The sequence below is a fragment of the Nocardiopsis tropica genome (assembly GCF_042660575.1).
In the GTDB taxonomy this organism is placed as follows: Bacteria; Actinomycetota; Actinomycetes; order Streptosporangiales; family Streptosporangiaceae; genus Nocardiopsis; species Nocardiopsis tropica.
In genome coordinates this window covers 1-55,141 of sequence record NZ_JBHSUF010000027.1, presented here as the reverse complement: position 1 = coordinate 55,141, position 55,141 = coordinate 1, and the positions used below count along the sequence as shown (strand labels likewise).

Below are 55,141 nucleotides of genomic sequence, written 5' to 3'. Positions count from 1 at the left end.
GACGCCGAGGACATCAGGATCGTGCAGGGCGAGGGCCGCCGAGCGGTGCGGCAGCGCTTCGCCAAGGAGCGCCGCAGGCTCCAGGCCGACATCCGCCGCCAGCGCGCCGAGCTCCAGGCGACCATCGCCGCCGCCGACGCCCAGGAGCTGGCCGAGCAGGCCCGCATCAAGGCGGAGATCGCGGCGGCCCAGGCCGAACTGGCCCGCTACGAGGTCGAGGCCGAGGAGAGCGGGCCGGACGAGCGGTCGCAGGAGACCATGCGCAGGCTCACCGACCGCACGGAGAGCATGACCGCCCAGGTGCAGGAGCTGCGCGGGCGCATCCGCCTGGGACGCAGGCGGCTGCGCGAGCACCGCCGCGCCGACCGGGCCGCCGAGCGCGAGCTGTGGCGCGAGCTGCGCCGCCGCATCCGCTCGCAGCGGCGCCAGGCGCGCCAGACCATGTCGGCCGAGCGCGAGCGCCTGGCCCGCGCCGAGGACAGCGACCTGCAAGGGAGTGACTGATCATGGATGGGGAATACCTCGTCGGTTTCGTGCACTACCTCATTCCCCTGCCGGTGGTGCTCCCGCTGTTCGCGGCCGGGGTCAAGCTGGCCCTCGGCATCCGCTGGCCGCGGGTCCAGCAGTGGCTGAGCGTCATCTCGCTGGCCCTCGTGCTGATCATCGGGTTCGCGCTGATGCTGGGCGCCTACGAGTTCGGACCGCAGGCCGTGCAGGTGGGCGGCTGGGACGCGCCCATCGGCATCACCCTGGTCGCCGACCAGCTGTCCGCCCTGATGGTGACGGTCTCGGCGGCGATCACGCTCGCCGTGCTCGTCTACTCGATCGGCCAGGGCATGGCGGGCAAGGCCGAGGTCGCGCCGCTGTCGGTGTACCAGCCGACCTACCTGATCCTGGTGGCCGGCGTCTCCAACGCCTTCCTCGCCGGTGACCTGTTCAACCTGTACGTCGGGTTCGAGATCCTGCTGACCGCCAGCTACGTGCTGCTGACCCTGGGCGGCACCCAGTCGCGGATGCGTGCGGGCGCCATCTACGTGGTCGTGTCGCTGGTGTCGTCGGTGCTGTTCCTGATCGCCATCGCGCTGATCTTCGGGGCCACCGGCACGGTCAACATGGCGCAGCTCGCCGAGCGCCTCCCGGAGATCTCCCCCGACCTCAGGGTCGTCCTCCAGGTGATGCTGCTGTTCGCGTTCGGCATCAAGGCGGCGGTCTTCCCGCTGGCCGCCTGGCTCCCCGACTCCTACCCGACCGCCCCCGCGCCGGTCACGGCGGTGTTCGCGGGCCTGCTCACCAAGGTGGGCGTGTACGCGATCATCCGCGCCCAGACGCTCTTCTTCCCGGGCCAGGTCCTCAACGACCTGCTCATGTGGGTGGCCCTGGCCACCATGATCATGGGCATCCTCGGCGCGGTCGCGCAGACCGACATCAAGCGTCTGCTGTCGTTCACGCTGATCAGCCATATCGGCTACATGCTGTTCGGCGTGGCGCTCGGCAGCGAGCACGGCCTGGCCGGAGCGGTGTTCTACGTGGCGCACCACATCACCGTGCAGACGACGCTGTTCCTGGTCACGGGGCTCATCGAGCGCCGGGGCGGGTCGACGTCGCTGGACCAGCTGGGCGGGCTGGGTCGGATCGCGCCGGTGCTGGCGGTCCTGTTCTTCATCCCCGCGATGAACCTGGGCGGCATCCCGCCGCTGTCCGGCTTCCTGGGCAAGATCGGCCTGCTCCAGGCCGGTGTGGAGGCGGGCACGCCGCTCTCCTACACGCTGGTCGGGGCCTCGGTCCTCACCAGCCTCCTGACCCTGTACGTGATCGCGCGGGTGTGGAACTACGCGTTCTGGCGGACGCCCTCCGAGGGCATGGTGGCCGAGCCCGGCACCGTGCTGGAGGACGTCGAGGCCGACGACGCGTCGACCGCGGCCCTGGGGCCGGGCGAGGCGGTCGGCCCGTCCTCCCGACTCGGCGACACCTCGACCCTGGCGGGCCCGGTCGTGACGTCCGTGGTCCTGCCCAAGAGCATGGTCGGCGCCACGGTCGCGCTGGTCGCGTTCGGCCTGGCCCTGACCGTGTTCGCGGGCCCGCTGATCCACTACTCCTCGGAGGCGGCGGTGGAGCTGATGGCCCGGACCCCGTACGTCGAGGCGGTTCTCGGAGGCGCCCGGTGATCGACCTGAAGGCGAAGAAGAGGATGGGTCTGGCCGCACTGCGGCGGCGCCTGGGCAAGGTCCAGGTCCCGGTGGCGCTCGGCATGACCCTGGTGTGGCTCCTGCTGTTCGACGGCTTCCGGCTGCGCTTCGAGTCCCTCGGCCTGCTGGTCCTGGGGTTCCTGGTGTCGGTCGTGATCATGCTGGTCTTCCCGCTGCCGCCGATCACCCCGGGGTTCCGGTTCCGGCCGGTGTACCTGGTCCGCATGCTCGTGTACGTGTTCGGCAGGATGGCCGTGGCCAGCTTCCGGGTGACGGTGCAGACCCTCTCCCCCGGCCCCGTGCGCAGCTCGGTGGTCGCGGTGCCGCTGCGCACCGAGGCCGACCTCATGCTGGTGTGCACGGCGATCGCCAGCTCGATCATCCCCGGCAGTGTGATCGTCGAGGTCTCCCAGCCGAACCACATCCTGTACGTGCACCTGCTGGGCGCGGACGACGAGAAGGGCATCGAGGCCGGCCGGGAGGACATCTGGAAGCTGGAGGAGCGGATCGTGATGGCTTTGGGCACCCGTGAGGACATCGACGCGCTCCGTGCCGGACCGACCGTCGACGACCGGGGGGAGGACGCGTGAACATCCTGTGGATCGCCATCGGCCTCCTGCTCGGGGCGGCCGTCCTGCTGGGCGTGACCCGTATGGTGATCGGCCCCAGCATCCTGGACCGGGCGCTGTCCGTGGACGTGCTGCTCGCCTCGGCGCTGACCGGCATCGGCGCCTACGCGGCCTTCCACCGCGACCCGACGGTTCTGCCGACCCTGCTGGTGCTGTCGCTCCTGGGCTTCATCGGCTCGATCAGCATCGCCAAGTTCGTCGCCCGCCGCCCGGAGGAGCACGTGGCCACGCCGACCGAGCCCCCGGCCCCGGCCCCTGAGGAAGGGGGTTCGTCATGAGCGACCAGGTCGTCGCCGTCCTGGACTGGATCGCGATCCTGTGCCTGCTGGCCGGGGCGCTGCTCTCCCTCGTCGCCGGGGTGGGCCTGATCCGCTTCCCCGACCTGCTCTCCCGCATGCACACCGCGGCGAAGCCGCAGGTGCTGGGGCTCCTGCTGGTCCTGGTCGGGATCGGCATCCGGCTGATCCCGGAGGAGACCAACGTGTTCAACATCGGGACGCTGATCCTGGTGGGCCTTTTCCAGGTGGTGACGGTCCCCGTGGCCGGCCACATCGCCGCCCGGGTGGCCTACCGGACCGGGCGGGTCCACGCGGACCTGATCGTCCGCGACGAGCTGGCCGAGCGGCTGGCCGCCAAGCGCCGGGCCGACGGCGGCGGGGGGCCTCCCGAGACACGGGCCTGAGCCGGGGGGACCCGGTCCGCGCCGGAGAGGGGAACGGCCGGGGGAGGAGGTCCTCCCCCGGCCGTTCCGCGTGCCGCCGCCCACCGCGCCCCAGCGGGCGGCCGCGCGTGCGCGCGGACCGGGGTCCGCGCGCACGGGTCACCGTGCGGGGCGTCCGGCCCCGCCGTCGGTCATCAGCCTCGACCGCACGAGGAACCGGCGGCCGGTCGGCGCCTCCAGGGAGAAGCCCGCGCCCCGCCCCGGGACGACGTCGATGGTCAGGTGGGTGTGGCTCCACACCGCGAACTGCGAGCGGGACATCCACACCGGCACCGGTTCGGGCGTGCCCGCGTCCAGGTAGCCCAGGTGGACGTCCGAGTCGCCCGTGCGGAACTCCCCCGCCGGGTAGCACATCGGCGAGCTGCCGTCGCAGCACCCGCCGGACTGGTGGAACATGAGCGGCCCGTGTTCGTCGCGCAGCTCGCGGAGCAGGGCCGCGGCCTTCTCGGTGACGGCGACCCGCTCCACCTCCTCGCCGCTGCCGGGGGCGCCCATCAGAAGAGCCCCGCCGCCTGGTCCGAGTAGCTGACCAGCAGGTTCTTCGTCTGCTGGTAGTGGTCGAGCATCATCTTGTGGTTCTCGCGCCCGATGCCCGACTGCTTGTAGCCGCCGAACGCGGCGTGCGCGGGGTAGGCGTGGTAGTTGTTCACCCACACGCGGCCGGCCTGGATGTCGCGGCCCGCGCGGTAGGCGGTGCTGCCGTCGCGCGTCCACACCCCCGCCCCCAGCCCGTACAGGGTGTCGTTGGCGGTCTTGACGGCGTCGTCGTAGCCGTCGAAGCGGGCGACGGACACCACCGGGCCGAAGATCTCCTCCTGGAAGACGCGCATGCCGTTCTGCCCCGCGAACACGGTCGGGGCCATGTAGTAGCCGCCGGAGAGGTCGCCGCCGAGGTCGACCCGCTCGCCCCCGGCGAGCACCTCGGCGCCCTCCCGCCGGGCGATGTCGACGTAGGAGAGGATCTTCTCCATCTGGTCGTTGCCGGCCTGCGCTCCGAGCATGGTGCCGGTGTCGAGCGGGTCGCCCTGCACGATCCGGCCGACCCGCTCCAGGGCGTCGCCCATGAACTTGTCGTAGAAGGAGTCCTGCACGAGCGCGCGGGAGGGGCAGGTGCACACCTCGCCCTGGTTGAGGGCGAACATCGCGAAGCCCTCCAGCGCCTTGTCGTAGAACGCGTCCTCGGCCGCGGCGACGTCGGCGAAGAAGAGGTTGGGGCTCTTCCCTCCCAGCTCCAGGGTGACCGGGACGAGGTTCTCCGACGCGTACTGCATGATCAGGCGCCCGGTGGTAGTCTCACCGGTGAAGGCGACCTTGCGCACCCGGGGGCTGGCGGCCAGCGGCTTCCCCGCCTCCACGCCGAAGCCGTTGACGACGTTGAGCACGCCGGGCGGCAGCAGGTCGGCGACCAGCCCGACCAGGAGCATGATGGACGCCGGGGTCTGCTCGGCGGGCTTGAGGACCACGGCGTTTCCCGCGGCGAGCGCGGGCGCCAGCTTCCAGGTGGCCATGAGCAGGGGGAAGTTCCACGGGATGATCTGCGCGACCACGCCCAGGGGCTCCTGGAAGTGGTACGCGACGGTGTCGCCGTCGATCTGGGAGTTGTGCCCCTCCTGCGCGCGGATCGCCCCGGCGAAGTAGCGGAAGTGGTCCACGGCCAGCGGGAGGTCGGCGGCCAGGCACTCGCGCACGGGCTTGCCGTTCTCCCAGGACTCCGCGACGGCCAGCCTCTCCAGGTTGTCCTCGATCCGGTCCGCGATCCGGTGGAGGACGAGGGCCCGCTCGGCCGGCGAGGTGCGGCCCCAGGCGGGGGCGGCCCCGTGGGCGGCGTCGAGCGCGAGCTCGACGTCCTCCGCACCGCTGCGCGCGACCTCCGTGAAGGTCTGCCCGGTGACGGGCGTGGGGTTCTCGAAGTAGCGGCCCCGCACGGGCGCGACCCAGTCGCCGCCGATCCAGTTGTCGTAGCGCGGCGCGTACTCGACGATGCTCCCCGGCTGTCCGGGGGGAGCGTAGACCGCCATGGTGGCCTCCTTCTTCGGTGGGGCGCCGGTGGTGCGGCCGGCGCCCGGTTCCGAGGGGTCTGGGGCCGGTGACGCTAGTCACGGCGACGTTGCGACCACGTTGCGGGAGCGGGGCGGGGCGGGGCGGGTTCAGCCGCCGAGCCAGCGCAGCCTTCCCCGGAGGGCGGCGTGGCGTGGGGACCCGGGGTCGAGGGAGCGCAGCGCCGCGGTGACCACCCGGGGGTCGTCGCGCCACTCGGGGTCCTCCGACCAGGCCAGGAGCACGCTCGGCGGGGCGTTGGCCCCGAGCACCTCGCACACCTCCGCCTGGAGGGCGTCGCGGATCTCCGCCACCCCCGGCGCCTCCGACCGGGGCAGGACCGGTCCGGCGTAGACCTCCAGCGCCCTCCGGTAGGAGCCCTCCGCCAGGTGGCGCCGGACCTCGTCGATGTCGGTGGACGGCGGGCGGAGCAGGCGGTAGGGGCGTGACGCGAGCAGGCCGGGGCCGAGCAGTCGGCGCAGCCGCGACATCTCCGCGCGGACGGTGACCGGGGAGGCGTCGTGCTCGTTCAGCCGCGCCCCGAGCGCCTCACCGGTGAGGCCGCGCGGACTGCGGGCGAGCAGGAGGAGGATCTCGGAGTGGCGGACGCTCAGCTCCGCCTCCCGGCCGTCGAGGGCGACCAGGGCCCCGGCGCGGCCCAGGACCCGCAGCGCGGGGCCCGCCGACGGGCCCCGTCCCGGGGGCGGCGCGGGACGGGCGCCGACGGCCTCCCGCACACCCGGGGCGCGGTGCGCGCCGCGGTCCCCGGGTGCGGTCCGGGAGCGGGGAGGGTGCGCGCCGAGGCGCAGGGCCCGCAGCTCCATCTCCACCGCGGTGGCGGCCGTCCGCACCAGGGCGAGGGCCTGCGGGGAGGCGAGGTGGTCCTCGCCCGTGATGTCGAGGACGCCCAGGACCTCGCCGGTGCAGGGGTCGTGGAGGGGCGCGGCCGAGCAGCTCCAGCGCTGCACGCCTCTGGAGAAGTGCTCGCTCGCGAACACCTGGACCTCGTGGTCGAGGGCCAGGGCGGTGCCGGGCGCGTTGGTCCCCGCGGACCGCTCGTGCCAGTTGGCGCCCTCCACGAAGCACATGTCCTCCGCGCTGTCGCGCAGTCGGCGGTCGCCCTCCACCCACAGCAGGCGTCCCGCGGCGTCGCCGACCGCGACGATCTGCGGACCGGGCGCGGTGTCGACCAGGAGCCGGCGCAGCAGCGGCATGGCGGCGGCCAGCGGGTGGGCGTCGCGGTGGTCCCGCAGGGCGTGCCCGGCGAGCTCGATCCGGGGCACGGTGGTGTCGGGGTCGACGCCGTGCAGGACGCTGCGCCTCCAGGACTCGCCGACGACCGCCCGGACGGGGCCGCTGACCCGGCCGGAGCCGGTGAAGCGCTCGTGTGCGGCGGCCACGTCGCGGCGCACGGCCTCGGGGTCGGTGTCCCACGACCACGCGTTCCACGTCCCGGACATCAACGGCGCTCCCCTTCGTCGAGACGACGGCGGACCGTGCCGGCGGACCGCCCCGACACCCCGATTGAAGCCGCGCCCGCCCCTCCTGACAAGTGGTTCCGCGAGAACGGACGGAGGTCCGTCCCGGTCCGGGCAGCAGTGCCCTGGGGGGGAGGAAAGCGGCCCGGGACGGTCCGGGGGCCCGGACGTGCGCGTGCCGGCCGTCGTGCCGCCCCGCGCACGGCGGATGCGGCGGGTGTCCGGGCGGGATTCCCGCAGGCAGCGGCCCTGGACGGCGGAACGCGGCGGCCCGCCGCCGTCCGGACGTCCACGCTCCGTCGTCGCCCGGTGGCACAATACGGGCCATGTCCTCTCCCCCTTCCCCCTCCTCTCCCCCGGCGCCGCACGGCGCGGGCGAGCCCCCGGTCCGACCGTCCCGGGGCGGTCCCGCCTCCCCCGAGCCCGCGCTGCGCCCCGGCAAGCACTGGTACTGGGTGGGCGGCCTGGTCTTCCCGGCCACCCTCCTCTTCGGCGTCCTCCTCCTCTCGGGCGAGGAGGACACGCCGCCGGAGATCTTCTTCGGGATCGTGACGCCGGTGCTCGGCTTCATCGCGAGCCTGGTCGTCCTCCTGGTCGTCTTCCTGGTGCGCGCCGGCCGGGAGGCGGCGCTCCGCCGGGCGCGGTACCCGCACCCGTACCCGCCGGGCGCCCACGGAGGGCCCGCCGCGCACGGGGCGTACGGCGCCGGCCCGGTCCACGCGGGACCGCCGCCTCCCCCGTTCCGTCCCCGGATCGACCGGAGGGCGATCCGCCCCCGTCCCCGGTGGTTCTGGATCGGCGGGCTGTGCGTCCCCGGGGGCATCGCGGCCGGGGCCCTCGCCATGTGGGCGGTGACGGCCTCGGGCAGTGCGCTCCCGGACTTCGCCGGACAGGTCGAGTCCCGCGGCGAGATCGCGTTCGAGGCGGCCGAGGGAGAGGACGGGGCCTGGGGGCTGTGGGTGTCGCCCGGCGACGCCTCCCACCACTACGACTGCACGGTGGAGGGGAGCGACCCGGCCGACCACCCCTTCAGCTTCCCCGGCCTCTCCTACGAGTCCGACGGCTGGAGGCTGGTCGACGCCATCGACACCCCCGTCCCGGGCGAGTACACGCTCGTCTGCGACGGGGACCCGGGCGTCTCCTACGCGGTGGGCGACATCGCCACGGCGGAGGCCGCGAACTCCCGCCGGGACTCCGGGCTCTGGGCCCTGCTGCTGCTGTCCCTGGCGGGGATCGTCGCCGGACCGGTCGTCATCGTCGTGACGGCGGTCAGGCGGGGCCGGAGCGAGGCCCGCCTGCGCGAGGAGGCGGGGCGGGAGGCGGACGGCGCCTCCGACGGACGGCCCGGCCCGGCCGCACCCCCCGGCCCCCCGGCCGCACCGTCCGGGCCCCCGGCCGGTCCTGCGGCCGGAGGCGGCGCGGACCCGCGCTACCGGGACCACGGCATCACCATCGTCCCCCCTGACCCGGAGGGCCGGCCGCGGCCGGAGTGACGTCGGCGGGGCCGGAGGGCCTTCTCCGGCCCGGGCGTCGTTTCCCGTCCGCCACGGCGTGGAGCGGCCCGGCGCCCGCGCCCCTCCCCCTGGAGTCCCTTTCCTTCCGGGACCGTGCGCGCGGCCGGCCTCAGGCGGGCCCGGGGCCGCGCCCGGCCGGGGGAGCGGAGGGCTCCTCGACCAGTGCGGCGAGCGCGATGGTCATCGCCACCCGCGCCTCCGGGTCGTCCAGCGGCAGGTCCGCGACCCCGCCCATGCGGCGCAGCCGGTACCGCACCGTGTTCGGGTGCAGGTCCAGCTCCTCCGCGGCCCGTCCCAGGTCGCCGTGCGCGTACAGCCACGCCCGCAGCGTGCGCGCGTAGTCCGTCCCGTGCGCGGCGTCGTGGCGCACCAGTTCCGCGACGGGGTTGCGGGTGGGCAGCCTGCCGGTCTCGGCCACCAGCCGCAGGCGGCGCAGCAGCACCGCGTGCCAGACGTCGTCGTAGACCACCGGCCCGGCGGTCCCCGGCGACCCCGGCCCCGCGGCCGGCGCCCCGCGCGCCCCGCTCCGCCCCGGGGGCGCCGTACGCACCCCACGGCCGTGCAGGGTCAGGCACTCGTCCGCCTCCTGCCTGCTGGCCGGGAGTTCGGAGGGGTCGGCGGCGCCGCCCACGCCGGCGGCAACGCCCAGCTGGTCCGGCAGCCCGCGCACCGTCGACCGCACCCACTCCACCGCCGGCGAGGGGTCGTCCCCGCACGGCAGCACCGTGTAGACGGTCGTTCCGAGCAGGGTGCTGCGACCGGGACGCGACCACCCGAAACCCGTGGTGACCAGCTCGAACAGGTGCAGGATCGCCGCCTCCGGCTCGGTCCTGGCCCTCGCCTGGAACGCGATCACCCGCAGGCCCGTGGCGGGCAGGCCGAGGCGGCCGGCCGTCTGCGCCGGGTCCGCCGACCCCTCCAGCAGGTCGATCACCGACTCCGACTCCACCTGGCGTTCCAGGTCGCTGCTCACCCTCGCGCGCAGCATGTGCAGTCCCACGGTGTGCGCTCCCTCGCGCAGGGCGCGGGAGCGCCCGGCGTCCAGCGGGGCGTCGCACACCACCCACAGGGAGCCCAGGAGTTCGCGCCCCACCCGGATCGGCGCGGCCGTGCGCCCGCCCAGCCCGAGTTCGGGCACTCCGGGGACGAAGCGGGGCTCGGCGGAGGCCGCCAGCCCGGCGAACACCCCGTCGGCGTCGAGGCGTTCCCGGACCTCCTCCGGGGCCCTCCGGTCGATCACGGTGGCCCGGCGCACCCGGTCGGTGTCCCCCTGGGAGGCGGAGTAGGCGACGACGCGGGAGGAGCGGTCCTCGATCGTGACCGGTCCGCCGACCTCGGCCGCGACCGTGTCCGCGAGGGTGAACAGGTCGCTCGGCCCGCGTCCCGCCTCGGTCTCGCGGCCCTCCAGCACCAGGCCGTAGACGACGCCGGAGATCTGGCTCCAGGACACCGCGGGGTCGACGACGAGGAGGGCCAGCCCGCGCGCCCGGAGGTGTTCGCGCACGTCGTCCGCGGGGTCCGCGGCGGAGCGGAGGAGGACGACGGTGGCGCGCGCCTGCTCCGCGAGGCGGACCGCCTCGGCCGCGGAGTCCACCCCGACCGCGAGGAACGCGTCGCCCAGGGGCGGGGCATCGTCGGTGGGATCGTGCATGGCGACGCTGCGCAGCTCCCTGCGGCGCAGGCCCTCGGCGCCCATCAGCCTGGCGCCGTACCCGCCCAGCACGTTGACGAGCCGGTCGAGGTTGATCATCTCCCGCTCCCCCTCCCACCACGATGTTGTCGGATCTCGACAAAACCAGGTCACGGGAATGTCGGCCCAGGATAACCCCGTCCCCCTCCGCCGTGGACACACTCGGTAATGAGCGGCAGCACCCCCCTCGCCGGCCCTCGCTGTGTTTCTCCACCCACGGACCGATCCGTGGCGTGGGCCCGTGAAGACAAGGAACGTTCCATGACCAGGACCACCGACCGATGGATGACCAGGGAGGGCTACGAACGCCTCCAGGAGGAGCTGCGAGTGCTGCGCGGCCTCCCCGACGACGACCCGGACACCTCCGGGGCGGACGGGGGCGCGGGGAGCACAGTCCCCGCGCCCCGCTACATTCACGACCCGGCGGTGCGGCAGGCCCGCGTCCACACCATCGAGCGCCTGCTCAGCGAGGCCGTGGTGGACGAGGCCGCCCCCGACGACGGGATCGCGTCGCCGGGCAAGGTGCTCACCATCCGCTACGACGGCGAGGACGAGGCCGAGGAGTTCCTGCTGGGCCTGCGGGACGCGTCCGTCGCGGACCGGATGACGGTGTACTCGCCGGAGTCGCCGCTGGGGGCGTCCCTGCTGGGCGCCCGCCGGGGCGAGCGGCGCACGTTCACCTCTCCGCGCGGCGCGGTCATCGGGGTCACCCTGCTGGGCGCGGAACCGTACCGGGCCTTCGTGGCGGGCTGACGCCGGGCCCCATCGACCGGGCGGCCGCCCCCGGGAAAGCGGGCGACCGCCCCAGGCCCGTCCGCCCGACTGGGAGGGCGGACGGGCCGACACGGGGGCGGCCCCTCCTCTCCGGAGGCGGGGCCGCCCCCGTTCCCCTCCCACGGCCGCTCCCCCGCAGCCGCGCCGGCCTCCCGGCACGCGGCCGAGGACGCGCGAACCCTCCCGTGACGTGCGAACCCCCTGTACGGCCACGCGCCCGCCGGGGGACTCCGCCCCATAGGATGCGACGCATGGGCGAGGCTGCGGAAACGGTGTCGGAGGAGCCCGGCCCCGGCCGGACCCTGGTGCTGTCGGTCGGCCTGACACTGCTGTTCAACGCGGTGATCCTGCCCGAGTGGCTCCGCGCCCTCGACGGCGCCGGCTCCCCCGCCCTGCGCACGCTCGCCGCCGTCCTCGCGGCGGCCTACGTCGCCGGGTGCGCCGCGGCCGTCCCCCTGGCCCCGCGCCTGGGGAGCGGCGCACGCCACCTGGCCTGCGCCGCCCTGCTCCTGCTGGGCTGCGCGCTGTTCGCGGTCCTCGGGCTGCCGCACTCGTGGGTCCTCGTCTTCGGGCTCGCCGTCACCGCCGCGATCCTGCCCCTGCGCCCCACGCTGTGGGCCACCGTCCTCACCGTGGTCGGTGTGACCGCCGTGGCGCTGGCCACCGGCCGGGTGGGCGAGCAGTTCGGCAACCTCGTCATCATCACCACCGTCACCGTCGCCACGGCCCTGGCCGTGCGGCTGGTGGAGGCCAACGCCGAGCTCCGCCGCGCCCGCGACCAGGCCGCGCAGCTCGCCGTCCTCCGGGAGCGCGAACGCTTCGCCCGCGACCTGCACGACCTGCTCGGCCACAGCCTCACGACCATCGTGCTCAAGGCCGGCGTGGGCCGCCGGATCCTCGAATCCACGGGTGACGCCGACCGGGCGGCGGCGGAGCTGCGGGACCTGGAGGACCTGGGCCGGCGGTCGCTGGCCGAGGTGCGCGCCGCCGTCTCCGGGTCGCGCCGGGTCACCCTGTCGGCCGAGCTCCTGCGCGCCGAGTCGGTGCTGCGCGCGGCCGACGTCGCCCTCGAACTGTCGCCGGGCGCGAACCCCGCGGGTCCCGGTCCCGCCGGGACCGCGGAGACGTCAGTCCTCCGCCGCGAAGGGACCGGCGCCTCGGGCGGCACCGACGAGGTCGACGAGGTCCTGGGGTTCGTGCTGCGGGAGGCGGTCACCAACGTGGTCCGCCACTCCGGTGCGTCCCGGGTGCGCGTCGCCCTGGGGCCGGGCTGGATCGAGGTCGGCGACGACGGCCGAGCCCGGCCAGGCGGGGTCGTGCCGGGCGGCGGCCTGCTCGGACTGGAGGACCGCGTCACCGGGGCGGGCGGCGCCCTGACCGTGGAGCCGCGGCCCGGGGGCGGGCTCCTCGTCCGGGCCGAGTTCCCGGCGGGCCCGGACGGCGCCGGGGAGGAGGTCCCCCGGTCGGACGACGCGACCGGTGCGCGGTCCGGGGACGCGGGCGCGACCGGCGGCCCACCGGGGGACGACACGGAACCGGACACGGCGCGCGGCGCCGACGGCGGCGGGGAGCGGGGATGAGCGGGACGATCAGGGTGCTGGTCGCGGACGACCAGGCCCTCGTGCGCGGGGCCCTCGCCACCGTGCTGGACCTGGAGGCCGACATCGAGGTCGTGGCGCGGGCCGGGTCCGGCGCGACGGCGCTCGCCGAGGCGCGCCGCGTCCGGCCCGACGTGGCCGTGCTGGACGTGCAGATGCCCGACGGGGACGGGATCGGCGTCTGCGCCGAGCTGGTGGCGGCCCTGCCCGGCTGCCGCGTGCTCATGTGCACGACGTTCGGCCGCCCCGGCTACCTGTCCCGGGCCCTGGCGGCGGGGGCGACCGGGTTCGTGGTCAAGGACGCCTCCCCCGAGGACCTGGTGGACGCGGTCCGCCGGGTCCACCGGGGGCTGCGCGTGGTGGACCCCGCCCTGGCGGTGGAGTCGCTCGCGCACGGCACCAGCCCGCTGACCCCCCGCGAGCGCGAGGTCCTGGCGGCCGTGGCGGGCGGGGGCGACGACGTGGCGGCGCTCGCCCGCTCCCTCGGGATGAGCCGGGGGACGCTGCGCAACCACCTGTCGTCGGCCATCGGCAAGACGGGGACCCGGACGCGCGCGGAGGCGGCCCGGGTCGCCGAGCGCAACGGCTGGCTCTGAGCCCTCAGGTGTCCCTGCGCCGGTTCGCGCCGTGGGCGAGCAGGAGGAGCGCGACAGTCCACACCGCCAGGACCAGAAGCGCGGACCACGGGCTCGTGTGGCCCGGTCCCGCGATCCCCGCGAGCACGTGGACGGCCTCCCCCGGCAGGAACGGCACGACCGCCGGCCCTCCCGGCAGCCAGCCCGCGACGGTGGGCGCGACCAGCAGGGCCGCCACCCCCGCCACGCCGCCCGCGGTGGACCGGGCGAGGTCGGCGAGGGCCACCGCGGCCGACGCGTAGAACGGGCCCATCAGCGAGGCGCCGAGCACGACCCGCCACACCGCCGGGTCGGTCGCGTCCCAGGCCGGGAGCCCGGAGAGCCACAGGACCAGCAGGCTGACCAGGGCCGCGCCGACCGCCGCCACGAGCGACACCGCCCAGGAGGCGGTTGCCGCGACCAGGGCCCTGGCGGCGAGCACGCGCCCCCGGGAGGGCGTGGCCGTGAACGTCGTCCGGATCATCCCCGTCGCGTACTCGCCCCCCGTGGCCGAGGCGGCGAGCACCGCCAGCACCAGGGCGGCGGCGTCGACGCCGAGCAGTCCCGCGGTCAGCACGTCGAAGACGGGCTGCTCGGCCAGCGGGACGCCGGTCGTGGCGCCGAAGGTCAGGCAGAACAGAGCGGCGACCAGGAGCGCGAGCGCGACGGCTCCCGCCGCCGTCCGGCGGTTGCGGGGCAGGCCCGCCAACTTGGTCCACTCCGCCGCCACGGTGTCCCGGGCGGTGGGTCGACGGTGGTCCACGGCGGTCATCGGACCATTCCCCTTCCTTGCGGCTTCCGGGTGTTCGCGTCTGCGGCGCCGGGCTCCCCGGTCCGGCCCTCGTGTCGGCCCCGGCCCCGGGTGAGGGCCATGAACGCGTCCTCCAGCCGGGCCCGGACCGGCACCAGCTCGTGCACGGGGATCCCGTGCCGGGCGGCCAGGTCGCCCACCCGGGCGGCGTCGGCCCCGGTCACGGCGATCCGGCCGCCCCGTCCGCCGTCCACCGTCGCGCCCTCGCGGCGCAGCAGGGCGGCCAGTTCGTCCGCGCGCGGCGAGACGGCCTCGACCCGTGTTCCCGCACCGGTGGCGACCAGCTCGGCGAGGCCGACGTCCGCGACGAGCCTGCCGCCGCCGATGACCAGCACGTGGTCGGCGGTGGCCTCCATCTCGTTCATCAGGTGGCTGGACAGGAGGACGGTGCGCCCCTCCTCGGCGAACCCCTTCAGCAGGCGGCGCGTCCAGACGATGCCCTCGGGGTCCAGTCCGTTGAGGGGCTCGTCCAGCAGGAGCACGCCCGGGTCCCCGAGCAGCGCGGCGGCGATGCCGAGCCGCTGGCGCATCCCGAGCGAGTAGTGGCGGATCCGGCGTCCGCCGACCTCCTCCAGGCCGACGAGGCCGAGCACGTCGTCCACCCGCGCGCGGCCGATGCCGCCCGCGCGGGCCAGCCAGAGCAGGTGGTTCGCCCCCGTGCCCCCGGGGTCGACGGCGGCGGGGTCGAGCAGGGCCCCGACCTCCCGCGCGGGCGCGGCGAGACGCCGGTACGCGGTCCCCCCGATCCGGGCGTCCCCCGAGGTGGGGGTGTCCAGGCCCAGGAGCATCCGCAGGGTCGTGCTCTTTCCGGCCCCGTTGGGGCCGAGGAAGCCCGTCACCCGGCCGGGGGCCACGGTGAAGGTCAGGCCGTCCACCGCCAGGTTCTCCCCGTACCTCTTGGTCAGTCCGCGAACGCTGATCATCGCTCTCCTCCGGTGTCTGCCTCCAGGCTGTCCCGGATCGGAGGGGAGGGCGTAGGCCGTCCGTCAGGAGGTGACCGTGACAGGTGTCAGGGGTGCCGCGGCGCCCCGGGCGGGGCTGCGCTCCCCCGGGCCCGGCTCCCCCTGGGCCGGGGGTAGCATTCTGACCCCCGCCCACCCCTTCGCCGGTCCCATCGGAGCCCCGTGTCGCCCCACCACCCGCCGTTCCCTCCCCTCCTCCCGGGCGACCCCCGGACGGTCGGGGGCTACCGCACCGTCGGCCGCCTGGGCAGCGGGGGCATGGGCGCGGTCTACGCCGCCGCCGACCCCTCCGGCCGGCTGATCGCCGTCAAACTGGTCCACGCCGACCTGGCCGCCGACCGCGACTTCCGGGCCCGGTTCCACCGGGAGGCCTCACTGGTCCGACGGGTGGTCAGCCCCTGCGTGCCGCGGTTCGTGGCGAGCGACACCCGGGCCGCGCAGCCGTGGCTCGCCACCGAGTACGTTCCGGGCCCGACCCTGCGGCGGCACGTGGACGAACACGGGCCGCTGTCCGGCGCCCCGCTGCACGCCTTCGCCACCGGTGTCGCGGAGGCGCTGCGGGCCGTCCACGCCGCCGGGGTCGTCCACCGCGACCTCAAGCCCGGCAACGTCGTCCTCTCCGGGGACGGGCCCAAGGTGCTGGACTTCGGCATCGCCCGCGCCCTGCACGAGACCGCGATCACGCGCACCGGCGGCCTGTTCGGCACTCCGGGGTGGGTCGCCCCGGAACTGCTGCGCGGAGCGCCGCCCGGCCCGGCCGCCGACGTGTTCGCGTGGGGCGGCCTGGTGGCCTTCGCCGCCACCGGCCGGGCCCCGTTCGGTGCGGGCTCCGCCGAGTCCGCCGCCCTGCGCGTCCTGGAGGGCGAACCCGACCTCGACGGCGTGCCGGAGAACCTGCTCGGCCTGGTGCGGGGCGCGCTCGCCCGCGACCCCGGCCGGCGCCTCACCGTCCCCGCGCTCCTGGCGGGCCTCCTCGGGCCGCGCCTCGACGCCGGCGCCGGCCACGAGGAGACGACCGCCCTGGTCACCGTGGTGATCGCGGACGGATGGGAGGCGCCGCCGGCCCCGGCCGTGCCGCCCCCTCCTCCGACCCGCCCCTCCGCGCCCCCCGCCCGGAGAGCGGGCCGTCCGCCCGGACGTCCCGGTCGCGGGGGCCGCCCGTGGACGGCGGTCGGCGCCGCGCTCGCCACGCTCGTGCTGGTCGTCGGGGGCTCCTGGTACGCGGGGGACCGCTTCGGCCGAGCGGACCAGGCCGCGGAGGGCGACGACGGAGGCGACGGCGCCCCGGCCTCCCCCTCCGGGGAGCTGGCGGTGACCGTCCCCGGCGACAACGTGATGATGGTCCTCGCGGACCCCTCCGGGGGCATGGGGGCCGCCGACGGGTTCGCCGGGTGGACGTACGAGCCGCCCGAGGGGTTCGCCCGCGAGGACCACGCCATCGCGACCATGAACATCTACGTCACCTACCTCGACACCGCCGCCATGGAGGAGTCGGACGGCCTCACCGTCAGCGGGGACATCACCTACCTGCCCGAGAGCGGCGGCTACACGCTCCGCTCCGACGACATCACCCTCTACGAGGTCGGCCCCGGCCTGGAGTCCGTGCCCGAGGACCCCGACGACGGCAGGGAGGGCTACCGCGTGGAGGGCCGGACGCTCGCGGAGCTGACGCCGTCCGACCCCACCGCCGAGTTCTCGTTCGACGTGCCCGGCGCGCCCAGCTCCGTCCTGGTCGCCTACCGCCCCGACCCCGGGGAGGCCCCGAGCGGGGAGTACGCGGCGGTGCGGAGCCAGGGCGCCTACATGTGCGGGACCGCCTGGACCCAGATCTCGACGAGCACCATGGACGGGTCGTTCGACGGCGACCCCTGCCCCACCCTCGACTCGGTGGCGGGTGAGGAGGGCCTGTGAGCTTCGCACCCGTCCGTCCCGGCGACCCGGCCACCGTGGGCGCCTTCCGCGTCGTGGGCCGGATCGGCAGCGGGGGCATGGGCACCGTCTACGCGGGCACGGCCGGGCGGGGCGGTTACGTCGCCGTCAAGGTCATCCGGGCCGACCTGGCGGAGGACCCCGCCCTGAGGGACCGCTTCACACGCGAGGTCCGCCTGCTCCGACGCGTGCGCAGCCGCGCCGTGCCCGCCTTCGTCGCGGCCGGCGTCGACGGCGGGAACCCGTGGCTGGCCACGGAGTTCGTGCCCGGCCGGACCCTGTCCGACCACGTGCGGAGCCACGGGCCGCTCACCGGACCCCCGCTCGACGGGTTGGCGGTCGGGACCGCCGAGGCGCTGCGCGCCGTCCACGCCGCCGGGATCGTCCACCGCGACCTCAAGCCCGGCAACGTCATGCTCTCCCCCGAGGGGCCGAAGGTGCTGGACTTCGGCATCTCGCGTGCTCTGGACGAGACCGTGCTGACCAGGACCGGGGGGCTCTTCGGCACGCCCGGGTGGATCGCGCCCGAGCTGCTGCGCGGAGCGCCGCCCTCCCCCGCCGCCGACGTGTTCGCGTGGGGCGCGCTGGTCGCCCACGCCGCGTCCGGGCGTCCGCCGTTCGGGACGGGGCCGGCGGACGCGCTCGTGTACCGGGTGCTCAGGGAGGAGCCCGACCTGTCCGCGGTCCCGGCTCGGCTGCTCCCGCTCGTGGCAGCCGCCCTGGACAAGGAGCCGGGGCGCAGGCCCACCGCGGCCCAACTGGTGTCGTCCCTGACGGGGACCTCCTCCGACCTGCTCTCGGACGAGGTGGCGGCGGCCGTCGACAGGGCCCTGGACCGCTCCTGGCGCGAGATCCGGGCGGACCTCCCCGCCGCGCCCCGGCCCCGGCGCCCCCGCGCGCTCCTCGCCGCGGGCGCCGCCCTGCTCCTCGTACTGGCCGTGGCGGCGGGGGCGGTGGCGGCCCGCGTCCTCGCTCCCGGAGCCGGGCCGGGCGGAACTGCGGACGGGCCCGCGCCGGACGCGGCCGGGGCCGACGCGGAGGCGCACGCCGGCTGGACGCGGTCGGACGTCCGGACGGGCGGTCACAACGTCGAGTGGTGGACCGAGTCCCGGACCGGCGCCGACCTGGTGGTGAACCCCGCCGAGGCCGCCCCCGGAGACCGGCCGTCCTTCGCGGCCTCGCCCGACTCGTTCGAGAGCGCGTTCAGCATGTCCGTGGACTCGGTCGACGCGACCCCCGACGGCGTCCGGTTCGCGTTCACCGTCGACCTCATGGAGGTCGAGCTCGGCGACGACGTCCCGTCGATGCTCGCCGTCACGGCCGGGGAGGAGCCCCTGGCGCCGTCCGGGGTGGAGGCCGACGGGGAGATCGGGGCGGGCAGCGCGTTCGCGGTCACCTTCGACGGGGCGCCCGACGAAGGCCTGCTCGTCCTCGCGAGCCCGGGCTACGTCCCGAACGTGTCCGGGCTCCCGCCGACCGGGCTCTGCTACGACGCGTCCGAGCGGACCCTGTCCTCCGACCTTTCCTCGTGCGACGGGGGGACCGCCACCGGGTAGGGCGTGACGGCACCGGTGTCCTCGCCGACTGGAAGGACGCGCAGCTCCTCAGCGGTCACCCGGTTGGCCCGTCGTCCTCGAAGTACAGTTCCAACGCCTCTGTGAGCGCTGCCGACGCCTCCTGCTCGGTTTCACCTTGCGAGGCCACCCCAACGCCCACCGCTTGCGCTACGTACCCTCCGGCCCAGGGGTCGTGGCTAAGGATCCGGTCGTGCGGATCCGTGCCCGCCACGAGGTGTCCGGCGTCGGGAAGGCGCTCCCGGCCCCGGCCCGTCACCGGCCGACCCGCTGGGCGGCCTCGCCGATCATCCGCGCGACCTCCTTCGCCGCGTCCCGGGCCGCGTCGGCATCGGAGGCCCCGCCCACAATCCCCTCCAGCTCGCGGAGGCGGTCGGCACGCCGGCGACAGCTCCGGAGTTCGACGAACACCGCCCATCGGAAAAGACAGGTGTGCACGGGAACGGCGCTGCCGGTCAGCACCGCTTCGTGCGACGCCCGGTGGAACTCGGCGTCGAAGCGGACGGCCTCCGCCGGATCGATCCCGGAAAGCGCGTCCCTGAGCGCCTGTTCAGTCATGGAAGGGGTCGGGAACAGCGGTTCGTCGTGGCCGACAGTTCCACGAGCGGTCTCCGAACCCATCCCATCCCCGATCCTGGACGCGAGCAGGACACCGGGGCAGCAATCCGCCGCCGGTTCGCGGCGGGTCGCCCCGCGGGGACTCGCACGCACCTCTGCGGCCCGTCCCCGTGTACCGGGGGCCAGGTTCTCCCCAGGCTAGCGTGGCCGTCTCACGGAGAGGCGGCAACCGGGGAACGAAGCCGCTCACCGTGGCCGCCCCCGAGGCGCCACCCCGGGCCCACCTCCGGGAAGGGCCGTCTGCTGTCCTTCGGGGAGGACCGGGCGACCGTGCCCGGCGCCCTCCACGGATCGAAGGGAATCCCCTGATGCTGCACGCCCGTACCGCCCCGCACGAGAAGCGCCGCGCCCTGCGCGAGGCCCTGTCCTCGGGACGCCTGATGCGCGTGCCCGGCGCGGTCAACCCGCTCACCGCGGTGCTCGTCCAGGAACTCGGCTTCGACGGCGCGTACGTGTCGGGCGCGGTCGTGGCCGCCGACCTGGCCCTGCCCGACATCGGCCTGACCACGCTGTCCGAGGTCGCGACGCGGGGCGGCCAGATCGCCCGGGTGACCGACCTGCCCACGCTCATCGACGCGGACACGGGCTTCGGGGAACCCATGAACGCCGCCCGCACCGTCCAGGCCCTGGAGGACGCGGGGCTCGCCGGGTGCCACCTGGAGGACCAGGTGAACCCCAAGCGCTGCGGCCACCTGGACGGCAAGGCGGTCGTCGGCGCCGACGAGATGGTCCGGCGGATCCGGGCGGCGGTCAGTGCCCGGCGCGACGACGGGTTCGTGATCTGCGCGCGCACCGACGCCGCCGCGGTCGAGGGCCTGGACGCCGCGATCGAGCGCGCGCGGGCCTACGTGGACGCGGGCGCCGACATGGTCTTCCCTGAGGCGATGCGCGGACCCGCCGACTTCGAGGCGTTCCGCGCGGCGGTGGACGTGCCGCTGCTCGCCAACATGACCGAGTTCGGCAAGAGCGAGCTGCTGACCGCCGGACAGCTGGAGTCCCTCGGGATGAACATGGTGGTCTACCCGGTCACCACGCTCCGCCTGGCCATGGGCGCGGTCGAGGACGGGCTGCGGACCCTGCGCGACGAGGGCACCCAGGAGGGCCTGGTCGACCGGATGCAGACCCGCAAGCGCCTCTACGAACTGCTCGACTACCCCGCCTACAACGCCTTCGACGGCGGCGTCTTCGACTTCACGGTCTGAACGGTCGCGGTGGGACGGTGGTCGGCACGGCGATCGGCGGGGCCCTGCCGGGCGGTCCCGCCCGGGGAGTCCGTCGCGCGGACGGCGGGCTCCCCGGGACGCCGGAACGGCTAGTGGCCGCCCGGGCCGGGCTGGTTCGGCTGCCCCGGATATCCGGGCTGCCCGAGGTGGCCGGGGTATCCGCCCTGGCCGGGGTGGCCGGGCTGCGGGTAGCCCTGGCCGATCTGCCCGGGGTGACCGGACTGCGGATATCCGCCCTGGCCGGGATGGCCCGGCTGCGGGTAGCCGCCCTGGACCGGCGGGTGGCCGGCGGGGGCGTTCGGGTCGGTGGCCCGGAACCACTCCTTCGAGGACGGGCTCTCGATCAGGCACAGCACGGAGATCGCCAGGCCCAGCCCGAGTGCGGGGTTGGAGCCGGTCAGGATGCTGAGGACCGCGTTGGCCAGCGCGAGGCCGATCACGACGCGCAGGAGGTTGCGGGCCCGGGGGCCGCCCTTGCCCATCTCCACGATGACGTAGACCTCGAAGGCGGTGATGAGGAGGCCGATGACCAGGACCGCCACGAGGGCCGCCATGGGCATGCCCGCCTCGGCCTCGACCTCGGCGGCGGGCAGCGTCATGAGGACGAGGAGGCCGAGGAAGGCCGCCCCGTAGAGGAGGACGGCGATGACCGCCCGGATGATCAGGATGACCCTGACCGCCTTGAGGGCGGTCGGCATGGGAGGTCTGGGAGCAGGGGGATACACGGGGAGGTTCCTTGTCGTCGGGATCACGGACGATCCACGGGCGTTGCCGGTGATACGACTCCCCGGCGCGACCGATGGTTCCCCCGAGGGTACGGTCCCTCCCCTGGGGCGGTCGGCCGGGCCCCGCAGCGCGCCGTCGCCGGGGTTCCGGGCGCTCCACCCCCACCATGAAGAGTGACCTGCATCACATACACGGCCTCCCGCCTCGGAAAACTCCCCCGCACCAGAAGCACGCGCTGTTACCCCTGTTGACTCAAGCGTGACTAAATGATCACTTAGTTTCCAGTCTCTGACCCGCTACCAAGGAGACCTCATGATCGACCGCAGGCTTTTCCTCGGGGGCGCCACCCTGGCCGTGGGGGTCCCCCTCCTCGGCGGCTGCGCGCCGGGCCCGACCCAGGCGTCGCTCAGGTCGGACTCCTCCGCCCTGGCCAACCCGGGAGCGCTCCCGGTCAGCATCGTCAACAACACCGGCCGGTTCGCCGACGGAGAGGTGCTCGTCTACGTCGTGGGCACCGACCTGACCACGAACCAGCACGTGTGGGTCGACGCATCCGGGACGCCCCACCCCGTCAGCGAGGGCGACAACACCGACAACGGGTACACCGACTACTCGATCCCGCTCGACGCCCTCGCCGGCATGACGCTCCCCTACATGTCGGGGCGCATCTACCTCGCGCTCGGCGGCAAGCTCGGCATCCGCATCGTCATCGGGGGAGACGGAACGCCCGCGCTCCAGCTCCCCGCCGGCTGGGTGGAGAGCGACCACGGCTTCGACGTGCTGCACGACTCGGTCGAGTTCACCCACAACGACGCCGGGATGTTCTGCAACACCAGCATGGTCGACCAGTTCAGCGTGCCCATCGGCATCCGACTGACCGGCGACGCCGACCAGACCACCGGCACGTTCAAGCCGGGCGGGCGGGCGGCCGTGTTCGAGACGCTCTCGGCGGACCCGGTCTTCTCGTCGCTGGTCTACGACGACCTGCGGGTGATCGCCCCCGGGCACGCCCTCGACCAGGGGCTGTTCCCCTCGGACTACTTCGACCCCTACATCGACCAGGTCTGGTCGCACTACGCGTCCACCGACCTGACGGTCACCACGAACGCCGGGACCTTCACCGGCCGCGTGCAGGGCGAGCAGCTGGTCTTCGACGGGGGCGTCGCGCCGATCTCCCGGCCCTCGACCAGGGACGTCCTCTTCTGCGACGGCAACCTGGCCGCCCCCAACGACGGGATCACCGGGCCCGTCGCCGCCATCCTGGGCGCGGCGTTCAACAGGGCGACCCTGCTGACCGCCGCGCAGCAGCCGACCGACGACCCGGCCGGCTTCTACCAGTCGGAGATCGCCAACCACTACGCCGCCGTCTTCCACGCGAACACCGTGGACGGCAAGGCCTACGGGTTCGCCTTCGACGACGTGGAGGACTTCGCGTCCTACATCCAGGACCACGGGCCCTCCGCGTTCGAGATCACCCTCACGGCGTTCTGACGCCGCGGCTCGCACCGCCCGCGCACGCGGGCGGCTCCCGGGCCGGGATCGGATCCGGGAAGCCGCCCGCGGCGGCCCCGTGCCCGGCCCGGGGGCGAGCCCTTCCGACGCCCGGCCCACCGGCCGTCGCCGGGGCCCGTTCCGCGTGTGGGGCGCGGGGCCGGGTCGCGGCGGCGCGGTGGGCCGGGACCGGGGACGCCCCCGTGCCGCCGGGCACGGGGGCGTCCCCTTGCTCCGGACACGGCCCCGCGCCCGCTCCTTCCCCACCCGGTTCCGGAAACCGGATCCTGTGGGCACGGAACCCGGGGGCCGACCGCCACCGCGCCGGCCGGAGGGGGGATCGTGGACGGGCCCGGTGTCACGCCCGGGAAGTACGGGGCGGGGTGGGCGGGACGGCACCGTCCGAGAGCACCGGGAGGGTAGTGAGTGACCAACGGGATGGCGGGAGACGGCTGTGAGCAGAACAGTTCTGGTGACCGGCGGTACCAAGGGCATCGGGCTCGGCATCGCCAAGGGGTTCGCGGAGGCCGGGGACCGGGTGGTGATCATGGGCCGCGACGAGGCCAGGACCCGTGAGGCCGCCGAAGGCGTCCCGGGAGCGCGGTGGGCGGTCGGGGACGTGGCCAGGGCCGCCGACTGCGCCCGCGTGGTGGAGGAGGTCGTGGAGGCAAGCGGCGGCCTGGACGTGCTCTGCGCCAACGCCGGGATCTTCCCCTCCTCGCCGCTGGTGTCGATGGGCGAGGACGAGCTCGACCGGGTCCTCGACACCAACGTCAAGGGCACCGTGCTGATGGTGCAGGCCGCGGTGGAGGCCCTGACGGCTTCCGGCCGGGGGCGGGTGGTGATCACGTCCTCCATCACGGGGCCGCTGACCGGGTACGCGGGCTGGTCCCACTACGGGGCCACCAAGGCCGCCCAGCTGGGGTTCATGCGCAGCGCCGCCCTGGAGCTGGCGCCCCGCGGCATCACCGTCAACGCCGTGCTCCCCGGCAACGTGCGCACCGAGGGCCTGGACGACATGGGCCCGGACTACCTCGAGCGCATGCGCGCGGCCATCCCGGTCGGACGCGTCGGCGAGGTCGAGGACATCGCCGCGGCCTGCGTGTTCCTGGCGAGCGCCGGGGCCTCCTTCATCACCGGCCAGTCCCTCGTGGTGGACGGGGGCCAGGTGCTGCCCGAGGACGGCCAGGCCTTCGGCCGGGCCCTCGGCTCGGACTGACGCCACACGCCCCGAACCGGGGGACCGCGGCCGGGCCTCGCGCCCGGCCGCGGTCACGCCCCTGATCGGCCCCTGCCCCTGGACGCGGTTCCGGAGCGTGCGAACCGCCTAGGAACGCGCCGTGCGGCGAGCGGCGATGAGCGCCTCCACGCCGTCGAGGAGCAGGCCGAGTCCGAAGCCGAAGTCGCCGTCGTCGATCCACTCGTCACCGTCGCCGAAGGCGTCCTCCCCGACGGCCGCCGCCAGCGCGGGGTAGGTCTCGGGATCGAGGACCTCGGTGAGGATCGCGCCGTACTCCGCCAGTCCGGCGGCCTCTTCCTCCCCAGGCGGCTCCGGCCCGCCCGCGCCCAGCGCCAGGCCCGCGTGGCTGACGGCGTAGCCCGTGAGGGTGCTGACGACGTTCATCCTCTCCCCCGCGCCCAGCCCCGTGCCGTCCAGCGCGGCCAGTCCCCGGTCGAGCCAGAGCAGGGACCTCGGTCCCATGGGCGGGGCGAAGCGCGTGATGTGCAGCAGCCACGGCCGGTCGAGCAGGAAGTCCCGGTGGGCGCGGGTCCAGACCGTGAGGTGGTCCCGCCAGCCCGTCCCCTCCGGTTCCGGGGGGTCGGGCGCCGCCGCGTCGGCCATGGCGACCAGCAGCTCCTCCTTGCTGCCCACGTAGCGGTACAGCGACATCGTCGCCACGCCCATGCTGCGGGCGACGCTGCTCATCCGCACCCCGGCCAGCCCCTCGGCGTCGGCGATCCCGATCGCCGCGGCCGTGATGCCCTCCAGGCTCAGGCTCGGGCGCGGCCCGTGGCGGGACACCGGGTCGCGTCCCCACATCCGCGCCACCACAGGGGGCAGTGCCGGTCCCTCCGCCATGGCGTCTCCGTTCTCTCCCCCGGTCCGCCGCTCGCAGGACGGCAGACCTACCGGTCTTGTCCAGAGGATAGGACGATGTACTCTGTACGACGTACAGTGTATCTAGTACTCAGTTAAAGCCCCCTGGAGACCCCCGATGACCGACATCCGCGCCACGCCGGCCCCCTCCCCCGCCCCACCCCCGAGTCGGGGGCCGACGAAGGACTCCGAACGCGCGCTCGCCCCCGACCTCGCGCGCGGCGCCATGCTCCTGCTCATCGCGCTGGCCCACGCGACCGGCCTCTTCTTCGTCTCCGCGCACGGCGCCGGTCAGGCGACGGGGGTCGCCGAACGTGCCTTCGAGATCGCCATGTCCACGCTCGTCGACGCACGCGCGATCCCGATGTTCGCGATCATGTTCGGCTACGGACTGGTCCAGGTCGCGCGGCGGCAGGACGCCGCCACCGGCTCCCCCCGGGCGACGCGCGCGATTCTGCTGCGCCGCAACGGCTGGCTGGTCGCCTTCGGGCTGGTGCACGGGACACTGCTCTTCTCCGGCGAGATCCTCGGGGCGTACGGCGTGCTGGGCCTGCTGTTCACACTCGTGCTACTGCGCCGCAGCGACCGCGTGTACCGCGCCCTCCGGTGGATCGGGGGCGTGCTGCTGGTGTACGTCGTGGGCCTCGGCGGCCTGGTCGCCTGGGCCGTCGCCAACGGTTCCGGGGAACCGGCGCCGGTACCGGTCCCGGAGGAGGCGTCCTCCCTGGACGCCGCGACCTACGCGGCCTCCGTCCTCGCACGGCTGAACGAGTGGCCGGTGCACACCGGGCTCATCGTGGCCGGGTACCTGCTGCCGGTCTGGTTCGGCGCGTGGGCGGCCCGGAACCGCGTGCTGGAGGCTCCCGGGGACCACCGCCGGACATTGTGGACGGGCGTCGTCGGCGGTTTCGCCGTCGGTGTCGCGGGCGGGCTGCCTATGGGCCTGGCCAACGCGGGTGTGCTGCACGCCGACGCGTTCGCCGCGACGTGGGTCCAGCTGCTGCACCAGGTGTCCGGGGTGTTCGGCGGCATCGGCTACGTCTCGCTGTTCGGGCTGCTCTCCCTGGCGCTGTCGAGGGCGGGGAGGCCCCGTGGGAACAGCGCCGTCGTCGGCGCGCTGGCCGCGCTCGGCCAGCGCTCGCTGAGCGGCTACCTGTTCCAGTCGGTCGTGTGGGTGGTCCTGGCGTCGCCGTACACGTTGGCGCTCGGCGCCCGGTTCGAGGAGCCGACCCTCTTCGCCGTCGGGTGCGCGGTGGTGGTCTGGCTCGTCAGCGTCGTCGGCGCCGACCTGATGCGGCGCCGCTCCCTGCGCGGCCCGGCCGAGGTCCTGCTCCGGAGGCTCACCTACGGCCGCTCGCGGAAGACCGCCTGAGCCCTTCCGCCGCATTCCCCTAGCCTGCCTGCCGACCCGACGCAGTGAGGGCTGGGGACCCGTGAGGAGGAGGCGACCCCGACCGGCCCCGACCCGTCCGATGGCGTGTCGGTCGCACCGGCGGAAACGGCGGCCGGTGCGACCCAAGAGCCCCCTCCCCCGATGATCTAGAGGCCCCACCCCCGATGATCTTGTACTTATAGACGTTCTCGACGCCCAACCTCGCTATAAGTACAAGATCATCGGGGGGAGGGGGCGGGGGCGGGCCCCTGCTCTGAGCTGTGCAACCGCCCTGTCCGGGAGTGGCTGATCCCCGGACGGGGCGGTCACGGCGGGCCCCGTCACCACGCACCCCGGTGCCGCAGAAAACCTGCTCCCCACCCCGGTCCGGGTCCCGACCGGCGCCCCTTGACCTCAACTTAAGTTGAAGTTCAAGAATGTCGACCACGTCCACCGACACAGAGGAGAAAGACGTGCGTACGACAAGTGATCCGCCCCAGGGGGCGACCCGACCCGGAGTGCTGTTGGCCGTCGTCATGACGGGTGTGCTGGTCGTGGCCATGTCGATCTCCGGAACGGCGGTGGCCGTCCCGAGCATCGGCTCGGACCTGGGGGCCTCCGGCGCTCCGCTCCACTGGGTGGTGGCCGGGTACAACCTCACCTTCGCCGCGTTCACCCTCGTCTGCGGCTCCCTCGCCGACCTGTTCGGAAGGCGGCTGCTGTTCGCCGCCGGGGCGATCGTCTTCGCGGCGGGCAACGCGGTCGGCGCCCTGGTCGGTGACGTCCTCGTCCTCGACGCCGCCCGCCTGGCCGCCGGTGTCGGCGGTGCCGCGATCATGGCCAGCGGCGGAGCGCTGCTGGCGACCTTCTTCGAGGGGGCCGCGCGAACCCGTGCCTTCGCGGCCATGGGCACCATGGCCGGGGTCGGCATCGCCGTCGGCCCGACCCTGTCGGGGCTGCTGGTTGGGGCCGTGGGCTGGCGGGCGGCGTTCCTCGTCTACGCCGCGGTCGGCCTGCTCATCCTGGTCGGCTCGCTGTTCATCACCGAGTCGCGCGCCTCCGACCGGCCGCGCGTCGACTGGGCCGGGGCGACGACCTTCATCGCCGGTCTGGCCCTGGTGATGTTCGCGGTCATCGAGGCGCCGGAGGCGGGCTGGACGAGCCCGGAGGCGCTCGGCGCCCTGGGCGCCGGGGCGGTGCTGCTCGTGCTCTTCCTCCTCATCGAACGCCGGGTGGCACAACCGGTGCTCGACCTGGCCCTGGTGCGCAACGGCCCGTTCATGGCGTGGTGCCTGGCCACGCTGACCACGTCGGTCGGGTTCCTCGGCGTGCTGGTCTTCCTGCCGACCTACCTCCAAGGGGTCCAGGGGGTGGGCGCCCAGACCGCCGGCCTGATGATGCTCATGCTCACGGCACCGGTCCTGGTGACCCCGCTCCTGGGCGGGTGGCTCATCACCAGGGGCGTTTCGCCCCGGGGGCTGATCATCCTCGCTCTGCTGTTCGTCGCCGGGGGGAACGGCCTGCTCACCGTCCTCCATCCGCAGGTCGGCCCACTGGCGCTGGCCCTGCCCTTGGCCCTGATAGGCACCGGCATGGGCCTGTCGTTCGGCATCACCGACGGCCAGGCGATGACTCTGGTCCCCTCCGCCAAGGCGGGTATGGCGGCGGGCTTCCTCAACACTCTGCGCGGCGGCGCCGAGGCCCTGGTCATCGCCGTCTTCGGGGCCGTGCTGACCAGCGTCGTCGCCGCCCGCACCGGATCGGTCGAGGTCGCCGCACGTGCGACCGCCGGTGACCTGACGGGCCCCGGGTCCGGGGCGCTGGCCGAACACCTCACGGCGGCCTGGGACATCGCCTCCTGGGGTGTCGCGGCTCTGTCGCTGGCCGCCACAGCCGGTGTGGCCGTGCTGCTGGCCCGGCGTCGGAAGGCTCCTGGAGGGGAGCGGGACGCCGCCGGGAGGGAGGGCGACGTGGTTCCCGGGTAGGCCCGGAGACGGCGAAAGACACTCGGCGACGCGAGTGTTGCGCGGGGCCTGGTCGGCGTCTCGGGCCTACCCGTGGCGGACGGCGCCGAGGAGCGCTCCCCACTCACGGCCGGACAGGAGGAAGTGCCCGTCCGCAGGGTTCTGGGAGTCGCGGACTACGGCGGTCCCCTCCCCTACGTCAGCGAATTCCACGCAGTTCTCGGTGCGCGCGCCGGAGTAGCTGGACTTGCGGAACATCAGGTGGGGAGTGCTGGCGGCCATCATCGGTGTCCTCCAGTCAATCGAGGCTGCTCGGTGGCCTCTACTCGGCAGAGTACGGCGGGAGAACGTCGGAAACCAGGCACCTGATGGTGCCCTTCCTGTCACCAAGCGACTGGGGCACGTCCTTCCACAACCCCTGGAGCAAAACCAGGTTCCTCGCCCGCCACCGGGACGTAGGACGGCCCCGGCTTCTACCGAGGCCGTTGATCGTCCAGACTTCAGAACTGGTCGGAACCGGTCACCTGTCCGATCGGGAACGAGTGGCGGGGACAGCAAGGCGTACTTTCCGGGCATGAGTCCACCGGGGTAGGGTGGTCCGTGGATGAATGCGTAGAAGGCCCCGACCGCGACGGTCGGGGCCTTCTTGCGTCGCGTCTACGCCTGGTCGCGGCGGGCGACGGCGAGCAGGGCCTGCCACGCATGTGTGTCGGCGATCGTGAGATGGCCCAGGTGGCGGTTCTGGGTGTCACGGACGGCTGCGCCAGCCTCCAGGTCGGCGACCTCGACACAGTCACGGGCGGTGCTGCTGTAGCTGGACTTGCGGAAGGTCAGTTCGGTGGATGAATGCATGGTGTGACTTCCTAGTCGGTGATCATCTTCTTCATCATGCGGAGAGAGTCTGCCTGGGACAGAGCGGTCACCTGGAGGTGGCCGAAGACCACCCGGTACTCATCGACCTCTTCGTGCTCCTCCAAGAACAGGCCATCGGTGCGGGACTCGAGGAACACCAGTGGTCCGTCGAGGTCGTCCTGGAAGTCGAGCAGGACGAACGGACCGCTGATACCAGGATGAAGTCCAGCGGTGAACGGAAGCACCTGGATTGTGACGTGGTTGTCCGGGTCTTCCGAGAGGTCGATGAGCCGATGAAGCTGGCTGCTGGCGACCTTCCCCTCTGGCAGACGGCGAAGTACCGATTCATCGACCACGGCCCAGACGGTCGGTGGCTGGTCGCCGGTCAAGACCTCCTGCCGAGCCATGCGGGCTTCGACGATTCGATCTACCTCGGCGGCCGGTCTGGCAAGAGACGCGCGAGCACTGGCTGCGGCGTACTCCTCTGTTTGGAGTAGGCCAGGCACCACCACGGGCTGCCAAGTGGAGACCACGGACGCCTCGGACTCGAAGCCGACCAGACTGTCCGTGCCGAACACGTCCTTGAACTTGGTCCACCAGCCGCGTTCTCTCGACTGTCTGGCCAGGTTCAGGATCGCTTCGCGCTCGGCGTTCTCGGCCACCTCGTAGTAGTCGAGCAGCTGGCGGATGTTGCCCAGGTCGGGGCGGATCCATTTGTTGCCCTCCATGTGCGCAAGGCGACCGCGCGACCATTCCAGATCGTCGGTGACGACCTCCAGGGTCTTGCCCTGCTCATGCCGAAGGTGGCGCAGCACTGCGGACAGGCGCCGACGGCGCACGGTGGGGCTGATTCTCCTGGTCATCGGGCCTCTCCCCTGGGGTGGTCGTGCCGATCGTATGGCAGAACTTCTCAATCAGGCATCTTTCGGAATCTTGGAATCGGATTCCTGTCATGCACTTGCAAACTTTAGATTCCTAAGTTCATCATAGGAGAGCATTCATCCGAGCCGCCCTCATCCAGCGGCACCCCGATGAAGGAGGCGCCCTGTGCGCTACCTGAACCCCTCGGCCCTGGTGGCCGCCCGCTACATCGCCTCGGAGGCCATGCGCCGCCGACGACCACGGCGGGCGGCCCGGGTCCGGGCCTACGCCCCCGCCCGCTTCGTGCCCTGCGCCCCGACGCCGCACGACATCCTGAACGCGGTCCTGGACGGCCTCCACCGGCTGGAGGTGAGGGCGGCATGATGCCCCCGCACTGCGCCGAGACCTCCCTCGACCGGAACGGCATCCCGCGCTGCTGCGTCATCGAGGCGGGCCACGAGGGCGACCACATGGACCACCAGGCCCGCACCTGGGAACCCCCGAGCACGGTCCTCGCCCGCCTCCAGGAAACCTGGGGCCGCACCCACCGCATCATCTGGACCGGCCGCATGTGGATCGCCACCGCCCACCGCGACGACGTCCACTGGAGCACCGAGGTCGAACCCACCCCGGCCCAGCTGGAGGCGAGCCTTCAGAAGCACTCCCGGCCGCCCGACCGGCCCCGCGCCCGCTCCGCGTCCTCCGCGCCCTCAACGCCTTCCGCGTCTTCCACACACTCCGCGTACCGGGTCCTCGACGTCACCGACACGGGAGGCGCCCCGTGAACCGACAGCGACCGCCCCGACGGGGCCCCGCCCGCATCTGCGCCGACGACGCCCCGCTCACCCCCGAGGAGCAGGCCGCCTACGACCGCCAGGGCGAGCTGATCGCCCTGGAACTGCGCTGGGAGAACGCCCTCCGGGCCGCCGGGCACCGGGTCCCCGCCACCATGGACGGCGTCCGCTGGGGCAACGGCGACAGCAGCCGCGAGGACAGCACCCGGGCCCGCGAGGACGGGTAGCGCCCCGGGAACCCGAGCCGGACGCAGGGCACGGGGCCACCGGGCGACAGCCCGGCGGCCCCGGTCCGCACCCGCTCGTCCTACTTCCGCGACCACCCTCGACTTCGCCGCAACATCCGCCTACGCATACGCTTCGAGCTGGAGAAACGACCGATGACCCCCGTACAGCCCCTCATGGACACCGCCGAGGAACTCCTCACGCCCGGCGAGGTCGCCCGCCTGTTCCGCGTGGACCCCAAGACCGTCACACGCTGGGAGAAGGACGGCCGCCTCACCTCCCTCCGCACCCTGGGCGGTCACCGCCGCTACCCCAAGGGCCAGATCACCGACGTGCTCAACGCCGAACCGGCCGGCGGCGAGGTCGTCCGCGCCCTGGAGAAGGTCCACGCCCTCGCCCTCGAAACCGGCGCGACGGCCGAGGCCGGGCACATCGCCGACCTGATCGGCACACTCCACGGGAACGGGTGACGCCCGCCCGGACGAACCGCTCCACGTCTCCGGATCCACCAGCCCTGGAAAGCGCCATGGACAAGATCTGCCCGAACTGTCTACAGCCCTGGCCCGCCTGCGTGTGCGTGGTCCCCCTCGGACAGGACACCGCCGTCACCGTGTCCTGGTGCCCCTGGCCGCACCCGGTCCTGTCCCAGCAGTTCGGAGGGCCGCTGCTGGAACCCTTCGGCCGGACGGACACCTCGGACCCGCCGAAGGAGTTCTGCCGGGACTGCTCCCAGCCCTGGCCGTCCTGCCGGTGCGAGGGCCGACGCCTCTGACCCCGCAGGACACGGCCGTTCCGCTCTCCCGGCCGGGAGAGCGGAACGGTCCGGGTTCGCCCCCGACCCGGGCTAGGCCAGGCCGAGCGGGCCGTCCGGCGCGGGGACGAAGTGGCGGGCGACGTCCTCGTCGGAGACCGCCTCCAGGGTGTCCGGCACCCACTTGGGCGAGCGGTCCTTGTCGACCACCTGCGCGCGGACGCCCTCCGCCACGTCGGGCGAGGCCAGGGCCGCGCAGGAGACCCGGTACTCCTGTTCCAGGACCGCCTCCAGCCCCGGCAGCTCCCGGGCGCGGCGCAGCGCCGCCAGAGTGACCTTCACGGCGGTGGGCGACTTGGCGAGGACGGTCGCGGCGGCCCGCGCCGCCTCCGGGTCGCCGTGGGCGCGCAGCCGCTCCACGACCTCCTCCGCGGTGTCGGCCGCGTAGCAGGAGTCGATCCAGTGCCTCCGGCCGCGCAGTTCGGAGTCGGGCGCGGCCTCGGCGAACCGGCCCACCGCCTCGGCGACGTCCCCGGCGGAGGCCGCGTCCGCGAACGCGGCGGCCAGGTCCGGCAGCCGGTCGGAGGGCACGAAGTGGTCGGCCAGGCCCAGGTACAGGGCGTCGCCCGCGCCGACCGACCCGGCGGTGAGCGCCAGGTGGGTGCCGGTCTCCCCCGGCGCCCGGGACAGCAGGTACGTGCCGCCCACGTCGGGCACGAAGCCGATCGTGGTCTCGGGCATCCCGAGGACCGTGCGCTCGGTGACGATCCGGACGGACCCGTGCGCGGACACCCCCACGCCGCCGCCCATCACCACGCCGTCCATGAACGCGGCGTAGGGCTTGGCATAGCGGGCGATGTGCGCGTTGAGCAGGTACTCGTCACGCCAGAAGGCCGCGGCGCGCAGGTCCCCGTCGAGGGCGCTGGCGCGGATGGCGCGGACGTCGCCGCCCGCGCACAGGCCGCGCTCCCCGGCGCCGTCGATCAGGACGGCGGAGACCGCGTCGTCGTCCTCCCAGGCTGCGAGGGCGCTCCGGAGGGTGTTCACCATGGCGTGGTCGAGGGCGTTGATGGCGCGGGGGCGGTTGAGCGTGAGGCGGCCGAGGCGGCCCTCCACCCGCGACAGGACCGTGTCCCCGGCGGCTCCGGCGGCGGACATCAGGCGGCCCCCGTCAGGCCGCGGGCGGTGATCGGGTTCATGGTCTCGTTGGTCCCTTCCAGGGTTCGGTGCACCCGCAGGTCGAGGACGATCCTCCCGGTGCCGTACCCGGTGGGGCAACCGCGGCCCCCGCGCGGCGGGAGGGCCCGGTCCGCGGCCGTGGACTCGGCCCGGGCCCCGGCGGCGAACCGTCCGGCCACGGCGCACAGCCGCGCCGGGACACGGGGCCCGGGGTGACCGGGCCCGGCGCGACCGGGAAGAACGACGCCGCCATGCGCACGGTCGGCCGGGAGGGCCGGGGCCGTGGGCATGGCGGCGGGCGGACTGCTCGTGACGGCGCTCGCGGCGTCCCGGGGCAGGAGGACGCGCTACGCGCCCCCTACGCGCCGGTCGGGACGGTGGGCCCGGCCGTCACGGTGGTGCTCGTCGGACGGCTCACCCGTCCCGTGCACGGGCACGGCGGGCGACCGCCGGCCCGGGGCCCGCTCTGCGGAGGGGCAGCCCCCGTTTCAGGAGGCCGCCTGCCTTCCGATGTCGCGCAGCAGCAGGTGGGCCTCGTCCAGACGGGGACCGAACGCCTCCGGGGTCTCGGAGAGGCGCATGGCGGTCAGCTCGCAGGCCATGGCGGTGTGGGCGGCGAGCACGGCGACGTTCTCGGGCGTGCCCGCCTCCACCAGGGCCCCGGCCAGCCGGACGGCCCGCTGGTGCTGGGTGAGGAGGTAGCGGGAGCGCAGTTCGGTGCTCTCCGCGAGCAGCCGCACCAGGACCGCGGAGTGGGCGGGGGACAGCGCGGCGTGCGGCCGGGTGGCCGCGTTGGCCTCCCGGAGCAGGCCCACCGCGGTGTGCAGGTCGTCGCCGATCGGCTGCGTGGCCTTCTCCCGCACGTAGGCGCACATGCGGTCGACCTCGGCGTCGTCGTCGGCGAACAGCACCTGCTGCTTGTCGCCGAAGTACCGGAAGAAGGTGGTGCGACCCACCTCCGCGCGCTCCGCGATCGAGGCGACCGTGACGTTGTCGAATCCGTGTTCGGCGAAGAGTTGGAAGGCGGCTGACACGATCATGGCTCGGGCCTTACGCCGTTTGCGGGCGTGGAGCGTGTCCGGGGGGTGTTGCATGAGGCGACCCTATCGAGTGGGAACCTGGTTCTCCCTGGTACGCGGGACCATTGGGACGGTAGTCCTGAAACGCACAGTGAGAACCGGGGAGCGGGAAGTCGTCTGGCCTGTTGTTCACGAGGAACGCAACCGTGCGGGCACAGGCCGGATCCGCACGGGTGCACCGGTTGGCCCGGAATTTTATTGCAGAGGAGTCTCGGTCTGACACCCGCCTTCCACTGGGGACGGAACACCGCCAGGAAAGTGGTTCCCCTCTCAGGGCGGTTATGCCGCCGAGGGGCGAACCATTTCCGGTTGGAACTCATTAAACACCGGCGGTAAATCGTTCAGGTTCCTAACCATTGACTCCCTCCCCTGTCCGGAACCCGCCACGGCCACGTCTCCTCACGGATTGTCACACCCTTGTGCCACAGTGGAGTCATCGATCGGTTCCTGGAGTTGGTCATGGCATATCTGCTGCTCATCGGCACACGCAAGGGCCTCTTCACGGCCCGGAGCGAGGATCGTCGGCGCTGGGAGGTGGAGGGCCCCCACCGGATCGACGCCGCGGACTACGCCAGCATGAGCGCGGTGTACGCGGTCGGCGTCGACCCGCACACCGGCCGCCTCCTGGCGGGGGCGGAGAGCTCGCACTTCGGCCCCAGCGTCTGGTACAGCGACGACCTCGGCCGCACCTGGCACGAGCCCGCGTCCGCGCCCATCGCCTTCCCGGAGGACACCGACGCGTCCTTCGTCCGCGCCTGGCAGTTCGCCTTCGGCGACGACCCCGGCACCGTGTACGCGGGGGTCGAGCCGCACGCGCTCTTCCGTTCCACCGACGGCGGCCTGAGCTTCGAGCTGGTGCGGGCGCTGTGGGACCACCCGCACCGGGCCGAGTGGTTCCCGGGCGCGGGCGGCGCGGCCATCCACACGGTCCTGCCCGGCGTGCTCGGCGCGGGCGACCGCTCACCCGACGCGATCACGGTGGCCATGTCCACCGGAGGTGTCTACCAGACACGCGACGGGGGCGCGAGCTGGAACCCGGCCAACCGGGGCATCTCGGCGGTCTTCCTGCCCGAGGAGGAGCCCGAGTTCGGCCAGTGCGTGCACAAGGTGGCCGTCGCCCCGGACGGGTCGATGTACGCCCAGAACCACCACGGCGTGTACCGCAGCGCCGACCCCGCCGGCGAGGGGTGGACAGCGGTGGAGGAGGGGCTGCCCACCGACTTCGGGTTCGCCGTGGTCGCCCACCCGCACCGTCCGCTCAGCGCGTTCAACTTCCCGGTGGTCAGCCAGGAGGTGCACCTGACACCGGGCGACCGGCTGTCGGTGTACCGGACCGACGACGGGGGCGGGAGCTGGCGCCCGGCGGTCCGGGGGCTGCCGCAGGACCCCTACTTCGGAATCGTGCTGCGCGACGGCGCCTGCACCGACGGCGCCGACGTGCCGGGCTTCTACTTCGGCACCCGCTCCGGCGACGTCTACGCCTCCACCGACGACGGGGACAGCTGGGAACAGGTGGCGGCGCACCTGCCCGACGTCCTGTGCGTCCGCGCGGCGGAGGTCTGACATGCGTGTGACGGTGCACCTGCCGGGGCTGCTCCGGGCCGACGCCGACGGCGCCGCCCACGTCCCGGTCGAGGTCGCGGACGGCACCCCGCTGGGCGGGGTCCTGGACGCGCTCACCACCCTGCACCCGGGCCTGGACCGGCGCATCCGCGACGAGCGCGGGGAGCTGCGCCGGTACGTCAACGTGTTCGTGGACGGCGACGAGTGCCGCGGCGCGGGAGGGCTGGCGGCGCCGGTCCCCGACGGCGCGAACGTGCGGGTGCTCCCGTCCGTGGCGGGCGGCTGACCCCGGCACCGGACGCCGTCCGGCCCCCGCCCCGCCCGGGGCGGGGCGGGGGCCGGGCCGGCCGTCCACAGGTGCGCGGTCGCCCCTACCGGTGGGCGTCCGCCTGCGGTTCGCTTGATACAGGGGGCCCAGAGGGTCCGCCCGCACCGTGCTGCCCCGGCCCCGGCCCCGGCACGGGCACGGGACCGGAGCGGCGCATCGGCATCGGCCGCAGGTACGTCAGGCTCCGCCACAGCCACTCCAGGGGGCCGAGACGCAGCCAGCCGCTCCACACCCGCGCGAAGGCCGCCGCCGCGACGAAGAACGCCAACGCCACGCCGTACTGCGCAAGCAGCGGGATCTCACCCTCCAGCGGCCCCATCGCCGCCAGGAACACCGCCGTGCTGGCCAGGTACACCGTGAGGGTCATCCGGCCGAGCGGGGCGAGGGCGCCCAGCACGCGGGCCGACGTCCGGCCCCGGCGCACGAGCCACCACACCAGGCCCAGGTAGAACAGCGCGCCGCCCCCGCCCATCAGCGTGGACGCGAGGGACACCAGCAGCGACGACCCCGGCCGGACGACCGGCATGCCGTCGTCCCCGAGCACCGGGACGCCGTCGGCGCCCATCTCCATCGGGAAGAACACGTCGGCGGCGAGCATGGCGCCGTACCCGAGCACCTCGAGGGCCAGCCCGGTCCACAGCATGACCACCGGCAGGCGCGACGGAAGGCCCTCGGCTCCCGGCGCGAGTTCGGGGCGCCGGGCCAGCCACGCGCCCACGCAGAAGAACCCCAGGGTCTGCGGCACCTGGACGACCAGCGTCGTCCAGCTGTGCGAGGGCAGCAGGGAGTGGAGGAGGAGTTCGGCGAACGGCGCCGCCGCGAACAGCGCCAGGGCCGCCACGAGGGGGCGCCCTCGGGAGCCGCCGGTCAGCAGCGGCATCAGGGGGACGAGGACGAGCGCCGTCAGGGCGTAGTGGGTGAGGATGTCGCCGTCGAACACCAGCAGGTGCGGCACCCCGAACAGCAGGCCCAGCACGGCGTAGCGGCGCGCCATCACGGCCGCCGGACGCCCGCCGTGCCGGACCGCGGAGCGCCAGGCCAGCACCGCCCCGACCCCGATCAGGACCATCAGCACCGCCCGTGCCTTGCCGCTCAGCAGCAGGCTCAGCCCGGTGTCCACGAGGGAGGTCAGGGTCGACCGGTCGCGCTCCCCCGCCATCTCCGCCGAGAACACGACGAAGGGCGCGTTCATCAGCACCACGCCGATCATCGCGAGCGCGCGGGCGACGTCGAGGAAGGCCACGCGCCGGGGAGCTCCCGGCGGCGACGCGTCCCCCGCCCGGCCGTCCGGCCCCTTCCGCTCCCCGGCCCCCGGGCCCGGTGCGGCGGCCGACGCGGGCGCGTCCCCCTCCGCGTACCCGGGCACGGGGGCACGCACCGGCTGCGGGGTTTCCCCCGGTCCCCGGTCCTGCTGCGGATACGGCCCCGGCCCCGCGGCGGCGCCCGGCTGTACGTCGGTCACGTCTGCTCCCCTCGTGTGCGGACCTCCAGACTCGCTCCGGGCCCCTCCCGCGCACATCGACCGAACAGCCGAACGGCGTCCCCGGCCCCCTCCTCCTTTCGGCCGAGGGCTCCCGGAGCGGCGGCGTCTAGCCTGGGCACATGGCGTCGAACAACATCCCCTCCCCGCTCCACGGCCGCCTGCCGGGACTGGAGGGCGCGGCCGTCCGGCTCGTTCCGTGGGCCGTGGCGGGGGTGCTGGCCCTGACCTGGGGATACGACCTGGTCGGGACGGCACAGACGCAGACCGTTCCGAACTGGGCGGGACCGCCGCACTCGCCCATGGACTACGTCCCGGTGGTCGCGGGCGCGGTCGCGGTCGTGCTCGCCCTGGTCGCCCTGAACCCCCGCGCGGGCCGCACGCCGACCACCGTCTACGGGGTCGCCGCCGCGCTCGTGGTGATCACCGCCTCGGCCGTGCTGGCCCCCCTGCCGAAGGGCATGTTCGGGTACGCCTTCGCGCCCTCGGAGATCCTGCCCCTCCTGGTCCTGCTGTCGCTGGCGGCACTGCGCTGCCGCCCCTGGCAGGTCGCCGCGGTCGCGGTGTGCGCGTTCGCGGCGGGCCTCACCGACCACCTGCGCGAGCCCAACAGCTACGGGGTCGTCTCGCCGGCGCTGATGATGGTGACGGCAGGTCTGGTCCCCGGCCTGTACCTGCGGTGGAGGGCGTTCCAGCGGCGGTCCCACGCGGAGCGGGCGCGCGCCCAGGAGCGCCTGGCCGTCGCCCGCGACCTGCACGACGTGGTCGCGCACGAGGTGACCGGCATCGTCGTGCAGGCGCAGGCGCTGCGGTACATCGCCGAACGCGACCCCGGGGCGGTGCGGGACGGGCTGCCCGAGATCGAGGCCGCGGGGGCGCGCGCCCTGGAGTCCATGCGGGGTATGGTGACCCGCCTGCGCGAACCGGACGACGTCCCCCTCTCCCCCGACCTCTCCGGCGGGCTCGCCCGCCTGGAGGCCGCCGCCTCCGACGGCCTCCCCCGCGTGTCGGTACGGTGCGAGGGGGACGTGGACGGCCTTCCTCCGACCGTCGGCACGGCGGTCCTGCGGATCGTCCAGGAGTCCGTCACCAACGCGCTGCGGTACGCCCGCGGGGCGGCCCTGGTGGACGCGGTGGTCCGCGCCGGGCCGGACGGGGTGGCGGTGGAGGTGCTCGACGACGGCCGCGAGGCGGGGAGCGGCGTCGGCGGCGGATTCGGCCTGGTGGGGATGGCCGAACGCGCCCGGATCCTCGGCGGGGAGCTGTCCGCGGGGCCGCGCGGCGGAGGGCACGGATGGGAAGTACGGGCGTGGCTGCCTCTGGAGGGGGACTCATGACGATCCGTGTGCTGCTCGCGGACGACCAGAGCATGGTGCGGACGGGGTTCCGGTACATGCTGGACGCCGAGGACGACATCGCGGTGGTGGGCGAGGCCGGGGACGGCCTGGAGGCGGTCCGGAAGGCGCGGGAGCTGCGCCCGGACGTGACGCTCATGGACATCCGGATGCCGGGCGTGGACGGTCTGGAGGCGACCCGGCGGCTGGCGGGTCCGGGGGTGGAGGACCCGCTCCGGGTGGTCGTGGTGACCACGTTCGACCTGGACGAGTACGTGCACGCGGCGCTGGGCGGCGGGGCGGTCGGGTTCCTGCTGAAGGACGCGGGCCCGGCCCTGCTGATCGAGGCGGTGCGCGCTGCCGCCCGGGGCGACGCCCTGGTCTCCCCGCAGATCACGGTGCGCCTGCTGCGCCACTTCTCCGCGACGGCCCCCCGCTCCTCCCCCGACGACGGCGGGCTGACCCCGCGGGAGCTGGACATCGTGCGCTCGGTGGCGCGGGGGCTGACCAACACCGAGGTCGCCGCGGAGCTGTTCGTCACGGTGAGCACCGTGAAGACGCACCTGGCGAGCGTCCAGGGCAAGCTCGGGGCGCGGAACCGGGTGGAGGTCGCCGCCTGGGCGTACCGCAGCGGGCACGTCACCTGACGGGCGTGCCGGGACCGCTTGCGCCGTCCCGGGACCCGGCCCAGCGGGACGGGGCCGCCTGTGCCGGGCGTGGCGGGCGGCGTGTGGCGGGCGGCCACGCGCCCTCCGCGTCCCGGCGGCGACGCACGGTCACGCCCCATCCGTGACCCCATCGGTGCTTTGACCCAATTCTGACCCGGGCCCCGGTGTCGCCTTCGCCCCGGTGCGGCGGGCCCCGATGATGATCGGGGGAAGCACCCGACCGCACCGACTGCGAGGTTTGCCCATGGCCACGATGCGAGCCGCCCGGCTCAACGTGAGGACCCGGACCCTGGAGGTCAAGGACGTTCCGCGGCCCGTCCCCGGCCGGGGGCAGGTCCTGGTCCGGGTGAGGGCGGCGGGCGTGTGCCTGTCCGACGTCCACCTGGTCGAGGGCATCCTCCGGCCGCAGTACCTGGAGGGCGACGAGGTCACCCTGGGGCACGAGGTGTCCGGCGAGGTCGAGGAACTGGGCCCCGACGTCCTGACCGCCGGGGTCGGCGACCGGGTGGCGCTCCAGGCGGGCCAGCGCGACCGCGCCGGGAAGACCCTCACGCGGGGGGTCGACTACGACGGCGGCTGGGCCGAGTACGCGCTCGCCGACGAGGAGACCCTCGTGCCGATCCCCGACTCCCTCCCGTTCGACCAGGCGGCGATCATCCCCGACGCGGTGTCCACGCCGTGGGCGGCGGTCACCGCCACGGCCGGCGTCGGCCCGGCGGAGGCGGTCGGCGTGTGGGGCGCGGGCGGGCTGGGCGCGCACGCCGTGAAACTGCTGCGGCTGGTGGGCGCCGCCCCGGTCATCGCCGCCGACCCCGACCCCCGGGCCCGGGAGCGCGCCCTGGCGTTCGGGGCCGACGCCGCCCTGGACTCGGCCGCACCCGACTTCACGGCGAAGGTCCGCGAACTGACCGGCGGGCGGGGCCTCGACGCCGCCTTCGACTTCGCGGGCGTCCCGGTCGTGCGCGAACAGGCGCTCCGGCTGCTCGGCGAGCACGGCCGCCTGGTCCTGGTCGGCCTGACCGACAAGCCGCTGGAGATCAGGGACGGCACCCGGTTCAGCTACCTCAGGCAGCAGGTCCTCGGCCACTACGGCTCCGAGCCGGAACACGTCGTCGAACTGGTGGAGCTGGTGGGGGCGGGCCGCCTGGACTTCGCCGGATCGATCAGCGGAACCTTCGGCCTGGAGGAGGCGCCGGAGGCGGTGGAGCGCCTGGAGAAGCGGATCGGCTCCCCGGTCCGCCTCGTCCTGGAGCCCTAGTGGACTGGCCGAAAACGTTGCTGGTGTGACATGAGGGGTCCAGACCTCGATGATCTTGTACTTATAGCGAGGTTGGACGGCGAGACTCGCTATAAGTACAAGATCACGGCAGGTAGCACGGGGTCTGCGAACCTTTCCGGTCACCGCACTAGGCGTACCGGGCCGAGGGGCCGGGCCCGCGCGTCCGGCCCGGTGCCCGGCGGGACCGCCGGGCGCCGGGCGGGCAGCCCCGGGTACAGCGGGGCGCCGGGCGGGCGGCCCGCGGCCCGTGCCGGGGCGGCGCTCCGGTCCCGTGCCGGTGCCGGTGCCGGGGCCGGGGCAGCACGGTGCGGGCGGACCCTCTGGGCCCCCTGTGTCAAGCGAACCGCAGGCGGACGCCCACCGGTAGGGGCGACCGCGCACCTGTGGACGGCCGATCCCCGGACGCCGACCGGCAGGGCGCCCGCGTCCGCCGTGCGGCCGCCCGGCCTGCCAGTTCCCGGCCTACCAGTTCCCGGGCGCGTAGTCCTTGAGGAAGCACCCGTGCAGGTCCTCGCCCAGCTCGCCCCGGACGATGGGGTCGTACACGCGCGCGGCCCCGTCCTCCAGGTCGAGCGGCGCGTGGAACCCCGCCTCGGCCATCCGCTCCTTGTCCGGGTGCGGCCGCTCGTCGGTGATCCAGCCGGTGTCCACGCTGGTCATGAGGATGCCGTCGGACGCCAGCATCTCCTCGGCGCTGGTCCGGGTGAGCATGTTGAGCGCGGCCTTGGCCATGTTCGTGTGGGGGTGGCCCGGGCCCTTGTAGCCGCGGCCGAACACCCCCTCCATCGCGGACACGTTGACGATGTAGGAGCGCCGGGCGGAGGTCGCCGCCAGGGCCGGCCGCAACCGGTCCACCAGCATGAACGGCGCGCTCACGTTGCACAGCTGCACTTCGAGCATCTCCACGGGGTCGATCGCGCCGACCTTCCGCGTCCAGCTGTTCTCCGCCGCGAGGTCCGGGACCAGGCCGCCCGCGTCGATCGCCGTACCGGCGCGCACCCGCTCCAGCGAGGCCGACCCCGTGGTCAGCGCGAGCGACGTGAGCATCTGCGGCGTGAGCGCGTGCGGCGCCACCGCGGCTCCCCCGTCGTCCGCTCCCTCCGCCGCCTCCAGCGCGCGCGGCCGGACGCCGCCCAGCACCAGCGGCTCGGGCAGGCCCGCGCCCGTGAGCGGCTGCGCCTCCGCCTCGATCAGCGGCCCGTACGAGCCCGGCGAGCGCCGCACCGTCTGGGCGGCGTTGTTGATGAGGACGTCCAGCGGCCCCTGCTCCGCGACCGAGTCGGCCAGGCGCACCACCTGGGCGGGGTCGCGCAGGTCGATGCCCACCACCCGGAGCCGGTGCAGCCACTCGCCGCTGTCCGGCATGGCCGCGAAGCGGCGCACCGCGTCGTTGGGGAACCGCGTCGTGATGGTGGTGTGCGCGCCGTCCCTCAGCAGCCGGAGGGCGATGTACATGCCGATCTTCGCGCGCCCGCCGGTGAGCAGCGCGCGCCGGCCGGACAGGTCGGTGCGGGCCGCACGCCGCTCCTTGTTGAACGCGGCGCACGTCGGGCACAGCTGGTGGTAGAAGGCGTCGACCTCACGGTACTTCTGCTTGCAGATGTAGCAGGGCCGGGCCTTGCGCAGCACCCCCGCGAGGGCGCCCCCGGCGCCGCTGGTGAGGGCGCGGCCGTTGGTCTCGTCGTCGATCCGGTCCGGCGCGGCGGTGGCGGTGGCCGCGAACACGGCCTCGTCGTGGGCCTTCTGGGCGGTCTGCCGCTCCTTGCGGCGGCGCTCCTTGACGGCCTTGAACAGCTTGGCGGTGGCCCGTTGCAGGAGGGCCGAGTCCGGGTGGTCGCTGGGCAGCTCGCCGGCGCGGGCGAGGACGTCCAGGCACACGGCCATCCGCTCGGGGGAGATCCCCGGCTCCGTCCCCGAGGCGTCCGCGCCCCCGGGCACCCGCGCCGCCCCGTCGGCGGAGCCGTTTCCGGGCCCGTCCGCCCGTCCGACGCCGTTCGCCGGTCCCGTCCTCGTCTCCGTCATCGTCTCCGTCACCGCTCCGCTGCCGTCCTGGGGCCCGCGCTCGCGGACCCGGTGGCGCCCGACTCGGGGCCATCAGGAACCTTATGCGCACTCGCACACCACGCGGGGCACAATCCAGTCGAGGGGACAGGTGACCATGGAGTGGACACAGACGACGCATGGGACATATGAGGCCCATGGGTAAGGGGAGATCCGTGATCCAGCCGAGAGCCGCCTCGGACGCGGCTCGCACCGATCGCGAGCTCGTGGTGCTGCTCGACGAGGAGTACCAGCGGGTAGGGGTGGCCGACAAGGCCACCGTGCACACCGGGGACACCCCGCTGCACCTGGCGTTCTCGTGCTACGTCCTGGACGCGGACGACAGGGTGCTGCTCACGCGGCGGGCCCTCGGCAAGACCACCTGGCCCGGCGTGTGGACCAACAGCTGCTGCGGCCATCCCGCGCCGGAGGAGGGGTTCGAGGAGGCCGTGCGCCGCCGCGCGTGGCAGGAGCTGGGGCTGGCCGTGGGCGGGGTGCGGTCCGCGCTGCCGGACTTCCGCTACCGGGCCGTGTCCGCCGAGGGGATCGTCGAGAACGAGTTCTGCCCGGTGTTCTGGGCCCGGGCCGAGGGGGAGCCCTCCCCCAACCCGGAGGAGGTCGCCGAGTACGCGTGGGTGGAGTGGGCGGACCTGGTGGCGGTCGCCGGGCGCACGCCGTGGCTGCTGAGCCCGTGGGCCGTGGAGCAGATCCCCCGGCTCGACGCCCTCTGAGCGCCCGGCCGCCCGGCGGGACGCCGGAGCGGCCGGCGCTCCGGAACAGCCGGAACACCGGAACGCCGGAGCGGTCGGCGGGACGCCGAAACGGCCGGGACCCCGGCCCCGGGTCCCCGGGCGGGCCGGGCCCCGGCGCGGCGGCCCGGCGCGGACGGCGCACCCGGGTCCCGTGAGAACCCGGTCCCCGGCCGGAGGTGCTGAAGGCGGCGCTCCCTGGGTAGGACCGGGATGGGTGCCCCCTCTTCCCCTGGAGCTGAGACCCATGGCCGCAAGCCCTGACGGGCGGTTGCTCCGTCCCGCCGCCCTCGTCGTCGACGTCCTCGACACCCTCTTCCCCCTCGGCCCCCTGGAATGGCGCTTCCGGGAGGCCGGGATCCCCCGGGTGCTCATGACCCGCTGGTCGGACCACCTGCTGCGCGACTCGTTCGCCCTGGCCCTGACGGACGGCGGGCCGGGGTCCGGGGACGGCCGCTCCTTCGAGGACGTCGTCCGGGGCGCCCTCCGGGACATCACCGGCCACCAGATCGCGCCGGCGGCGGAGGACGCGATCATCGAGGGGCTGGCCTGGCTGGACCCCCGCCCCGAGGCCTCCGCGGCCCTCGCCGCCGCGCGCGGCGCCGGTCTCGGGGTGGCCACCCTGGGCAACGGCGACGTCGGGCTGCACCGCGCCCTGCTGGAGCGGGCGGACCTGCTGGACCTGGTGGACCACGTCGTCGCCGCGCGTCCGACGAGCGACTGGAAGCCCGCACCCGGCGCCTACCTGGCCGCCGCGCGGGCCCTGGGCCTCCCCCCGGAGCGGGTGGGCCTGGTCAGCGGCCACGGCTGGGACGTGGCCGGCGCCCGCCGGGCGGGGCTGGTGACGGGCTGGTCCGGACACCTGGAGGGTCGTTTCCCCTCGCTGTTCGCCCCGCCGGACGCCTCCGGCCGCGACCTGGCCGAGACGGTCGACCGGCTCCTCGCCCTGCCCTCGGCTCCCGTGGCCTGACCCGCTCCGCCCCACCGCCGTGCCCCGTCCCCGGGGACGGTTCCGGCGCACGGACCCGCCACGGGCACGGGGGCCCCGGGGACGGGAGCCGCGGAGCCGGAACGGCCCGGCGCTCCACGGTCCTGCGGTCCACGGCCCGGGGGCCGGACGATCAGGGGGTCAGCCCTCCCAGGACCGGTCGTACTCGGGGTGGGTCCGGTAGACCGCGGCGAGGTACTTGACCGCCAGCCGCCAGGCCAGCAGCTCGGACCAGGGGTCGCCGCCGCCGGTGTCCGCCTGGGGGCCGGGGGTGAGGCTGCGCATGCTCGCGTGGTGCGCGTCGGCGTACCCGCGGACGATGTTGCGCTTGGCCGCGACCTCCGCCAGGGCCCGGTCCCGGCCGCGCGCTCCCACGGGCACGGCCTTCGACGCGCGTTCGTCCTCGTCCAGACGCGCGTTCAGGAACTCGACGATGGTCAACGGACAACTCCCCTTCTGTCCCCCTTGCCCGGCACAGGGGTCAGTATCTGCCATAAATCCGGTCCGGGCCACTTCGTCCGGATGCTCACGAGCACGCCTCCGGAGCCGGGCCGGGGGCCGCGGCCCGGCTCCGGAGACGCCCCTCCCGGGTCCCTCCGGCACGGCCGTCCGACGGGGCGTGTCCGGGGGCGGGGCTCCCCGTGCACGGGACCGCGGGCCCTGTCAGGCCGTCAGGCACAGCCCTCGAACTGGGGGACGCTGTCCAGCGTCTCCAGACCCGTTCCGTCGAACCACCTGCTCAGCATGTCGTCGGCCACCCCGTCCTGGTACATCTTGCTGATGGCCCTGTTCACGGCCTCGCACGCCGCCACGTCCCCGTATCGCAGGCCCACACCGTACTTCTCGTCGGTGAAGGGGTTGCCGACGAGCCGGAACTCACCGGGGCTCTGGGTCTGGAAACCGGCGAGGATCAGGTTGTCCGTGGACACCGCGTCCACATCGCCCTCCCGCAGCAGGCCGATGCAGTCCGTGTAGGTCGGCTCCTCCGTCGGGACCACGTCGATGCCGAGGCCCTCGGTGATGCGGGTGGTGGAGTTGGACCCCTCGCCCTGGCAGACGTCGAGCCCCTCCAGGTCGCGGACGCCGCCGATCTCCGCGGCGTCGGAGCGCACGAGCACGTCCTGCTTGGCCACGTAGTAGGGGCCGGCGAACGTGACCTCGGTCTTGCGGACCGGGGTGATGGAGTAGGTCGCCACCACCATGTCCACGCGGCGGCCCGACACCAGCAGCGGGTCCTCGACGTCCAGCACGTCCTCCCGCTGGTCGGACGTGACGCCCACGAACTCCACGCTCCCCTCGGGGATCCCCAGCTCCCCGGCGATGTACAGCGCCACGTCGACGTCGAAGCCCTCGAAGCCGCCCTCCCCGTCCTCCAGCCCGAGGCCGGGCTGGTCCGCCTTGACCCCCACGGTCAGGGAGGTGGCGTCCACCAGCGACTCCTCCTCGCCCAGCACCGCCGAGCAGGCGGACATCCCCGACACCGCCGCGGCGGCCAGGGCGGCCGCGGCGACGGTGCGGCGGTGTCGAAACATCATCGGCCTGTTCCTCGTCTCTAGGGGGTCAGCGGTACTCGGCCAGCCGGGGGCGCACCCCGAGCACGACGAGTGCGAGCAGGGCGAGCGCTCCGACGGGCAGCAGCCACGACCACGGGGCCAGGGCGGAGTCGCCGCGGGCGATGCCCGCCGTGAACGCCTCCTTGTGCTGTCCTGTCAGCTCGTCGAGAGCCTGCTCGTAGGCGCGGAAGGCGCCGTCCTCCGCGTGGGCGATCTCCATCCGGACGGCGACGGCGGAGTCGAGGTCGCCCGCCTCGACCGCCGCGCGCAGTTCACGGTCCCTGTCCTGGAGGGCGTTGTAGGACACCAGCACGTCGGCGAGCGCGCCCTCCTGCCCCGGCAGCAGCGAGTCGCCGGCGTTCTCCCCCAGGTAGCCGAGCGCGACGGGGGCGTCCCCGTCGGCCCTGCCGCCCTCGGACTGCTCCGACGACGCGGCGGCCACCTCGTCGATCGCCGCGTAGTAGTCCTCCAGGTTGTCGGCCGGGCGGAACAGCACCTGCTGCGCCCGCTCCAGGTACACCTGCTGGTAGTTGTCGGCGTGGGTCGGATCGACCAGGTAACGGCTCTGGTCGGCCTGCATGTCGGTGGAGATCGCCCCTGCACGGGACAGCGCCATCGCCGCGTCCAGGCCCTCCTCCTTCGCGTCGCGCTGGTGTTCGCCGCTGGTGACGAGCGCGAGGACCACGCCGGCGGTGAGCAGGAGCGTCCCGGCGGTCGCGGCGAGCACGGGGACGTTGACCCGGCGGCGGAAGCGCACCCGCAGGTAGAGCTGGAGGCCGACCAGCGAGACGAGCGTCACCGCGCCGGCGGAGCCCACCCACACCAGGCCGAGCGCGACGGCCGACTGGCCCTCCTCGTGGTGGGCGCGGATGATCGCCGACGAGTCCAGGCTCACGTTGAATGCCTTGGGCAGGAGCTCCGTGTGCATCAGACGGGTGGCCTGTCGGTACGACACCAGCGCCGTCGCGTCCACCTCGCCCGGAGGGGCCTGGGCCTCGTCGTTGCGGAGCCGGGCGTCGGTGGCCAGCTGCTCGTACTCGCCCATGCCGTCGAGGACGGCCTGGAGGTCCAGTTCCTGGACGCTGCGCTCCTCGGCCCTGCCTTCCCCGGCGCCGTCTTCGCCGGTGACGGCCTCCCCGGCACCGCCCTCCTCGGCGTTGTCCTCGATGAGGGAGGCGGCCTGGAGCAGCGCCTCGTTGGCCCTGCTCCGGCTCTCCTCGTAGCGCTCCACCGCCTCGTCGCGGCCCGAGCCCAGGCCGTGGTCGGTGCCCATGAGCAGGATGTCGGCCAGCTGGGCGTCCATGTCGGCGAGGGCGAGGTACAGGTCGGTGGTCGTCATGGCCTGCGGTCCGGCCCCGTGGCCGACCACGTCCAGGCCCTCGCGCGCCTGGTTGAGGGTGAGGGTCGCCGAGCCGAACAGCCCCGCGACGGACACCAGGCACACCACCGTCAGCAGCCACACCCGGGCCGGGGTGGTGCGGAGCCAGCGGCGTGCGCCGGCCACGCGGTCACGCGCGTAACCGCCGGTCCGCGTGTCGGCGCCCCCGGGGAGGGCGGGCGGGCCTACCACCGCTCCGGCGTCCCGGGCGCCGCGCGCGGGGGACGCCCCGGAGGGGGCCGGCGGAGAGCCGGGGCGGTCACGGCCCAGCTCCTGGTCGGAGTCGGGGGGCATCAACGGGGTTCACCCCTTCTGGACGATGATGACGGTCCATGCTCCGACGTAGATCCGGTCACTGTCATACAGGGGCACCTCCACCTTGCGGGGGATCATGTTGGCGGTCCCGTTGATCATGGTCCCGTTCGTGGACCCGGGGTCGACGATCGACCAGGTCCCGTCGGGCTGGGCGACCAGGATCGCGTGGATGTGGGAGATCGCCGGGTCGCCCTTCGGCCCGCCCAGGTCGATCTCGGGCGTGAAGCCCCTGGACGCGCTGCGGCGGCCGATGTGGACCCGGTCGCCCTTCAGGCTCACCCGGCGCTGCTTGTTCACCGAGGGGAAGGCGATCTGGGCGGGGTCGAGCATGCCCCGGTCGACCATGTACTGGTAGTAGGCGGGGTCGGCCACGACGATGACCCGCCAGCGCGGGGCGGCCGGGGCGCCGTCCTGTTCGGAGCCCCCGCGTGTGTGGCTGCCGGACTGCGAGGCGAAGTCGTAACCGCACTCCTCGCAGAAGCGCCCGGTGCGGGAGGTCGAGCACTCGGGGCAGGGGCCGCCCCTGGGCGCGACGGGCGGCCGCCGCCGCCCGGGGGCGCGCGGCGGCGCCGGACGGCCCGCGGGGGCCTCCGGCGGCGGGGGCCGGTACGGCTGGGGCGGCGGCGAGGGGGAGTGCGCCTGGAGGCGCAGCCCGCAGGTGTCGCAGAAGTCAGTCGCCGTCGAGTGGTGCCCGGAGGGGCAACTCGGCATGGGTCCCTCCTACCCGGGGCCGGGGGCGCCGTGGGTTCCGGTCCCGTCCCCGGGCCGGGTCCGCACGGTCCGGGTCGAGTTGGTGTCCAGGGTCATCTCGTCGACCTTGTCGACGCCGGGCTTGAGACGGACGGCGCCGGTGACCGGGTCGAGGACCTCGACCACCTTTCCGAGGAGTCTCGCGGTCTCCGTGTCACCCGTCTCCTCCGCGAGGGCGACGGCACGGCCCAACCGCGTGGTGGCGGTGTTCTCGTCCCCGTCGCGACGGGCCGCGAGCCCGTCCTGAATGGCCTGGGCCAGTTCGACCTGGCCGGTGTAGTGCGCCACCCGCGGGTTGATCCGGGTGGCCGTGGCCTCGTCCGCCGTCCACTCCGCGAGGATGTTGCCGGAGGCGAGGACCTGGTCCTCCGCGCCCCCGGTCCCGGGGAGGACCACACGCACCCACCCGGCGCGCAGCTGCCGTCCGGGGTCGCCCGCGGGCACCTCCACGCACACGTGGTAGTCGCGGTTCTCCGTGCCCCACGACCCCGTGGGGTAGTCGCCCGCCTGGGGCGCGCGCGCCACCGCCCGGTGGGTGAGCTCCTGCACCGTGGGCGACACCTGCTTGACGTAGCGCACCACGGAGTTCTGCGGGGTCCACAGCCGCAGGACGACGTCCGCGACGGCCTTGCCCATGGACGCCTGGGCCATGGCGCGGAAGTCGGCGGCCAGGTCGGCGGGGTCGGCGACGAGGCCGGGGCCGCCGCCGAGCAGCGCGGAGTCGATGCGGCGCAGGTCGTCGACCCTCCAGTCGGTGCCCACGCCCCGGCAGTCGCACACGAACCGGCCGGTGACCTGCCGCAGGACCCGCTCGAACTCCTCGGCGACCTCGTTGTTCCGACCGTCGGTGAGCAGGATGGCGTGCTTGATGCCGTCGTCCACGGTGGCGAACAGCTCCGCGGCGAGGGACAGCCAGGCGCCCATCCGGGTGCCGCCGTCGGCGCGCAGCCCGCCGATGGCGTCCAGGGCCTCGGCCCTGGTGACGGCGTCCACCTCGACGAACCGCCGCTCACCCTCGGGGAAGGCCATGCGTGCCTTGCTGCCGCCGCTGATCAGGGCGAACCTGACCCCCTCGCGCAGCGTCTCCACGGCCGCGCGGGCGGCGCGCTTGGCCTCGTGGAGCTTCTCCCCGTACATCGAACCGGAGGTGTCGACGATGATCACCTCGGAGGCGCGCACCGAGGACCCCACCAGGACGGGGCTGCGGGAGGTGACGCTGACGACGGCGTGCACCTCGCGCCCGCCGATGGGCAGGAACCTGTTCTGGTCGACGTCGATCCGGAACTCCGGTTCGGCGGACCGGTCAGTCCTGTTCGGCACGGGGACCCCCTTGCTCGGTGGGTACGGGGATGAGGACCGCGGTGATGTTGTCCTTGCCGCCGGCCCTCAGAGCGAGGCTGATGTAGGTACGGGCGGCCTCATGGGGCCTGGCCCCCGCTCCCGGCACCGCGTCGGTCAGCGACTGCGCCTCGGGGTAGTAGTTCCACAGGCCGTCGCTGCACAGGAGGACGGTGCCGGGCCCGGTCGGGGTGACGGTGGTGATGTGCGCGTCGATCTCGCCGGAGTCGGCGCCCATCCACGCGATGAGGGCGTGCGCGTTGGCCGACCTCATGGCCTCCTCGCGGGAGAGCGCCCCCATCTGCACCATGGCCTCGCTCCAGGAGTCGTCCCGGGTGAGCAGCGCCGACGCGCTGGACCTGGGCCCTCCGGAGAGCCAGTAGGCGCGGCTGTCCCCGACCCAGCCGACGGTGACCGTCCCGGCGGCGGGGTCCACGACCGCGGACACGAACGTGCACGCGGGCGCGGAGTCGAGCGACTCGGCGATCCCCGCGACGGCCTCGGCCGCCCTGGTCATCGCCGCGGCGGTGGCCTCGCGGGGGTCGGCGCCCCGGCGGATCTGCTCCGCGAGGACCGTCGCCCCCGTCTCCGCGGTGACCCGGGAGGCCTCGTCGGACCGGGGCGAGCTGGACACGCCGTCGCAGACCACGGCGCAGACCGTGCCCGGCGCGCGGGGGTCGTCCGCGGCGACGACGCGGATGGCCATGGCGTCCTCGTTGCGCCGGTGGCGGAGCCCGCGGTCGCTGACGCCCGCGGCCGCGTCCGTGCGCACCTCGACGTGGTCGCGCCCGGTGGGCTGGAGGAACCCGCACTTCTCGCAGTAGCCGTCGCCGACCCGGCCCGGGCACCACGCGCACATCTCGGGGTTGGTGGGCTGGACGGGGCTGCTGCCCACGGCGGGCGGCGGCCAGTCGGGCGCCGGGGCGGGCGGCGCGGCCGGGGCCGGCGCCCCGGCAGGGGCGGGCGGCGCGGCGGTCAGGGGTCTCAGGGAGTCCCGGCGTATCGGCTGGGTGGTGAACGAGTCGGCCCCGTGCCGTCCCGGGTCCGCCTCGGGTCCGCCGCCCCTCGGACGGCCTCCCCCGGCGGGGGGCGCGTCGGCGGCGGGCGCGGCCGGGGGCGCGGTCCCGGCCCCGGGGGCGGGGGCGCGGGTGGCGCCGTTGAGGCTCACCTGCGGAGCCGTCGGCCCACCGTCGGCCGGGACGAGTCCGGGGCGGGGGCCGCCCCCCGCGCCACCGCCGCCGACCGGCCCCCGTGTGGCGCCGGACATGCTCTGCTGGGGGGCCGTGGGCACGTTGTCGGGGCGCTCCGCGGGGGTGCCCCCCTCCCGCTCCGGGAGGGGGCGGCCGCACCCCTCGCAGAAGACGTCTCCCGCCGCCGCCCTGTCCGAGCAGGCAGGGCAGGTCCGCACCGTTGTCATAGCCGTTCCCTCGATCCTCACAGCAGCGTCACGGGACGCAGGGAGTTGGCCTTGTCGATCAGCTCGTACCGCCCCGAGGCGGCGGTGGACCGCTGGGCGAGCGCACGGTAGCGCCGCTCCAGGTTGGTCCGCACCCCCTTCTCGGTGAACGGGCCGTCGAGCAGCCTTCCGCCGCCGGGTGCGGCGCCCCCTCCGTCGAGCCACACCAGGGCGGACTCCAGGACGCGCGCGGCCAGCCGGTCGGCTGATTCGCTGTCCAGGCCGATGCGCTCCAGGCGCCGTCCGGCCTCGACGAAGTCGGCGGCGCCCGTCCCGGGGTGCCGGGCGGAGAGCACGGCGATCAGCGCGGTCTGGGCGTGGACGTGGAGGCTGGACATCTCCGGGACCCTGTCCAGGACGGCGACGGCGGCGTCCCGGTCGCCCTGGGCGAGGCGGACGCGGGCCAGGCCGAACGCGGCGCTGACGAAGGAGTGGTCGGTGTTCCAGACCGTCCGGTACTGGTGGGCCGCGGTGTCGAGCTCACCGGTCCGCTCGCAGGCGAGCGCCAGCCCGAGCTTGGGCGCGGCCTCCCCCGGGAGGTGGTCGTACAGCTCGTCGAAGTGGTCGCGGGCATCGCGGAACCGGGCGGTGCTCAGTTCGGCGACCGCCAGGTACCACATGGTGCGCCAGTCCCCGGGGACGGCCTCGCTGAACTTCTGGAGGGCGTCCACCGCCTCGCCCTGCCGGCCGAGCGTGATGAGCGCGCGGGCCAGCATCAGCAGGGTCTCGGGGGTGGGCGCGGGCATCGCGCGCAGGGCGGGGACGAGCTCCTCCGGGGGAAGGGCCCGGAACCCCCGCAGGTGCTGGGACGCCGGGTCGCCCCGGTCGACGAGGGGCGTGGGCAGCAGGGCGGCCGCGTCGGTGGGGGCGGGCGGCGCGAGCATGCGGTCGGCGTCGTGCGCGCCGACGCCGCTGCGGGTGCTGAAGTTCTCGCCCCCGAACAGGGTAGAGGGCGCCGGGTGCGGGGTCCCCTCCAGCTCGGACAGGACCTCGCGCAGGACGCCGGTGAGCTGGTCGGCCATGTCGCCCGCGTCGTGGAAGCGGAGTTCGAGCTCGCTGTGGACGGAGCGGCGCAGGAGCCGGTCGTACGACTCGAAGCGCTGGAGCAGCGGCACGGTCTCGCGCGGGGGGATGCTGTGCGGGTACTCGCGCATGAAGCTGAAGCGGAAGCTGAGCACGGCCAGCGCGCGGCCCACCGAGTACAGGTCGGCGCTGACGGTGGGGCCGGGGCCGCGCAGCTCGTCCTCGGTCACGCGGTAGCCGGGGGTCGTGTACACGGGGCTGACGGTGTCGTCCATGCGCCGAACGCCGCCGAGGTCGATGAGCTTGATCTGCTCCTCGCTCTGGATGACGTTGTCGGGCTTGAAGTCGCAGTACAGCAGGCCCCTGGAGTGCAGGTAGCCGAGGGCCCGCAGGGCCTCCAGGCCGTAGGCGATGACCTGGTCGACGGGGAGCACGGCGTCGGGGTCGTCCTCGCGGCGCTCTATGAGCAGTTCGCGCAGGGACTTGCCCCCGACGTACTCCATGACGATGTGCCCGCCGGGGATCCCGGTACGCGGGTCGGGGTGCTGCGAGAAGTTGATGATCTTGACGATGTTCGGGTGCTCGACCTCGGACAGGAACGCCCGTTCCGCGGCGGCCGCCTTGTGCGCCTCGGCGTCACCGGAGTTGAGCAGGCCCTTGAGGACGACCCACCGGTCGTTGACGTTGCGGTCGCGGGCCAGGTAGATCCAGCCGAGGCCGCCGTGGGCGAGGCAGCCGAGCACCTCGTACTGGCCGCCGACCCTGTCCCCGGGGGAGAGCTTGGGGGTGAACGAGAACTGGGTGCCGCACTTGCGGCAGAAGCCCTCGGTGCGGCCCGGCTGCTCGCCCCTGCTGCGGCCGACCTTCTCGCCGCAGTTGCCGCAGAAGCGGTTCTTCTCCGAGACGACCGGGTTCCGCATGACGGCCTCGGAGGGGTCCCGGTAGGGCACCGGGGGCACCATGACCATGCCCATGCCGAGCATGCCCCGGGAGGAGCCCCGGCGGCCGGAGCGCCCGGTGCCCGGGCCGTCGGACCCCGGGCCGACCGTGCCGGAGATGCTGCCGGGACCGGACCGCCCGGAGAGCTTGACGTTGCCGGAGAGCGGGCGGGAGTTGGCGGGGCCGCCGCCGGAGGAGGGGGTCGAGGAGGACCACGGGTCGGGGGCCTCGCCAGGCGGGGTCCCCACGGGCGACGGCCGGGGGCCGGAGCCCTGCCGCCGGCCCTTCCCCGGCCCCTGGTCCCCGGCGCCGGACGCGGCCCTCGGCCCGGTCCCGCCGGGGGGCGCGAAGGACCGCTGCGGACCGGAGCCCGGCGGGGGCGGACCGCCGAACGCGGGACCGGGCCCGGTCCCGGCGCGGGGCGCGCCGAACGCCCCGGGGGCGTCCGACGGCCGCGGAGCGCCTCCCGGGGAGGGTGCGCCGGATGCCGGAGGCGCGGTCGTCCCGGTGGGTCGCTCCTCCACCGGGGCCAGGCCGCACACACCACAGAAGCCGTCCTCGATCCGGCCGTGGCAGCCGGGGGCCGTGCACTTGGTCATCTGCTCACACCACCATCGCTCTCGCCGTCTGACGCGCCCGTGCCCGGTGTGGTTCTGTCCCCGGGCGTTTCGGTTCCGCCGAGTTCGTGGAGCGCCCGGAGGTAGGACGACAGGAAGACCGTGGCGGCGCGCAGGTCGCAGGGGGCCGTCCACAGTTCCGCGTGGGCCCGGGCGTGGAGTTCGGCCAGGCGCTCGTCCTCGGCGAGCCCCAGCCGCGCCGCGCGGGCGCGGAAGGCGTCCAGGCGCCCGCGCAGCTCGGCACGGCGCTCCATGAGCCCGGCGAGGTCCTCCTCGCGGTCGCGCGCGTCGTCGGCGGCCTCGTGGACGGCGCGCTGGAGTTCTCCCAGCCGCGTGCCGAGTTCGCGCCAGCGCCCCCGGGCGCGCAGGGAGTCCATCTCGCCGATGCCCGCCCGCAGTCCCGGCACCGGGTCCGGGACCTCGACCGCGGCGGGCGAGGAGACCTTGGCGACGACCCGGGCGCGGAGCCCGCGGGCGCGTGCGACGGCCTCCTCGACGCCGTCGATGGCGGAGCCGAGCCGCTCGACGCTCTCGGTGTAGGAGTCGCGCATGCGCAGGGCGTCGCGGAGTTCGCCGCGCACGCGCTCCAGGGCCTGGCGCAGGTGGTCGAGGGCGGAGGTGTCGACGCGCCCGTCCCCGACCAGTGAGAGGGGGTCGGTGCGGACCGTGGCGCCCACGGCGGCGAGGTCGGCCCGGAGGGCCTCGTACTCGTCCTCGTCGAGTTCGACCATGTCGGAGAGGGTGCCGATCTCCTGCCACATCGCGTCGAGTTCGCCGAGCCTCGGGTGGAGCACGTCCCAGGCGGTCCCGACCTCCGAGATGACCCCGGTGGCCTCCTCGTAGGCGGCGGACATGCGGGCGACGGCGTCGGCGAGGGTCACCGTCTCCTCGTCGGCGTGGAGCAGGCCCCGCTCGCCGAGGGGCGTGTGCCGTGCGGGGAGCACCACCGAGGGCCCGTTGAGCAGGGCGGTCAGCGCGGCCTGCGCCCCGGGTCCCCCGCCGTCCGCGCGCAACCGGGCGGCCTCCTCCACCACGAGGCGGAAGGCGTCGTAGACCGTCCACAGGGTGTGGACATGCGCGTCGGCGTGCTCCCAGCGCTCCCGGGTCCGGCCCTCGAGGGCCGCGCCCTTGAGGAGCTGGTGTCCGACGTGGGCGTCCAGGTCCGCGAGGTTGAGGGTGATCCGGTCGGCCTCCCCGCGCACGCGGTTGAGCTCGTGGTCGATGCCCTCCCAGCTCATGGGCGGTATACCGGCCCCCGACGCACTCGCCACCTTCCGTACCACTCCCGTCAGTGCGCCCCGGCCCGCGTGTGCCCGAGCGGGAACGGTCGATGTTCCTTTACCTGACACGAGTCTGGCGGGGAGGTCCGCGAACCACAAGAGAGTGCCCGCTTTACGGCCATGAACGGCCACTTCCTCACCCTTTGTGAACCAGACCACCGTGACGTGACAGACACCCTCCCATGCCGGTGCCACCGCTGTCGCCGCCAGCGGCGCCACAGCCGCCGGGGCGGGCCGCCCCGGCGCCCGCGTGCCCGGGCGGCCACGGCCCGGCTGACGGGGCGTGCGGTGGGGGCCGCCGCCGGGCGGCGCG

General features: G+C 74.4%; 52 protein-coding genes and 1 pseudogene (1 of these 53 cut by a window edge). 28 read left to right on the top strand and 25 right to left on the bottom strand.

The genetic code is table 11. The features are described 5' to 3' along the window. The 5 genes in view from ACFQBR_RS30635 to mnhG are tightly spaced (at most 2 nt apart) and all read left to right on the top strand, a layout consistent with a single transcriptional unit that may run on beyond the window. A protein-coding gene (locus tag ACFQBR_RS30635; RefSeq protein WP_267946916.1) for a Na(+)/H(+) antiporter subunit C crosses the window boundary here: on the top strand, positions 1-504 show its 3' portion. 327 nt of this gene lie to the left of the window's left edge; the window shows 504 of its 831 coding nt (coding positions 328-831); the start codon falls outside the window, past its left edge; the stop codon is at positions 502-504. 2 nt (positions 505-506) lie between these two features. Further along, complete coding sequence (locus tag ACFQBR_RS30630) at positions 507-2,165, top strand: Na+/H+ antiporter subunit D (protein WP_267946917.1); 1,659 nt, start codon at positions 507-509, stop codon at positions 2,163-2,165. Then, the gene (locus ACFQBR_RS30625) at positions 2,162-2,776 is read left to right on the top strand and encodes a Na+/H+ antiporter subunit E (RefSeq protein ID WP_344182380.1); all 615 of its coding nucleotides are present in this window, start codon (positions 2,162-2,164) and stop codon (positions 2,774-2,776) included. The genes ACFQBR_RS30630 and ACFQBR_RS30625 overlap by 4 nt, the downstream gene beginning before the upstream one ends. Continuing rightward, positions 2,773-3,093: a monovalent cation/H+ antiporter complex subunit F gene (locus ACFQBR_RS30620; RefSeq protein ID WP_344182378.1), complete on the top strand. Its 321-nt coding sequence runs from the start codon at positions 2,773-2,775 to the stop codon at positions 3,091-3,093. Before ACFQBR_RS30625 ends, ACFQBR_RS30620 begins: the two co-directional genes overlap by 4 nt. Continuing rightward, on the top strand, positions 3,090-3,497 hold the full coding sequence (gene mnhG, locus ACFQBR_RS30615; protein WP_267946920.1) for a monovalent cation/H(+) antiporter subunit G: 408 nt from the start codon (positions 3,090-3,092) through the stop codon (positions 3,495-3,497). The genes ACFQBR_RS30620 and mnhG overlap by 4 nt, the downstream gene beginning before the upstream one ends. Positions 3,498-3,635: 138 nt before the next feature. Here the strand turns inward: mnhG and ACFQBR_RS30610 are convergent, their stop codons facing one another. From ACFQBR_RS30610 to ACFQBR_RS30600, 3 genes are all read right to left on the bottom strand, one after another. Continuing rightward, positions 3,636-4,031, bottom strand: a complete 396-nt coding sequence (locus tag ACFQBR_RS30610) for a DUF779 domain-containing protein (protein ID WP_344182376.1) — start codon at positions 4,029-4,031, stop codon at positions 3,636-3,638. Next, complete coding sequence (gene exaC / locus ACFQBR_RS30605; RefSeq protein ID WP_267946922.1) at positions 4,031-5,554, bottom strand: acetaldehyde dehydrogenase ExaC; 1,524 nt, start codon at positions 5,552-5,554, stop codon at positions 4,031-4,033. The genes ACFQBR_RS30610 and exaC overlap by 1 nt, the downstream gene beginning before the upstream one ends. A 129-nt stretch (positions 5,555-5,683) precedes the next feature. Next, positions 5,684-7,033 (bottom strand): GAF domain-containing protein, encoded by a 1,350-nt coding sequence (locus ACFQBR_RS30600; protein ID WP_378554924.1) that lies wholly within the window; start codon positions 7,031-7,033, stop codon positions 5,684-5,686. A gap of 344 nt (positions 7,034-7,377) precedes the next feature. Here ACFQBR_RS30600 and ACFQBR_RS30595 point away from each other — a divergent pair, with 344 nt between their 5' ends. Beyond that, a complete protein-coding gene (locus ACFQBR_RS30595; RefSeq protein ID WP_344182984.1) occupies positions 7,378-8,544 on the top strand; it encodes a hypothetical protein in 1,167 nt (388 codons plus the stop codon). Between the two features lie 130 nt (positions 8,545-8,674). On the opposite strand, the gene ACFQBR_RS30590 is transcribed toward ACFQBR_RS30595, so the two are convergent. After that, positions 8,675-10,315 carry a helix-turn-helix domain-containing protein gene (locus ACFQBR_RS30590; RefSeq protein WP_344182982.1) on the bottom strand — a complete coding sequence of 547 codons (1,641 nt, stop codon included), beginning with the start codon at positions 10,313-10,315 and terminating at the stop codon, positions 8,675-8,677. 201 nt (positions 10,316-10,516) lie between these two features. Between ACFQBR_RS30590 and ACFQBR_RS30585 the strand changes: the two genes are divergently transcribed. From ACFQBR_RS30585 to ACFQBR_RS30575, 3 genes are all read left to right on the top strand, one after another. After that, positions 10,517-11,008, top strand: coding sequence for a GreA/GreB family elongation factor (locus tag ACFQBR_RS30585; RefSeq protein WP_344182980.1), 492 nt, complete (start codon positions 10,517-10,519; stop codon positions 11,006-11,008). 272 nt (positions 11,009-11,280) lie between these two features. Further along, positions 11,281-12,609, top strand: a complete 1,329-nt coding sequence (locus tag ACFQBR_RS30580) for a sensor histidine kinase (protein ID WP_344182978.1) — start codon at positions 11,281-11,283, stop codon at positions 12,607-12,609. After that, on the top strand, positions 12,606-13,223 hold the full coding sequence (locus tag ACFQBR_RS30575; RefSeq protein ID WP_344182976.1) for a response regulator transcription factor: 618 nt from the start codon (positions 12,606-12,608) through the stop codon (positions 13,221-13,223). The genes ACFQBR_RS30580 and ACFQBR_RS30575 overlap by 4 nt, the downstream gene beginning before the upstream one ends. Positions 13,224-13,227: 4 nt before the next feature. On the opposite strand, the gene ACFQBR_RS30570 is transcribed toward ACFQBR_RS30575, so the two are convergent. Continuing rightward, a complete protein-coding gene (locus ACFQBR_RS30570; protein ID WP_344182974.1) occupies positions 13,228-14,013 on the bottom strand; it encodes an ABC transporter in 786 nt (261 codons plus the stop codon). Continuing rightward, positions 14,010-14,975 carry an ABC transporter ATP-binding protein gene (locus tag ACFQBR_RS30565; protein ID WP_344182972.1) on the bottom strand — a complete coding sequence of 322 codons (966 nt, stop codon included), beginning with the start codon at positions 14,973-14,975 and terminating at the stop codon, positions 14,010-14,012. Before ACFQBR_RS30565 ends, ACFQBR_RS30570 begins: the two co-directional genes overlap by 4 nt. Positions 14,976-15,176: 201 nt before the next feature. On the opposite strand from ACFQBR_RS30565, the gene ACFQBR_RS30560 reads away from it, so the two are divergent. Beyond that, a complete protein-coding gene (locus ACFQBR_RS30560; protein WP_344182970.1) occupies positions 15,177-16,925 on the top strand; it encodes a serine/threonine-protein kinase in 1,749 nt (582 codons plus the stop codon). Continuing rightward, positions 16,922-18,499, top strand: coding sequence for a serine/threonine-protein kinase (locus ACFQBR_RS30555; RefSeq protein ID WP_378554923.1), 1,578 nt, complete (start codon positions 16,922-16,924; stop codon positions 18,497-18,499). The genes ACFQBR_RS30560 and ACFQBR_RS30555 overlap by 4 nt, the downstream gene beginning before the upstream one ends. A gap of 273 nt (positions 18,500-18,772) precedes the next feature. On the opposite strand, the gene ACFQBR_RS30550 is transcribed toward ACFQBR_RS30555, so the two are convergent. Next, positions 18,773-19,075, bottom strand: a complete 303-nt coding sequence (locus ACFQBR_RS30550; protein WP_344182965.1) for a hypothetical protein — start codon at positions 19,073-19,075, stop codon at positions 18,773-18,775. A gap of 368 nt (positions 19,076-19,443) precedes the next feature. On the opposite strand from ACFQBR_RS30550, the gene prpB reads away from it, so the two are divergent. Next, positions 19,444-20,337 carry a methylisocitrate lyase gene (gene prpB / locus ACFQBR_RS30545; RefSeq protein WP_344182963.1) on the top strand — a complete coding sequence of 298 codons (894 nt, stop codon included), beginning with the start codon at positions 19,444-19,446 and terminating at the stop codon, positions 20,335-20,337. Positions 20,338-20,447: 110 nt separating this feature from the next. Here the strand turns inward: prpB and ACFQBR_RS30540 are convergent, their stop codons facing one another. Further along, positions 20,448-21,056 (bottom strand): hypothetical protein, encoded by a 609-nt coding sequence (locus ACFQBR_RS30540; RefSeq protein ID WP_344182961.1) that lies wholly within the window; start codon positions 21,054-21,056, stop codon positions 20,448-20,450. A gap of 340 nt (positions 21,057-21,396) precedes the next feature. Between ACFQBR_RS30540 and ACFQBR_RS30535 the strand changes: the two genes are divergently transcribed. Beyond that, on the top strand, positions 21,397-22,575 hold the full coding sequence (locus ACFQBR_RS30535) for a beta-1,3-glucanase family protein (RefSeq protein WP_344182959.1): 1,179 nt from the start codon (positions 21,397-21,399) through the stop codon (positions 22,573-22,575). 454 nt (positions 22,576-23,029) lie between these two features. After that, positions 23,030-23,794: a 3-oxoacyl-ACP reductase FabG gene (fabG, locus tag ACFQBR_RS30530; RefSeq protein WP_267946938.1), complete on the top strand. Its 765-nt coding sequence runs from the start codon at positions 23,030-23,032 to the stop codon at positions 23,792-23,794. A 108-nt stretch (positions 23,795-23,902) separates the two neighbouring features. On the opposite strand, the gene ACFQBR_RS30525 is transcribed toward fabG, so the two are convergent. Beyond that, complete coding sequence (locus ACFQBR_RS30525) at positions 23,903-24,655, bottom strand: TetR/AcrR family transcriptional regulator (RefSeq protein WP_267946939.1); 753 nt, start codon at positions 24,653-24,655, stop codon at positions 23,903-23,905. A gap of 136 nt (positions 24,656-24,791) precedes the next feature. On the opposite strand from ACFQBR_RS30525, the gene ACFQBR_RS30520 reads away from it, so the two are divergent. Both ACFQBR_RS30520 and ACFQBR_RS30515 read left to right on the top strand, forming a co-directional pair. Further along, a complete protein-coding gene (locus ACFQBR_RS30520) occupies positions 24,792-26,045 on the top strand; it encodes a DUF418 domain-containing protein (protein WP_344182956.1) in 1,254 nt (417 codons plus the stop codon). A 473-nt stretch (positions 26,046-26,518) separates the two neighbouring features. Continuing rightward, positions 26,519-28,030 carry an MFS transporter gene (locus ACFQBR_RS30515; protein WP_344182954.1) on the top strand — a complete coding sequence of 504 codons (1,512 nt, stop codon included), beginning with the start codon at positions 26,519-26,521 and terminating at the stop codon, positions 28,028-28,030. 66 nt (positions 28,031-28,096) lie between these two features. Here ACFQBR_RS30515 and ACFQBR_RS30510 read toward each other — a convergent pair whose 3' ends face one another. From ACFQBR_RS30510 to ACFQBR_RS30500, 3 genes are all read right to left on the bottom strand, one after another. Continuing rightward, complete coding sequence (locus ACFQBR_RS30510; protein WP_267946942.1) at positions 28,097-28,291, bottom strand: DUF397 domain-containing protein; 195 nt, start codon at positions 28,289-28,291, stop codon at positions 28,097-28,099. Positions 28,292-28,666: 375 nt separating this feature from the next. After that, the gene (locus ACFQBR_RS30505; RefSeq protein ID WP_267946943.1) at positions 28,667-28,861 is read right to left on the bottom strand and encodes a DUF397 domain-containing protein; all 195 of its coding nucleotides are present in this window, start codon (positions 28,859-28,861) and stop codon (positions 28,667-28,669) included. An 11-nt stretch (positions 28,862-28,872) separates the two neighbouring features. Then, positions 28,873-29,724 (bottom strand): helix-turn-helix domain-containing protein, encoded by an 852-nt coding sequence (locus ACFQBR_RS30500; protein ID WP_267946944.1) that lies wholly within the window; start codon positions 29,722-29,724, stop codon positions 28,873-28,875. Between the two features lie 184 nt (positions 29,725-29,908). On the opposite strand from ACFQBR_RS30500, the gene ACFQBR_RS30495 reads away from it, so the two are divergent. The 5 genes and pseudogenes from ACFQBR_RS30495 (at position 29,909) to ACFQBR_RS30475 (ending at position 31,513) form a co-directional block, all read left to right on the top strand. Beyond that, positions 29,909-30,106: a hypothetical protein gene (locus ACFQBR_RS30495; RefSeq protein WP_330156407.1), complete on the top strand. Its 198-nt coding sequence runs from the start codon at positions 29,909-29,911 to the stop codon at positions 30,104-30,106. After that, positions 30,103-30,507, top strand: coding sequence for a hypothetical protein (locus ACFQBR_RS30490; RefSeq protein ID WP_344182951.1), 405 nt, complete (start codon positions 30,103-30,105; stop codon positions 30,505-30,507). Before ACFQBR_RS30495 ends, ACFQBR_RS30490 begins: the two co-directional genes overlap by 4 nt. Then, entirely contained in the window at positions 30,504-30,743 is a 240-nt protein-coding gene (locus ACFQBR_RS30485) for a hypothetical protein (protein WP_267946947.1), read from the top strand. Before ACFQBR_RS30490 ends, ACFQBR_RS30485 begins: the two co-directional genes overlap by 4 nt. 174 nt (positions 30,744-30,917) lie before the next feature. Further along, positions 30,918-31,091: pseudogene (locus ACFQBR_RS30480) on the top strand (BldC family transcriptional regulator); the annotation flags it as partial. A gap of 227 nt (positions 31,092-31,318) precedes the next feature. Further along, a complete protein-coding gene (locus tag ACFQBR_RS30475; protein ID WP_267946948.1) occupies positions 31,319-31,513 on the top strand; it encodes a hypothetical protein in 195 nt (64 codons plus the stop codon). Between the two features lie 72 nt (positions 31,514-31,585). Here ACFQBR_RS30475 and ACFQBR_RS30470 read toward each other — a convergent pair whose 3' ends face one another. From ACFQBR_RS30470 to ACFQBR_RS30460, 3 genes are all read right to left on the bottom strand, one after another. After that, positions 31,586-32,650 carry an enoyl-CoA hydratase/isomerase family protein gene (locus tag ACFQBR_RS30470; RefSeq protein ID WP_344182947.1) on the bottom strand — a complete coding sequence of 355 codons (1,065 nt, stop codon included), beginning with the start codon at positions 32,648-32,650 and terminating at the stop codon, positions 31,586-31,588. Continuing rightward, complete coding sequence (locus tag ACFQBR_RS30465) at positions 32,650-32,850, bottom strand: acyl-CoA dehydrogenase family protein (protein ID WP_267946950.1); 201 nt, start codon at positions 32,848-32,850, stop codon at positions 32,650-32,652. The genes ACFQBR_RS30470 and ACFQBR_RS30465 overlap by 1 nt, the downstream gene beginning before the upstream one ends. Positions 32,851-33,159: 309 nt before the next feature. After that, positions 33,160-33,765 carry a TetR family transcriptional regulator gene (locus ACFQBR_RS30460; protein ID WP_267946951.1) on the bottom strand — a complete coding sequence of 202 codons (606 nt, stop codon included), beginning with the start codon at positions 33,763-33,765 and terminating at the stop codon, positions 33,160-33,162. A gap of 444 nt (positions 33,766-34,209) precedes the next feature. Between ACFQBR_RS30460 and ACFQBR_RS30455 the strand changes: the two genes are divergently transcribed. Together ACFQBR_RS30455 and ACFQBR_RS30450 are read left to right on the top strand one after the other, a co-directional pair. Continuing rightward, entirely contained in the window at positions 34,210-35,313 is a 1,104-nt protein-coding gene (locus ACFQBR_RS30455) for a WD40/YVTN/BNR-like repeat-containing protein (protein ID WP_267946952.1), read from the top strand. Between the two features lies 1 nt (position 35,314). Beyond that, entirely contained in the window at positions 35,315-35,599 is a 285-nt protein-coding gene (locus ACFQBR_RS30450) for a MoaD/ThiS family protein (protein WP_344182945.1), read from the top strand. 85 nt (positions 35,600-35,684) lie between these two features. Here ACFQBR_RS30450 and ACFQBR_RS30445 read toward each other — a convergent pair whose 3' ends face one another. Beyond that, the gene (locus tag ACFQBR_RS30445) at positions 35,685-37,103 is read right to left on the bottom strand and encodes a DUF418 domain-containing protein (protein WP_378554922.1); all 1,419 of its coding nucleotides are present in this window, start codon (positions 37,101-37,103) and stop codon (positions 35,685-35,687) included. 140 nt (positions 37,104-37,243) lie between these two features. Between ACFQBR_RS30445 and ACFQBR_RS30440 the strand changes: the two genes are divergently transcribed. The 3 genes from ACFQBR_RS30440 (at position 37,244) to ACFQBR_RS30430 (ending at position 40,381) form a co-directional block, all read left to right on the top strand. Then, positions 37,244-38,458 carry a sensor histidine kinase gene (locus ACFQBR_RS30440; RefSeq protein WP_344182943.1) on the top strand — a complete coding sequence of 405 codons (1,215 nt, stop codon included), beginning with the start codon at positions 37,244-37,246 and terminating at the stop codon, positions 38,456-38,458. Next, the gene (locus tag ACFQBR_RS30435) at positions 38,455-39,102 is read left to right on the top strand and encodes a response regulator transcription factor (RefSeq protein ID WP_344182941.1); all 648 of its coding nucleotides are present in this window, start codon (positions 38,455-38,457) and stop codon (positions 39,100-39,102) included. The genes ACFQBR_RS30440 and ACFQBR_RS30435 overlap by 4 nt, the downstream gene beginning before the upstream one ends. Positions 39,103-39,367: 265 nt before the next feature. Continuing rightward, complete coding sequence (locus ACFQBR_RS30430; protein ID WP_267946958.1) at positions 39,368-40,381, top strand: zinc-binding dehydrogenase; 1,014 nt, start codon at positions 39,368-39,370, stop codon at positions 40,379-40,381. Positions 40,382-40,864: 483 nt separating this feature from the next. Here ACFQBR_RS30430 and ACFQBR_RS30425 read toward each other — a convergent pair whose 3' ends face one another. Beyond that, the gene (locus tag ACFQBR_RS30425; protein ID WP_352982402.1) at positions 40,865-42,286 is read right to left on the bottom strand and encodes an SDR family NAD(P)-dependent oxidoreductase; all 1,422 of its coding nucleotides are present in this window, start codon (positions 42,284-42,286) and stop codon (positions 40,865-40,867) included. Positions 42,287-42,618: 332 nt separating this feature from the next. On the opposite strand from ACFQBR_RS30425, the gene idi reads away from it, so the two are divergent. After that, positions 42,619-43,173 (top strand): isopentenyl-diphosphate Delta-isomerase, encoded by a 555-nt coding sequence (idi, locus tag ACFQBR_RS30420; protein ID WP_344186058.1) that lies wholly within the window; start codon positions 42,619-42,621, stop codon positions 43,171-43,173. Between the two features lie 265 nt (positions 43,174-43,438). Beyond that, positions 43,439-44,161 (top strand): HAD family hydrolase, encoded by a 723-nt coding sequence (locus tag ACFQBR_RS30415; protein ID WP_344186057.1) that lies wholly within the window; start codon positions 43,439-43,441, stop codon positions 44,159-44,161. Between the two features lie 159 nt (positions 44,162-44,320). On the opposite strand, the gene ACFQBR_RS30410 is transcribed toward ACFQBR_RS30415, so the two are convergent. From ACFQBR_RS30410 to ACFQBR_RS30375, 8 genes are all read right to left on the bottom strand, one after another. Further along, complete coding sequence (locus ACFQBR_RS30410; RefSeq protein ID WP_267946961.1) at positions 44,321-44,620, bottom strand: DUF6221 family protein; 300 nt, start codon at positions 44,618-44,620, stop codon at positions 44,321-44,323. A 230-nt stretch (positions 44,621-44,850) separates the two neighbouring features. Next, complete coding sequence (locus tag ACFQBR_RS30405) at positions 44,851-45,714, bottom strand: transporter substrate-binding domain-containing protein (RefSeq protein WP_344186056.1); 864 nt, start codon at positions 45,712-45,714, stop codon at positions 44,851-44,853. 25 nt (positions 45,715-45,739) lie between these two features. Next, positions 45,740-47,404 carry a hypothetical protein gene (locus tag ACFQBR_RS30400; protein WP_378554921.1) on the bottom strand — a complete coding sequence of 555 codons (1,665 nt, stop codon included), beginning with the start codon at positions 47,402-47,404 and terminating at the stop codon, positions 45,740-45,742. Positions 47,405-47,413: 9 nt separating this feature from the next. Continuing rightward, the gene (locus ACFQBR_RS30395) at positions 47,414-48,136 is read right to left on the bottom strand and encodes an FHA domain-containing protein (RefSeq protein WP_378554920.1); all 723 of its coding nucleotides are present in this window, start codon (positions 48,134-48,136) and stop codon (positions 47,414-47,416) included. A 9-nt stretch (positions 48,137-48,145) separates the two neighbouring features. After that, positions 48,146-49,495 (bottom strand): vWA domain-containing protein, encoded by a 1,350-nt coding sequence (locus ACFQBR_RS30390; RefSeq protein ID WP_267946965.1) that lies wholly within the window; start codon positions 49,493-49,495, stop codon positions 48,146-48,148. After that, on the bottom strand, positions 49,479-50,930 hold the full coding sequence (locus ACFQBR_RS30385) for a PP2C family protein-serine/threonine phosphatase (RefSeq protein ID WP_378554919.1): 1,452 nt from the start codon (positions 50,928-50,930) through the stop codon (positions 49,479-49,481). The genes ACFQBR_RS30390 and ACFQBR_RS30385 overlap by 17 nt, the downstream gene beginning before the upstream one ends. 17 nt (positions 50,931-50,947) lie before the next feature. Next, positions 50,948-53,530 carry a serine/threonine-protein kinase gene (locus ACFQBR_RS30380; RefSeq protein ID WP_378554918.1) on the bottom strand — a complete coding sequence of 861 codons (2,583 nt, stop codon included), beginning with the start codon at positions 53,528-53,530 and terminating at the stop codon, positions 50,948-50,950. Further along, entirely contained in the window at positions 53,527-54,786 is a 1,260-nt protein-coding gene (locus tag ACFQBR_RS30375) for a hypothetical protein (protein ID WP_344186469.1), read from the bottom strand. The genes ACFQBR_RS30380 and ACFQBR_RS30375 overlap by 4 nt, the downstream gene beginning before the upstream one ends. Positions 54,787-55,141 lie beyond the last annotated feature (355 nt).

Excerpts from the sequence above, each read along its gene's own strand:
- ACFQBR_RS30630 (WP_267946917.1), top strand. The coding sequence starts at position 507 with ATGGATGGGGAATACCTCGTCGGTTTCGTGCACTACCTCATTCCCCTG.
- mnhG (WP_267946920.1), top strand. The coding sequence starts at position 3,090 with ATGAGCGACCAGGTCGTCGCCGTCCTGGACTGGATCGCGATCCTGTGC.
- ACFQBR_RS30610 (WP_344182376.1), bottom strand. The coding sequence starts at position 4,031 with ATGGGCGCCCCCGGCAGCGGCGAGGAGGTGGAGCGGGTCGCCGTCACC.
- exaC (WP_267946922.1), bottom strand. The coding sequence starts at position 5,554 with ATGGCGGTCTACGCTCCCCCCGGACAGCCGGGGAGCATCGTCGAGTAC.
- ACFQBR_RS30600 (WP_378554924.1), bottom strand. The coding sequence starts at position 7,033 with ATGTCCGGGACGTGGAACGCGTGGTCGTGGGACACCGACCCCGAGGCC.
- ACFQBR_RS30595 (WP_344182984.1), top strand. The coding sequence starts at position 7,378 with ATGTCCTCTCCCCCTTCCCCCTCCTCTCCCCCGGCGCCGCACGGCGCG.
- ACFQBR_RS30590 (WP_344182982.1), bottom strand. The coding sequence starts at position 10,315 with ATGATCAACCTCGACCGGCTCGTCAACGTGCTGGGCGGGTACGGCGCC.
- ACFQBR_RS30585 (WP_344182980.1), top strand. The coding sequence starts at position 10,517 with ATGACCAGGACCACCGACCGATGGATGACCAGGGAGGGCTACGAACGC.
- ACFQBR_RS30580 (WP_344182978.1), top strand. The coding sequence starts at position 11,281 with ATGGGCGAGGCTGCGGAAACGGTGTCGGAGGAGCCCGGCCCCGGCCGG.
- ACFQBR_RS30575 (WP_344182976.1), top strand. The coding sequence starts at position 12,606 with ATGAGCGGGACGATCAGGGTGCTGGTCGCGGACGACCAGGCCCTCGTG.
- ACFQBR_RS30570 (WP_344182974.1), bottom strand. The coding sequence starts at position 14,013 with ATGACCGCCGTGGACCACCGTCGACCCACCGCCCGGGACACCGTGGCG.
- ACFQBR_RS30565 (WP_344182972.1), bottom strand. The coding sequence starts at position 14,975 with ATGATCAGCGTTCGCGGACTGACCAAGAGGTACGGGGAGAACCTGGCG.
- ACFQBR_RS30550 (WP_344182965.1), bottom strand. The coding sequence starts at position 19,075 with ATGACTGAACAGGCGCTCAGGGACGCGCTTTCCGGGATCGATCCGGCG.
- prpB (WP_344182963.1), top strand. The coding sequence starts at position 19,444 with ATGCTGCACGCCCGTACCGCCCCGCACGAGAAGCGCCGCGCCCTGCGC.
- ACFQBR_RS30540 (WP_344182961.1), bottom strand. The coding sequence starts at position 21,056 with ATGCCGACCGCCCTCAAGGCGGTCAGGGTCATCCTGATCATCCGGGCG.
- ACFQBR_RS30535 (WP_344182959.1), top strand. The coding sequence starts at position 21,397 with ATGATCGACCGCAGGCTTTTCCTCGGGGGCGCCACCCTGGCCGTGGGG.
- ACFQBR_RS30525 (WP_267946939.1), bottom strand. The coding sequence starts at position 24,655 with ATGGCGGAGGGACCGGCACTGCCCCCTGTGGTGGCGCGGATGTGGGGA.
- ACFQBR_RS30520 (WP_344182956.1), top strand. The coding sequence starts at position 24,792 with ATGACCGACATCCGCGCCACGCCGGCCCCCTCCCCCGCCCCACCCCCG.
- ACFQBR_RS30510 (WP_267946942.1), bottom strand. The coding sequence starts at position 28,291 with ATGGCCGCCAGCACTCCCCACCTGATGTTCCGCAAGTCCAGCTACTCC.
- ACFQBR_RS30505 (WP_267946943.1), bottom strand. The coding sequence starts at position 28,861 with ATGCATTCATCCACCGAACTGACCTTCCGCAAGTCCAGCTACAGCAGC.
- ACFQBR_RS30500 (WP_267946944.1), bottom strand. The coding sequence starts at position 29,724 with ATGACCAGGAGAATCAGCCCCACCGTGCGCCGTCGGCGCCTGTCCGCA.
- ACFQBR_RS30490 (WP_344182951.1), top strand. The coding sequence starts at position 30,103 with ATGATGCCCCCGCACTGCGCCGAGACCTCCCTCGACCGGAACGGCATC.
- ACFQBR_RS30470 (WP_344182947.1), bottom strand. The coding sequence starts at position 32,650 with ATGTCCGCCGCCGGAGCCGCCGGGGACACGGTCCTGTCGCGGGTGGAG.
- ACFQBR_RS30460 (WP_267946951.1), bottom strand. The coding sequence starts at position 33,765 with ATGCAACACCCCCCGGACACGCTCCACGCCCGCAAACGGCGTAAGGCC.
- ACFQBR_RS30455 (WP_267946952.1), top strand. The coding sequence starts at position 34,210 with ATGGCATATCTGCTGCTCATCGGCACACGCAAGGGCCTCTTCACGGCC.
- ACFQBR_RS30450 (WP_344182945.1), top strand. The coding sequence starts at position 35,315 with ATGCGTGTGACGGTGCACCTGCCGGGGCTGCTCCGGGCCGACGCCGAC.
- ACFQBR_RS30440 (WP_344182943.1), top strand. The coding sequence starts at position 37,244 with ATGGCGTCGAACAACATCCCCTCCCCGCTCCACGGCCGCCTGCCGGGA.
- ACFQBR_RS30435 (WP_344182941.1), top strand. The coding sequence starts at position 38,455 with ATGACGATCCGTGTGCTGCTCGCGGACGACCAGAGCATGGTGCGGACG.
- ACFQBR_RS30430 (WP_267946958.1), top strand. The coding sequence starts at position 39,368 with ATGGCCACGATGCGAGCCGCCCGGCTCAACGTGAGGACCCGGACCCTG.
- ACFQBR_RS30425 (WP_352982402.1), bottom strand. The coding sequence starts at position 42,286 with ATGGCCGTGTGCCTGGACGTCCTCGCCCGCGCCGGCGAGCTGCCCAGC.
- ACFQBR_RS30415 (WP_344186057.1), top strand. The coding sequence starts at position 43,439 with ATGGCCGCAAGCCCTGACGGGCGGTTGCTCCGTCCCGCCGCCCTCGTC.
- ACFQBR_RS30405 (WP_344186056.1), bottom strand. The coding sequence starts at position 45,714 with ATGATGTTTCGACACCGCCGCACCGTCGCCGCGGCCGCCCTGGCCGCC.
- ACFQBR_RS30400 (WP_378554921.1), bottom strand. The coding sequence starts at position 47,404 with ATGCCCCCCGACTCCGACCAGGAGCTGGGCCGTGACCGCCCCGGCTCT.
- ACFQBR_RS30395 (WP_378554920.1), bottom strand. The coding sequence starts at position 48,136 with ATGCCGAGTTGCCCCTCCGGGCACCACTCGACGGCGACTGACTTCTGC.
- ACFQBR_RS30385 (WP_378554919.1), bottom strand. The coding sequence starts at position 50,930 with ATGACAACGGTGCGGACCTGCCCTGCCTGCTCGGACAGGGCGGCGGCG.
- ACFQBR_RS30380 (WP_378554918.1), bottom strand. The coding sequence starts at position 53,530 with ATGACCAAGTGCACGGCCCCCGGCTGCCACGGCCGGATCGAGGACGGC.
- ACFQBR_RS30375 (WP_344186469.1), bottom strand. The coding sequence starts at position 54,786 with ATGAGCTGGGAGGGCATCGACCACGAGCTCAACCGCGTGCGCGGGGAG.